Below are 57671 nucleotides of genomic sequence, written 5' to 3'. Positions count from 1 at the left end.
AGGTGTCCGATATCAGCCTCGGTCAAAACGACAGCCGAAAGAGCCAGCGGCAATTCCCGTTGCCGCTCGAACCAAATCGAACGTCGATGAACGGTTTGCCGGATCTCGCGACAGACCTCGCTGACCTCGGGACAGTCCTGGGCCGCCCGGTCGCACAACCAGTCATGCAAACGGATGGTAGGCTGTAAGTCCAGACTCCCTTCGGCACAATCGGTTGCGGTGATCGACATTTCACTCAGCATCGTTGGTGTAGAAACGAATCGGGATGTCTCGCATGGACAGGTCGCCACCATAGCGATTGAACGTGGTGCGTTGGGCGCCGTCGGTCAGGCCCGGAACACGTGAACCGACGTAGTACTGGATGTCATGCAGGGTGATCAGGCCGCTGTTGTCCTGCGGATGCGGCAGGGGCGGCAGGGGGCGTCCCTCGCGGCGACTTTCTTCGGCGGCCAGTTCGTGGTAGCGACCTTCGATCGCTTCCAGTAGGGCCAGCGTCAGAACACCATGGCCGTAACGCGGATTCTCCGCCGCCGTCTTATCGCTTGCCGATGCGGCCAGCACGACCAGGCCCTTTTGGGCTCCGGTGAAACGAGCCAACGCGTTGCTGACCTGCCGATTGATTGCCGACCGCGTGTACTTACTGGTAGCCGCTCCGCTGTGACAGGCATCGAGCACCAAAATAGTGTTGCCGTCGCCCTGGGAAAAATCTCGCAGGTCGGCGTTGCGGATCCCGCTCGACGGAAACTGGTCGTCGCGGTAGTCGGTGGGCAAGAAGTAGAACTCGCCGCCTTCGTCCACGATCCCGTGGCCCGACAAACTGATGATCAGAAGGTCTTTTTCGGAAGCCAGTCGAGCCATGTCGGTGATGTTGTCGATGATCGCGCCGCGCGTGGCTTGTTCGTTGGTAAGTTTTCGGAACTCACCTTTCAGGAACAACTGGTTGGCGGAATCCGCGGCCTGCGGATTGATGCACAATTGGTCGTAGGCGGAAAACAAGGCCTCGGCGTCCTCGGCGGCGCAGGTTAATTGCAGTTCGGGATGGTGTTGATAATCGGAAACACCAATCGTCAGAACGTGCAGCCGGCAACGGACGGGCCGGCCTGCGTCGTCGACTTCGATCGTACCTCGGGTCAGCCCGCGGAGAGCCGGTGGAGCTTGCCGCCTGGATTCGGTCAACACCGCTGCGATCGACGAATCCGTGTCGGTTTGGTCGAGAGCGAGCGACACGCTGTTGACGTTGCGCAGCGCCCGTTGTCCGCTTTCGCAGTACCGCTGCAGGTAAAGGCTGGTTGCCCCTTCGGTATCGCGGACCTTCAAGGTCCGGATGATCGCGTCCAATCGCCGGACGATGCGTGCCGCCTTGTCCTCGGGCAACTGGGCCGGCTGCAATAATTGTTCGGTCACCAGCATCAGCAGGTTCAGATTCTTGCGGGTAATCTTGGTCGATGCCGCGCGGTGAAAGGCCTGCAGCTGCTCCAGCGCGACCTGCCGTTGTTCCGGCGATCCGGTTTCCATCTGCAGCAGGGACTGGGCCACCGTCTGGGTGCTTTCGAAGATCCGGCGTTGTCCTTCGGTCACGCCGGTTTCACTGGTTTGGCGTTTCTGGATATCCAGCGTCGCCGACTGCATCGCCTCGATCGCCTCGTCGCGATTTCCGGCCAAGAGCAGTGCGATCGAATACTTGTATTTCAGCGCCACGACGTGTGGCCAGGTCCGTTCCAGTTCGAAGTCGGGGTCTTCGGTAGCAACGATCGCTTTGTCGAGTGCAACGCAAGCTTCCAAGTGATCGATACCGGCACCGAACAGGTAACAGTCGGCCAGTCGTTCGTACAGATTGGGTCGCCTGGCGGTCAGTTCGGTCCGTTGTTGTTTGGGGAGGTCGCGAATGAAACCGCCCCTCAACGAACTGTCAATCCGCTCGAGCAACCGACGGTACTTCTCCTGAGCTTGCTGCTGCTGGCCACGGAAATGGGCCGTCATCGCTTGGCCTTGTTCGATCCAGATGATCGCCCGCCAGGAACGAGGATTGCCGGATCGGCTGTGGGCGAGTCGGGTTTGATGAGCTCGATCGAACGCCTCGGTGGCCTCCTTCAGCTGCCAGTTGTCAAACGCGACCCAGCCCTGCGTCTCGGCGATCAAAGCGTGGAGCGGATGTTCGGGCAGGACTTCTGGATCGCTCTGCAGAGTCCGCTGGGCATCTCGCAGCGTCTTTGTCGCTTCTGTGCTACGGTTCCAATGACGCAGCGAATCGGCCAGACGGCACATACTGGTCACTTTCAGGGAAAGCGATGGCGATTGTTCAATGGCCAACCGGTAATAGGTGTTGGCCTTGCGGTAGTTGCGTTGGTACTCGGCCAGTAACCGAGCATAATCAGTCGCACACAAAGCTTTCAAAGGGCCGTCGCGAGTCCGCGAACTGGCGGCATACCGTTCCAAAGCCTGGCGATAAGCTTCTGCCGCTTGATCGGTTTCCGACTGGGCTTCCAATAACACGGCTCGCAGATGCCAACGGGCTGCCGAATCCTGTTCGGTCGTGGGCAGATCGCGAAGGACTCCCGCGTACTCTTCCTTCAATTCGCTGACCGAATGGGCTGCCGGCGAAACCTCGTCGATCTGTCGGGCCGGCAAGGCGGTTTCGGACGGCATCCCGCGGATCAGTTCGCGGACCACCGCGTGCAACTGATCTACCGTCTCGTAGTCGGGATGCGACTTGAGCCGAGCGGCCAGCTGTTGCAATTGCACCAGGTCCAGTTCGGGGTCCCGATCGTAGATTCGCCGCGCCAACTCGCTGCGGACCTCTGGTGTGTACCAGGGAACTTCGTCGAACCACCAATCTCCGTTGGGACCGGGCAGGGTGATCAGATCAGCCACCCAGGCGGGATCATTGGCCGGAGCGATCGGAGAAGGAAGGTTGCGGAGAAAGCTACCGCCGAAAAGGCACATCGCCAACAACAGACCACCGGCGAGAGTGAGCATGGGCCGGCGTCGCGGAAACTGTTTCCAGGTACCGCGTGCGGTCCGCGCCGCCGCGGTAGCGTCGCGTAGCTCTGGTTCCACTGTCGAGATGGGAGTCTGCGGCAACGGCTCCGCCGAAGCGCCGTCACCGGCCACCATCACAGGCTGGCGCGGGACGTGGGATGTCGCGGCCGCGGGGTCAGAGTGGTGGTCGTCGTGACCGCAGATCGGAAACACCAACAGCGAACTCTCTTCGGTGGCTACTTCGCCGGTATGCTCGGAGAGGGTTTGGGGAATCCTTTGCACCCACGCGACCAGCTGCGAAGGGACCGCGTATCGCTGGAGCACGTCCAGCACATCGCCAGCGGTTTCGAAGCGTTCGTCGGGATCCGGGGCGGTCATCTGCGCGATAGCGGCTTCCAGATCGGGCGGACAGTCCGGGCGGATTCGGCACAACGGTGGGGACGCTTCGGGCGTGTCGGAGCCGCCGAGCCAAGTCGCCGGCGGTTGGCCCAGCAGCGTCGCATACACCAGACGTCCCAGACTGAAAACGTCCGAACGCGTGTCGGGGGCCTGCTGGCCACTGGCGACCTCCGGGGCGCAGAACGCGGGGGCAAAACGCAGCCCCGCAGGCCAGAGCGCAAATCGAGCTCGATGTTCGTCGATCAACCCACCGGTCACGCCTGACAGTTTGACCTGGCCCAGTTCTGTTTGCCGGCATCCGATCAGGACGTTGGCCGGACGCAGGTCCGCATGGGCTTTGAAATGGGCGTGGATGCTGGCAAGCCCTCGAGCGGTTTGGCTGAAGATTTCGCAGATCACCGGAACCGGCAGCGGCCTGCGGCCGGCCCGGAGGATCAAATCCGCCAGGTTCTCTCCGGGAAAGTACTCGGAGATCACGTACACGTCGCCACGGTGCTGGAGCAATTCGATCGGCGCGGCGATGTTGGGATGGAACAAGTGCACCATTCCGGCCGCCGCCCGTTCGGCTTGCAAGCCCTCGGTGTCCACGAAGAAAGCCGAGATCCGCCAGAGCACGCGGGTGTCGCCGCTGGGACCATGGCGGATCTTATAAGCTCCGCCGTAGGGGTTGCCGTGGATCGGCGAAAGGTATTCGTACTGAGGCAGTCGTTGAGCGATGTCTCGCGGCTCGCGATCCTGATTCAATACCGCCTCGACCAGGGCGGGAAAGGCCGGCAGGCGACGCCGCAGCTCGTCGCCGTCGAAAGCCTGCCCATCCTGTTGCCGATGTGCTTGTTCACGCTGCAGCATCCCCAGCAAGAGCGGCTGGTACAGATCGGGAGCGACACGTTCCAGGTCCGGCCATTTCTCTGCGGCCGTGATGTCCGGGTTTTCTTGCAGATGGCTCTCGTAGGCGCAGAGAATCTGCTCGGGCGCATGGGAGGACGCCTCGTGCGAGCCGGCAGTGAATTTTCGCGATGGATTTGCCATGGCTATTCACCGTGGGGAGAAGACTTGTTTGAGGTATTAGGTTGGACCGCGGGAACCGTGATCCAGGACCACGAAAGGACTTGAGGCGTGGCCTGCGTCGTTCGCCGCAGGGCACGCATTTGAGGTTTGCCGAAGGCGGCCGCTGACATGAACTGTTCGACCGGATCGCGGGGCGTCGAAGGCGCGGACTTGGCGACGCTGCGCGTGTGACTGCGGAGGCCGGTTTGTCGGAGGAAGTCGTAGTTGGGCTGGCTCCTGTGCGTCCGCACCGGGACCGCCAAGACCACAAAGCCTTCGGTGCCCAGCGAGGAATCGTCGACGCGGCCTTGGTCGGAAAACGTAGAGCCGGCCGCCAAGGCTTCGCTCAGCCAGACGTCGATTCCATGGTCCGCACTCAGGTACAACAACGTCACCCACATGTCCTCGCGACTGCGGTTGTCCAGTCGCACTTCGATGTCATCGCCCGGAACCAGCTTGGTCGGTGCCGACTCGGTGCCGTCGCCCGGGCGTGCCGCCGTGGGTTTGCGAGTGACGTGCAGTTGCAATCCGCGGACGTCCCGCGAACGCTCCGCGGCCGAGGCCAGTTGGGCGATCCGCCAGGTGTTTCGCCAAGTGAAGATTTTCTGCAAGTCAATCGCCAACCGCCCGGCGGCTTGCGATACGCGGTCCAGCGGGTAAGGGCCGTAGACGCCCCGCGCCGGAGCGGATATCGAGGCCACGTCGGCGGCCCGGGTCGCTGACGCCGCCGCTTGGGGTGCCGTTTCGCTGTCCACTAGGACGATGGCCGGTTCGCGGATCGTCAATCCGTATTGAGACCATGCCTCGGCCGGCGCTACACTGCGGAGCTGCCACTGCGTCCGCACCGCCGGTTCGACCGTGCGTACCAGCGAACGGATGCGGGGCGGCATCGCCTGCAGCACCTCGTCCAGCGAGCGACGATCCGCATCGGAGTCCGCCGCCAGCGCTAGCTCCAGACGCAGGTCGCCGACTTCGCGCCAAGCGATGCGGCAGACGGCGTACGGTGGCAGGTCATCGAAAGACACCGCGGCGACGCTGCCGAACTCACACGGCGCGACCGAGCTGCGATGCGGCTGGATGTCGACCGCGCGAACATAGCCCAGCGGCGCGTCCTCGGGACGTGCGGCGGAGCCGCCGGGATAGAGTGCAAACACGGTATTCGATGTGATGCCCGTCCACTGGCCGGCGGTGACAAGCATCTCGGAACCGTCGCGCTGGAAGGTGATCGGCGGCGGGGGCGGAAACGTCGTCAGACCCAGCACCTCGCGGTCGAGGTCGCCACTGAAGAACGGCGTCGGCGAACGCGAGCCGCGTTCGCTGCGGTAACGACCGATCACGCGGCGACCCAGTTCGCGGTAGCTGAGCGGTTCGCTCTGGTCCTGAAACGTTTGCATCAACATGAAGGACAGCAGCCCATAATAATGTTCGGGCGTGCGCGGCGCGTCGGCCGGCCGCGGCAGTTCGGGAGCGGTCTCGAAAGCTTGGGCGGCGTAGAAAGCGGTCAAACTGCCCTCGCCCGCGGCACTGTCCAGCGTCACATCGAGGGCATCGAGCTGTGCGGCTTGCCGTCGATCGGCGGCCGCGTCGCCTGCGGTGCTCGCTGTGCCTGTGTCGCCCGCTGCGTCGTCCGCTGTGCCCGCAGCGCCGGGAACCTCCGTGCCGCGACTCCGCTCGCCGCTGCGGGCCGCTTGTTCGGCGGCCCTCTGCGCGGCGGCCCTCTGCGCGGCGGCGACCAGGTGCGCGTCGGGCACATTCAACCACTGGGGCGGCACGCCGCGCGAACGTTCCCCTCGATCGACGCTCCGCGTCATCGTTCCTGAGTGGCAGCAGTCGAAGACGATCCAGATCGCCGCGCCGCGTGCGCGGATTTGGTCCAGCCAGTGGCCCAGTTCGTCGTCGCGGAGGGCACTGCGCGGCGACCCGTCCTGGCTCGGAGCCACGTCGGCCGGCAGGAAGACCTCGTCCAGCCCGTCGTATTCCTGGTTGCCAGGCAGTGCACCGGAGCCGGCAGGCGCGGGGCCGGCGGCCGCAGCTCGAACCGGCAGCTGGGTGCCGTGACCGCTCATCAGGATCACGATCTGCGAGCTCGGGCGAGCCACGTCGATCAAGTGCTGGAAGCCGGCGGCGATGTTCGCATAGGTGGGCCGCCGGGCAGCCGACTCGGGCCAACCGACCAGTTGGCGGATATTGTTTTCGGCAAACCCGAATCGCTCCTGCAACAGCTTTGCAAAGGCGGGTACATCGTTGGCCGGTCCCCACAGCTCGGGAATCTGGGGGCTGTTGGGGTACTGAGTACATCCGATCAACAGGGCGTGCCGCATCGCCGTCGGTTCGGCATCGGCGACCGAACGCGCTCGCTCGCCCGTCGCGTTACCGGTCGCTCCGGCCTTCGTTCGGCTCGTCGCTCCGGCCGGTTTCGTTTCGGCCTGTTTCGTTTCGGCTTGTGTCGCGGCGGCCGGTGTCGCGGCGGCCGGTGTCGCCGACAGCGAGACTTCGTGGGGGGCCGACCAGCGAGCGATGCTCACCGCGATCGCCAGGGCACCGCCCAGCACCAATCCCCAGCCGAGCTGGACCGCCGTGTTGCGGTGCGGCGAGGGAGATCGAGAGGACATGATTCACCGTTCCTTTCGCCGTGATTTGATCGACGGAGGCGAAAGGGTGTGACCGGTACGCGACCGATCTCCCCTTCCTCTACACCAAAGCGGTGCGCCCGTAGATCAACGCTGTGCGCCCGCCGGCCGGACACGGGAGTCCCCGTTTTTTTCGGTTACTCCGGTGTCTGCAACCGACACCGCGATAAACTGGCAGGAGCAGGTCGACACTGCTATAGTGACTGGTAGCGCCCCCCCATATTGTGATTATGACGGCGGACGGTCACCGTTCAAGCGATTTTCTTGACTCGTGCAGATTTGGTTGGGTTTTACAAGACAACGATTATCAGGCCACACGGATGCATGAACGGGATGCCTTTGCGACCTTGGTGCAGCGTGTCCGCGACGGTGATGCGGAGGCCGCCGACGAATTAATCCGTCTGTATGAACCAGAGATACGGCGGTTCATCCGGTACCGGCTGTCCTCGGCCTCGCTCTCGGCCCTGTTGGAATCTTTGGACATTTGGCAGTCCGTTCTGGCGAGATTCTTCGTTCAGCTTGATACCGGCCATCTGGACTTGGAAGAACCGACCCAGCTGAGGAAGTTGCTGATCACCATGGCTCGCAACAAAGTCTACGACCAGATCCGCCGACAGACCGCGGACCGGCGTGATCGACGCAAGCACTGCGCCGACGGCGGGGGGCGGCTCGACGAATTGGCTTGCGGAGCCGAAACGCCCAGCCAGATCGTGGCTCGCCGCGAGATCCTGGCCCTGGTTCGCGCGTCGCTTTCCGAAGAGGAAACGTATCTGCTGGAGCAACGCGTCGAAGGGCGGCCCTGGGATGCATTGGCCGAGGAGCTGCAGGCACGGCCCGATGCCCTGCGAAAACGTCTGACCCGGGCGATGGACCGCGTGGCCGGTCAATGGGGAATCAGCCAGGAGTTGAAATGAGCGTTCTGGAACTGGATTCGGCGCAGTCGATCACGCTGGCGATTCGTGACCGGGCGTTGTCCGATGTGGTTGCGTTGGGGCGGCAGGTCGATGCGCGAAAACGCCTGGCGCTTTACTGGGCCGACATGCGTTCCCGCTGGCACCGTGGGCAACAGGTCACGGCCGAAGATTACGTGGCCGGCGAAGCCGACGCGGATTCGGAGTTTATCGTCGACCTGCTGTATTCGGAGTACGTACTGCGCGATGAATGCGATGCCATGCTGGACCCGGAAACGTACCGCCTGCGGTTTCCCGACCAGTACGCGGCTTTCCAGCGACAAGTGTCGATCCACGAAGGCTTGCAGGAACCGAGTGGCTCGGCGCGGAAACCAAACGCCGGTGACGAGATGGCTTCGGCGGATTCGCTGCCGCGGATCGGCAAGTACATCATCGTGTCCAAACTGGGCAGCGGCGGGCAATGCGATGTCTATCGCGCGGTGCACCCGGAGCTGGCCGGTGAAGTGGCGATCAAGCTGGCCAAAGTCAATCTGGGATCGCGGGAAGTTTTGCAGCAGACCCTCCGGCACGAAGGCCGCTTGCTGAGCCAACTTGCTCACCCGCATCTGGCTCGCGTTTACGATTTGGATGTGCAACAGGATCGACCCTATCTGGTGATCGAGTACGTCCGCGGCCAGAACCTCCACCAGTACGCCCGCAGCCACCGCATGACGCCCGACCAGATCGCCGGCTGGGTGGCCGAGGTGGCTCGGGGGTTGGCCGAAGTGCACCGAGTGGGATTGGTTCACGGCGATTGCAAACCCAACAATATTATTATCGATCAACAGGCCCGAGCTCGCTTGATCGATTTCGGCATGGCTTGGCGATGTGACGCCTACGTCGACCCATCGCAGGAGAGCGATGCAAACATCTCGGGAACCGTTCCGTTTATGTCTCCCGAGCAAGCGGCCGGCGGCAGGGACAAGGTCGATCACCGCTCCGACATTTTCGGCCTGGGCGCTACGCTGTACTACTTGATCACCGGTCATCCGCCCTATCACGTCGACTCGCTTGCCCAAGGTTTGCGGCTTGCGCAACAGGGCCGCTGGAACCGGCAGGCACTGGATGCCGCCGCGATGCCGAAGTCGCTGAAGCGAATCTGTCGCCGAGCCTTGGACCCGGACCCGGCTCTGCGCTTCGGCTCCGGCGACGAGATGGCCGACGCACTCGAACGTTCAAAGGCAGCGTACCGTCGTCGTCGGCCGGTCCACGGAAGCGCCGCGCTACTGCTGGGATCCGCCGCGTTGGTTGTGGTAACGGCCGCCCTTGGGGCGATGCTGATGCTGGGCGTGTCGTGGTACGGCGGGACCGGCGAAAGCGGGGCGGAGATGTCCACCGGCGACGCGTCGGCGGTGGCCGATGCTCCGGTCGCCAACGCCATACCGCTGGGTCTGACGATCCGTGTTTGGGAGGACGCTCGTCTGTTGCCCTTGGCCGCCGGGGTCCCGCTCCGCGATCGCGATCTGTTGCAAATCCGCTTTGACGTTCCGGCCGGCAAGCACGCCTCGCTGCTGCTGCGTAACGGCGACGGCCGCTGGATGCTGCTGCACCAGCGTCCTCCGCAGGACGCGGCATCGACCTTTCGTTATCCACCCAGCAGCGCCGATGCGGTTCCGCTGCGCGGTCCCGGCGGAACCGAGTTTCTGCTGGCCTGTGTCGCCGACGAACCCATCGATCTGACGTTCGAAGCGTTTTCCGACTCGCAAAACAATTTGTCCGCAGACGCATGGCCGCCGCTGGGCGACCGTGCCGTGCTGCGCGTGCAGAACACCGGCGTGACGGTCGAGCAACGTTCTCGCGATCTGGGGCCCGCCCAACAACTGCAGGCCCCCGAAGCCGTGGTGACGGGGCAGTTAGAAATGTTGCAGCAGTCGTTGCAGGCCCGGCAAATTACCTTTGATGGCATCGCCTTTGCGCACAAACCCTAATTCACTTCCCTTCTGCCCTTTCAACCGGTGAGTGTTTCGATGTCGCCCTTCTCTTGGCTGCGACCGGTGTTGACCTTCGCCGGCCCGCTGTGTTTGGCCGCGATCACCCTCACACCGGTCAACTCGCAAGATTTTGACTACGGCATCCGAATCTATTTGGACAGCCAGCAACGGGTCGCGGTCGAAAGCGTCCGCCTGCCGCCCGAGCCGTCGGTTCTGGCCCAGCCCGGAATGTTGTTATGGTCCGAAGGGCAACGCGATCGGTGGCAAGTTCTGCCGGCTAAGTTTAATCCGAATGGTGCATCGCCCCCGCTGGCACCGCTGCCGGCTTTGGCCGGAGCCAGTCGCGGCACCGCCGATGACGCTCGGTTGGCAGCCCTGCCGATGCAAACGGTGTCGCTGGATCAATTGATCGCCGGCGAGGTGCTTCGCAACAGCGACGCGGCCGCGTGGCTGACCCCCCTGGACCAACAGATGATCCTTCGCGGCACCCCGACGCTGCGTCGTAAGAAAACCAGCAGCCCAGCCGACAAGGATGCCGCGGATCGGCAATCGTATCCCCAGGCAAGGTTCCGCCTGAGCGACGATTCGGGCACGACGGTGACGTTGACGTTTCCGGCCGGCCGGCCGGAATTGACCTGGTCGCAACTGGACGGGCTTCCGCAGCCCTGGCGGCAGGGCTTGCCGCCCGGCGAATACACTCTGCAGTTCGTGGCAACCGAGGACGGAGCGGCAGGAGACGAACCCACAGATCAAGCGGCCGCGGGCGAGGAGGTGACCTTCGGCGTCGAAGCACCGCGCTACGGCACCGCGGTACTGGCTGCGGCAGAGCGGTATCGGAGGGCGGCCGACGACAACCTCGATGCGGTGTATGTCCAGTTGGCCGCCGAAGCGATGCTGGCGGCCAAGGACGAGGAAGGATTGCCGGCGCCGTACCTGAGCGATGCTTACGATCTGCTGCAGCGGTTGCCCGCCGGACAGCAGACGGCCTACCTGCGTCGTCTGCGCGGCAACGTGGCGGCCAAGATCCACGGTCGCCGCGGGCCCGCTGAGGTGGCCGCCGACGCCACCGGTATCGGCCCGATCGATACGGCCCGGCAACGTATCCTGGCCGGCCGCTGGCGCGCAGCCGAGCAAGCGCTTCAGGACCCGCAGCTGCGCAGCGATCCCCGGGGGCAAGCCCTGGCACGACTGTATCAGGCCGTGATTCTCTCTGAATCGGGGGCCGCAACCGGGGCCGCCGCCTATGCCGCCTTCGTCGAAGCCTTGGAATCGATGGAGGCGTCGGAATCGATGGAGGTACTTGATTCGCCGGGGAACCGACCATCATCGGAGGCGGCGACCAGCCCGCCTGCGGACCGGTTTCGCGCCTTCAACAACTTTGCCAACTTCCTGCTGGGCCGTGCTCAAGACCGCCTCTACGACCACGCGTTTCAGGTCGCCAGCGGCGTTGCCGCGCCGCTGTTCGCGGGGTTGAATGATTGGCATCAGGCGCGCGTGCACTACGCTCGCGCGGCCGAGCTTGCCGAGCTTGCCGAAAAACTTTCGCCTGTCGACGCCGCCTCGGTCCAGGTGAACGTGGCCCGGCAGTACGCCCTGTTGGCCGATTACCTACGCGTGCTGAATTCGGCTTTCCCGGCCGAACAGGCTTGGCTGGAAGGCCAGCAGGCGGCCGAAGCGACGGCCCGGGGCTTGGCGGAGCGGACGCTGGCCGGGACGGAAGGCCAAGTCGATCCGGCGACGCGGGCGACCGCTCACATGTTGTTGGCCCGGCTGGCCTATCGCAATGACAACCCGGTGCAGGCGATCCTGCATGCCGAACAAGCTCGGCCCTGGTACCTGGCCGACGGGGCCTTGGGCGGAGTCGAACGTGTGCACCGGATGATCGGTTTGTCGCTGGCCAGTCAAAGCGAAACCGAGCCAGCGGCGCGGAGCGATGATTCGCTGCGCCGCCGGGCGCTTGCGCATCTGACCACCTCTCAGACGCTGGCCGAAGCGCTTCGCGAGCGTTTTCCACGGGATACGGCCGGTTTGTCGCGAGCCGGTTTCCTTGCCCGCCGGGCGTACGTTCAGGAGCGGACGGTCGAGCTGCTGATCGCCGAGGGACGCTACCGCGAAGCCCTGGCCGCGGCCGAGCGAGCGAAGTCACGATCGTTTCAAGATTTTGTGGCTCTGCGTTCCGCCGCTTCCTCGGTTCACACGCCCGCTGACCGCTCATCCGCTGACCGCTCATCAGCTGACCGGTCGGTGGACGAAGTGCTGGCGGACTGGCCCGAGGGAACCGTGGCTCTGGAGTATTTTCTGACCGACCAACACGCCTGGGTGTTCGTGATCGCAGGTTCCGGGGACGTGACCGCTCTGGCGCTCGAGCAGCCCGGCGGTCAACGAGCCGCGTCGCGGCAGCTGGTTCAAAGCGTCCAGCAATTCGTCACCGGCCTGCGTGGAACCAGCCAACAAATGCTGCGACGCCACATGGCCGGCCTGGGGTTTGACAACCGCTGGCAGGATCAATTGCACGCTTACTACACGCTGCTGATTCCGGCCGAGGCGCAGGCGAAGCTTCAGGATCGACAACAATTAATCGTCGTCCCGCATCACATCCTGCACTACTTTCCCTTCGCGGCACTGGTGACCGAAGTCGATACCGAACCGCGTGGAGATCTGGAGATGCCGCAACCGCGGTTCTTGATCGATCGCGACCTGACGCTGTGTACGGTGCCTTCGCTGACCTCTTGGGACATGCTCCGCCGCGGCACACCCGAAGCGATCGTTGCCGCTTCGGCCATCGGGATCGAGGAATTCGAAGACGCGCCGAGCTTACCCGGCGTGGAGCAGGACCTGGCGAACTTTCGGGCTGCGTTTGCGGCGACCGCAACCGAGCCGGCCGTGCGGAATGGCGGGCCAACCGAGCCGGGTGAAGAGGGGCAAGAGAACGCGCTGGCGGTCCTGCAGGGCGATGCGGCCAGTGAGAGTCGCGTGCGGCAGTTCCTCGCGCGGCCGGGCTTGCTGTTCGTGGCCACGCACGGCATGAATCTGGCCGACCAGCCGCTGGACAGTTTTCTGCTGTGTCACCGTGATGCGAAGCACGACGGGCGGCTGACCGCGGCGGAAATCCTCGAGCAACCGGTCGGGGCGGACGTCGTGGTCCTGAGCGCTTGCTATTCCGGGTTGGCCGACCGCAGTCCCTTGCCCGGGGACGATCTGTTCGGGCTCGAGCGGGCGCTGCTGCAGTCCGGGGCTTCGAACGTCGTCTGTGGTTTATGGGACGTGTACGACGACACCGGAGCGGAACTGATGAACGGATTCTTCCAGGCGCTGGGGCAGGGCCGGACGGTGCCGGCGTCCTTGGCGGATTCGCAACGGGCGTTTCTCCAGCGGCGGCGGGCCGAAGGCAGTTACGATCCCTGGATTCACCCCTATTTCTGGGCGGTCTACAAGGCCACCGGCAGCGACCGGACCATCGTCGGCCGCAGCGACTGAGACCCGCCCCGCTCAGCCCAGCTTGGCCAGTTCATTGGCGACCAGGGCGGGATCGTCTTTTTCTTGCAGGTGGGCCACGCGGTCCTTGGGCAGTCCCGCTTTTTCCAGATGTCCGGCCAGGCGTTTCCAGATCGAAGCCCGCTTCTTGCCCTCGCTGAGGTACAGCTCGGTGACCAATTCCTGCGATTTTTGCAGGGCGATGGCGTCGCGGTTCTTGTAGTAGTTCTTGATGATCCGTTCTTGGTGCCGGCTGTGTTCGGGCATGGCGAAAACGTCCTGTGCTTTCTGAAGGGGGTTCGCCAGCGAGCTGCGTGGCGTATAGTAGACTATCGGCAAACCGAGGTCCGCGATCAAGGCGTGGTTTCCTTCGGGTACTTCTCCCCCGCTCTTTCTACATCGATTTCCCTTTCACGCATGTCTGATCCTGCTTTCGACACTTCGGCACCGCGTCGCTGGATGTGTCGCGGAGTGCGCGGTGCGACGACCGTCGAGGCCAACGACCGCGATCAGATCCTCACGGCCACCCGCCAATTGCTGGCCCTGGTGATGCGCCGCAACGAACTGGTCCCCGAGGACATCGCCAGCGTGACGTTCACCGTGACCAAGGACCTGGACGCCGAATTTCCCGCCCTGGCCGCTCGGCAACTGGGGTGGTTGGACGTGCCCCTGCTGTGCAGCTACGAGGTGTCGGTCAGCGGATCGTTGCCGCTGTGCATTCGCGTGCTGATTCACTGGAACACCGACCGTCGTCAGGACGAGATCCAGCACGTGTACATCAAGGGTGCCAAGGCGTTGCGGCCGGATCTGTCGAAGCTGCCGCCGGTGGATTTCGAAGAACTGGAACGGTGGATCCAACAACACATGCACGACAGCCAGCACAGTCGCTCCTAGCAGCAGCGACCCGATGATGGATGCCTCATGACCAAGATCAAATGGATTCCCAACGCCCCCGGTTCGGTCCTGTACGCCACCGCGGTGGTGGCCCAGAACCAGTTCGTTGCCGATGCGGTGATCGACCAGCTGTTGATCGGTCCGGTCAGCGACATCAACAGCCAATTGGGGATGGCGGATCTGGATCTGGCTCGGTTCTGGAACCGCTTGGTCGCCAGCGGCTTCGAATCCGGCGAGGATGCCGCCCGCTGTGAACAGGCTCTGCTGGAAGCGGAATGTTCGCCGCTGTCGGCCGATACGCTGGCACGGAACATCGCGGGCAAGCTGACCGATATCCGCTTGGCGTTTGCCGAGCGGTTTCCGAAACTGGCCGAACAACTGCCGCTGCGAGCCCGTCCCCTGCAGGACGCCTGGAACGAACGCGGACCGGGACTGCTGCGGGCGATCGGCCAGCAGGCTCACGACTCGCTGCTGCCGGCTCGCGCCAATGTGCACCTGGTGGGGCCGGTGCGCGGCGGTGGTGGCGATGTGGACCCGCCGCGACAAAACGCCTGGATCGAGGCCTTGTTGACCAACAACGATCCGACGCTTCCCGAAGTCCTCCGCGTGGCCTGGTTGTTGGCCCGCCTGGGGCTGGGACGCGACCGCGCCAATCGCATGATCGACCAACAACACCTGCCCACGGTGGCCGCATTGGCGCTGGTCCCGATCGTGCTGCACGCCGGCCAGGAATTAGAGCTGGTCGCGCCGGGGCCGCTGCCGATTCCCGCCGCTCTAGAGCGTTGGCAGCAGACCAGCGGCCCGGCGACCGTAGCGATCGTCCAGGACTGGTGGCAGCAGTGGACCCCCGCCGAGATGCCCTTCCCGGTGGCGATCAAAGCCCTCGACAAAATGCTGTACGCCCAGCCGTAGTTACAAATACCGGCCGGTTTGACTGGCTTTCGTCTTGCGGATCTTCTCCGGCGGGCCTTCGGCTAACAGCTTTCCCCCGCCTTCGCCGCCCTCGGGTCCCAGGTCGATCAACCAATCGCAGGCACGCGCGACGTCCAGATTGTGTTCGATCACGACCACCGTATTGCCGGCGTCGGCCAAGCGGCCCAGCACGTCCAGCAAGCGTTTGACATCGTCGAAATGCAAACCCGTGGTCGGTTCGTCCAACAGGTACAAGGTCGACCCGGTGCTGGAACGAGCCAGTTCCGTGCCCAGCTTGATCCGCTGGGCTTCGCCGCCGCTGAGCGTCGTGCTGGGTTGGCCCAGGTGCAGGTAGCCCAGACCCACGGCCCGCAGCGACTGGAGCACGCGGTCGACCTTGGGAACGTTCGTGAACAGCTCGGCGGCCTCGTCGATCGTCAGGTCCAGCACTTCGGCGATCGTATGCCCTTTGAAGCGAACCTGCAGCGTGGCATCGTTGTAACGTTTGCCGCCGCACACGCTGCACGTCACATACAGATCGCTCAGGAAATTCATCTCGATCTTTTCCTGCCCGTGCCCCTTGCACTGCGGGCACTGGCCGGCCGCGGCGTTAAAACTGAAGCGGCTGCTGGTGTAGCCGCGCTGCTTGGCTTCGCGCGTCGCCGCATAGACCTTGCGGATCTCGTCCAGGGCTCCGGTGTAGGTGGCCGGGCAGCTGCGCGGTGTGCGGCCGATCGGCGCTTGATCGATACGAATTAATTTGTCGATCCATTCGGTGCCTTCCAGAGCCTTGTAGGGTCCGCTTTCGACGGCTTGCAGGCCCAGCACCTCGGCCATGGCGGGATACAACGTGTCGTTGATCAGGGAACTCTTGCCGCTGCCGCTGACCCCGGTTACGCCGATCAGACTGCCGACCGGAAAACGCACCGTGACGGACTGGAGGTTATGAATCGAAGCTTCCTTCAGGACCAGACTCTTGGCCGGATCGACGCTTCGCGGTTGTCGCTCGGGAAGGCTGGAGACGCGGCCGCTGAGGAACCCGCCGGTCACCGACGCCGGGTCGGCCGCCACCTGCGCGGGCGTGCCTTGGCTGATGATGCGGCCGCCGTGTTGGCCCGCCCCCGGACCCATATCGATCAACCAGTCGGCGCTGCGCATCATGGCTTCGTCGTGTTCGACCACCAGCACCGTGTTGCCCTGTTGCTGCAGGTCTCGCAGGGCGCCGATCAAACGGTCGTTGTCGCGTTGGTGCAGTCCGATGGACGGTTCATCCAACACATAGCAGACCCCGACCAGACCGGAGCCGATGCTGGTTGCCAGCCGCACACGCTGCAGTTCGCCACCGCTGAGCGTATCGGCCGAACGATCGAGGCTCAGGTACTGCACGCCCACGAGCTCCAGGAAACGCAGCCGTTTGCCGACCTCCTCGCGGATCGGCTTGGCGATTCGCTCGGACGTTTGGTCCAGCCGCAGATCCTCGAACCACTTGACGGCGGCGGAGATCGGCATCGCGGTCAGTTGGGCGATGTTCGTATCGCCGACCGTCACGCTGAGCGCTTCGGCGCGGAGCCGGCCGCCGTGGCAATCCGGACAGGTCACCGCCGCCTGCAACCACTCGAGTTCCTCGGCCCGCCGCTCGCTACGCGTCGTCTGCCACTCCTGTTCCAGCAGGCCCATCAAACCCGCAAAGCCGGCTTCGTCGTCGCCGTGCAGCAACCGCGTGCGCTCGGCCGCCTTGAGTTTCTTCAGCGAACGCGACCAATCCCAGCCCAGCGACTTGAGAAAAGGCTCGACGGCCGAACGCATCTTTCGCACCACGGCTTTGGTGGCGCTGGTGTAGGCCAGCAGCGCTCCCTCGTCCGGCGAGCGGTTGAAGTCGATGATGCGTTTGGGATCGAAACCTTCCAGCACGCCCATCCCATCGCAGCGCGGGCAGGCGCCGTAGGGACTGTTGAAACTGAACGTCCGTGGTTCCAATTCCGGATAACTGATTCCGCAATCGGGACAGGCGTAGGCGCTGCTGATCAGCCGTTCGTGCCACTCGCTCTGGCCGGGTTGTTGGGTCACCGCGACCACCAATCCATCGCCGAAGCGCAGCGCCAACCGCACCGAGTCGTCCAGGCGGCCGCGGACCTCCTCGCGCATCACGATCCGGTCCACCACCGCTTCGATCGTGTGGTTGCGGCGCGGCGCAAGCGCCGGGACCTCCTCGATCGGGTACAGCTCGCCATCGACGCGGACGCGAACCAGGCCGGCTTTGCGGATCTCCTGAAACACATCCTCGTGCTTGCCGCGGCGGCCTCGCACCATCGGGGCCAACAGCATGATTTTGGTGGACGCCGGCAGGGCCAGCAGGGTATCGACGATACTTTCGGGCGACTGTTGATGAATCGCCGAGCCACAGTTGTAACAGTGCGGCGTGCCGGCTCGGGCGTACAGCAACCGCAGGTAGTCATAGATCTCCGTGACCGTCGCCACGGTACTGCGGGGATTGTGGGTGCCGCGTTTCTGATCGATACACAGGGTCGGTTCCAGGCCATCGACCCAGTCGACCTCGGGCCGCTGCAGTTGATCCAGGAACTGTCGCGCGTAGGCCGACAGGCTTTCCATGTACTGCCGTTGACCTTCGGCGTACAACGTATCGAACGCCAACGAGCTCTTGCCGCTGCCGCTGACGCCCGTGATCACGGTCAGGCGGTCGCGGGGCAGGTCCAGATCCACCGCTTGCAGGTTGTGCACCCGAGCCCCGCGGATGCGGATCACGCCCTCGGCCCCGCTGGGATGGGCGCTGGACGCGGCGCCGGCTTGCTCGTCGCCCGAGGTTTCCGCCGCGGCGAGGCTTTCCCGGCGCGAGCTTTCGCCGCGGGGACTTTGAATTGTTCTGTCCGTCACCGAAATTACAACCTAGAATGCTTTTGATGCTTTTAATGCTTTACGACTGATTTCATACTTGATCAAGACAGCTTAGACCGACCGACAACCAGCCCCGCGAACGTCCTGACGGGAAAACCACGAAAACCGCTGCAGCGGTGGAGGATTTTCCCGAACGCTTTCAGGGGGAATCCTCCGCAAAAATGCCCGGCACCCCGACCCCTTCCATGGCTGACATCGCCATTCGCAAACCCGCACCGCGGACCGCTTACTTCGGTGCCGGAACGGCCGGTTTGGATTTGCTCGCGCGGCGCGAGCATCTGATGTTGGCCACCTATGCCACGCACAGCGAAGATACGGCCGGTCGCGAGTACGCCGAACCGCCGCACGCCTACCGGGGGCCGTTCCAGCGAGATCGAGACCGAATCCTGCACAGTTCGGCGTTTCGGCGTCTGTCGGGCAAGATGCAGGTCTTTACCGGAGACATGGGCGAGTACCACCGTACGCGATTAACCCATACCTTTGAAGTCGCCTCGATCGCTCGCACGATCACCCGAGCCCTGCAGTTGAACGAGGATTTGGCCGAAGCCTTGGCCCTGATGCACGATATCGGACACCCGCCGTTTGGCCACTGCGGAGAAGATGTCTTGAACGAGTGCCTCGAGGACGCCGGCGGATTCTCGCACAACGCCTTTGCCCTGACCATCGTCCGGCAACTGGAGCAGCGTTACACCGGCTATCCGGGGTTGAACCTATCGGCCGAAGTGCTGGAGGGGCAATCCGAGCGGGCCGACAAGGTCCACGGCGTGGTGGGAGCTTCGGCGCGGCTGGAAGTCCAGGTCGTCGACATCGCCGACTCCCTGGCCTACGACGCCCACGACATCGACGACGCCCTGCAAATCGGATTGCTGAGCATCGAACAACTGGCCCAGCTGCGGCTGGTTCGCCGAGCCCTGGAGCAGACGGTTGCCAAGCATGGTCCGCTGTCGGCCGTCAAATTGAGGCCGGCTTTGGTGCACGAGTTGATCGACCTGCAAGTCGGCGACTTTCTGGAACAAGCCAGCGAACGCTTGCAGCGGTGGGCCGGGTGTCGCAGCCAGGAACTCAGCCAAGCCGGCGTGCAATTGACTCACTCGATCGAACTGAGCGACGAGCAGCGCGAGCTGGAGACGTATCTGTTCCAGCACGTCTACCGGCATCCGCGGTTGATGAAGGTTCGCCACCGAGCGGCCGATCGACTGCGACGCCTGTTCGATACGCTGGTCGTCCAGCCCGAGCGGTTGCCACTGCGGTTTCGTCAGCGGGCCGAGCAGGTCGGAGGCCGCCGCGCCGCCGGCGAATACCTGGCCGGGATGACCGACCGCTTCTGCAATGCCCAGTACGAATTCCTCCAGCACGGCAGCGGCCCGCTGGCGGACTGGTAAACGGCCCGATGTCCCTCTCCCAGCAGATCGCTTGGAATCGCCAGACGGCCGGAAACTGGGGCGAGTTCGCCACGCATCGCGAACACTTGGCCCGCTTGCTGGACGAGCTGTGCTCGGGTCGCCACGAACAGGGCCAGGGCCACGAACAGGGCCAGGGCCGGTTGATGGTGCTGGGCGCCGGAAACTGTAACGATCTGGATTTGCCCCGCGCGCTCGGCCGGTTCGCCGGCGTGCAGCTGGTCGACTGGGACCGCGCGGCGGTCCTGGAAGGCGTTCGGCGACAGGGCTGCGAGCCGGGCCCGCGGCTGAGCGTGGACGCGCCGGTCGATCTACAGCATCCGGTCGATCGGCTGCAGCCACCTGCCACCGAGGCCGCAGCGGACGTGGTTTTGTCCGCAGGGTTGTTGTCTCAATTGGTTTACAGTGCCATCCACTCGTCGGCCGAGAGGCCGGCGGCGGTCGCAAGCCGTGCCGCGGAGGTCCGGCTGGGGCATCTGCACGATGTGCTGCGGCGTCTGCGTCCGGGCGGCCGCGCTTTGGTCAGTTTCGAGATCGTCTCTTCCGATACGCTGCCGGAGTTGGTCGCTTGGCCGCCGGCCGAACTGGCCGTGCGGATCGCGGCGGCGGTTCGCCACGGCAATTTCTTTACCGGGATGCATCCGCGAGCGGTCTTTGACGCGGGCCAACGGCTGGTCCGAGACGGCCAAGCGGTCGATCTGCGGCGCTACCCACCGTGGCGTTGGTCCTTGGGGTCCCGGCACTACGCCGTGGCGGCGCTGAGTTTTGGCCGCGGGAGAAAACCTTTATAGTAATGGTCAGGCAGGACGCGGCTTGGTCGCCGGCCCGCCTCTCCAGTCCGATGCCGTTTCTGCAGAGAAAGCACCACGGTGAGCACGCCTGAGTGGATCTTTGGTTCTTCGCCTCAGTGCGATGTTTGGATTCCCGAATCGACCGTTTCGGCCGAACACTGCAGTCTGCGCAAAACCTCTCAGGGCTATGTGCTGCGCGACCTCGGCAGCACCAACGGAACCTTCGTCGCCGGCAGCCGCATCAAAGGCCCCACGCCGATCGAACCGGAGACGCAGGTGATGCTGGGCAGCCTGATCGCCTTGCCCTGGCCGGCCGAGGACGGGGCCTCGCGAATCGTACGGTTCGGGCGCAGCAGCGAGAATGATTTCGTCATCGACTCGACCAACGTCTCCAGTTTCCACGGAAGGATTATCGTCGGCCACTCGGGCACGTGGGTGGTGTGCGATCTGGCCAGCACCAACGGGATCGGACTGCGCCAAGGACACCGCTTTCACGTGATTCGCAAGGCGGCGTTGATCACCCCCAACGACACGTTATTGCTGGGCAAGACCGAGTTGCGAGTCCAGGATATTACCCCGCTGTTCCGCGGGGCCGGCCCCGCGTCGCCGGCGGCAGCAGCGAAGGCGGCAGGGGGCGGGCGGGAACCGGGCAGGCGCAAGCAGGGCTCGGACAGGCGCCGCAGCTCACCGCCGCTTCCCGGCCGAGCGGCAATGCCCGCTCAGAGAGCAGGCGACGATCCGGTCCCGCCGCCGGTGGACGCGTCCCCGGCGGCCGTCTCTTCCACGTCGCCCATCCTGGGGTTGATCGGTTCGCTGTGGTGGCTCGGTGGAATCGCCGCCCTGCTGGCACTGGTGCTGTACGGCGTTTTTCTCGCCTTCGCCTGATTCCGTTCGGCTTCGAGAACGGAGCGAACCAGCGCGGTATTTCCTCACCGCTTGCGGCGTTCTCAGTTTCGCAAAGGCAGGGTAGGATTGGAGGCGATTGGGTTGGCTGCTTTGCCGGCTGATCGTGCCTCCCTATCTTAAGTGCCCCCCCCTATCCTCCCTCCCCTGATTATCTGGTGAATGTTTATGAAGAACTGGTATGTCATGTCTGTCGGCTGTGTGGCCGCCCTGTTGGTTTCCGGTTGCAGCGAGCAGCGTCCCGAGGGCATGCCCGAGCTGTATCCGGCGACGCTGACGGTTGTCCAGGACGGCCAACCGCTGCCTGAAGCGACGGTGTCGCTGTTTGCCGAAGACGCTTCGCTGAATCGTTGGCCCGCCGGTGGCGTCACCGATGAGAGCGGTGTCGCGACGCTGATGACCTACAGCAAATACCCGGGCGTGCCGGCCGGAACCTTCAAGGTCATGGTCAATAAGACGGTGACCGAAGGCGATCCCATTCCCGAGCCGCCCGCGGCCAATGCGACGATGGAAGAGCGAGCCGCGTACGATCGGGCTATCAAGACCGGCTCTTTCGAGGCTTTTCAGGTGGTTGCCAAGGAGTTCCGCACGGCCGGCACGACGCCGCTGACGGTGACCGTATCGGCGGATGCTGATAACGATCTGTCGGTCGATATCGGCGCCGCGGTCAAAGAGAAAGACGTCCAGGCCAGCGCCACCGGTGGCGGCGGCGGTGACTACGTTCCGATGGGAACCGACAGCTAAGCACGTCGCAACCCTTAATTCGGCATCACTCTCCCTTTGGGAGAGTCGGGCTCTTAGTCCCGGAGAGGGGTTTCGCAGGGCCCTCCCCGGGCCTAAGAGCCCGACCCTTTCGCTTCGCGGGAGGGTGTTGTCGCGGGGTTTCACCGAAAGATTCATGCCGACGTGCTTAAGCACGGCAGAACAAAAAAAACGCATAGGACAAGGTTTTGTCCTATGCGTTTTTTCGTTCCAAGCGTGGAGCCACGCCGACCAGGGCCGTTACGGCGTGGCGTTGGGCTCGCCGCCGTTGTGCGTGCCCATCGCACCCCACGTGCCATAGGGGCTGGGGCCACTGATTGGCTGGGTCTGCGTCAGGTCTCCGCTGTCGATCGTGTCGGTGATAAAGCGAACCGAACCATCCAAGAAGGTCGCGTTGATTCCGCCTGGATGGTAGCTGTTGGGCGTGAAAATGGCCGCATAGTAACCGGTGGGCGAATCCCAGCAGCTCGGCCCGTTGGGCGGAATGACCGTGTGAAAACCGTTCCACGGGGTGCCCATCTGCCAGAAGTTGCCCCGCCACGTGTCGCAGGGATTGGTGTAATGGCGAGGATTATTGGGGTCGATCACGCCGGTCATGCAGACGTCGGGGTGAATGATCGGCTGGGCTCCATCCGGTTCCAGCAACGCGCCGTTATGCCCCGTGCCGCCTTTGACCTCGCGCGACCAATATCCCTGAGGGGCCGAAGCCGATTCGCTGAACGCCAACGTGTTGCTGGTGCCATCGGTGATCGAAGCAAACGACTTCCAGGACGACAGGTGAAAGGGGCCGCGGTTGCGCGCCTGGACGTACTGGTTGTTGATGTAGTTGGGATGGTGCCACGCCGCATCCAGCTTCAGCATTCCGTCACCCATGTTGAACATGTAATTGACGCGGGCGTTGGAGGCATGCGGCGAGGGGTCGCTGCCGAAGGGATCCGACGGGCAAAGCATCGTCGCAAATTCCTGCGTGTAGGGCGAACCACCAAACAGGGCCGCTGTGAGGCTGCTGGTAGCCCGCATCCGCTGCTGAACTTCTTCGTAGCGGTTCTGCTGCTCGATGAACGGCAGCAAAGCCACCATGATGCTGGGGTAATACCTCGAGTTGTGAACCCCTTGCGGCAAAGACCCAGCCGCTGGAAACGAGCGATGCACGTCGTGGTAGTTGTGCAGCGCCAACGACATCTGCTTCATGCGGTTGGAGCACTGCATGCGGCGGGCCGCCTCGCGAGCCGACTGGACCGCCGGCAGCAACAGTCCCACCAATACGCCGATGATCGCGATGACCACCAGCAATTCGACCAGCGTAAAGCCAGTCCTTCCTCGGATTCTCTTGGACATAACTATCAATCCTCGTTCACTAGAAAACTAGAACAACAAAACGCACAGTAAAAACGGGCAATCTATTTGCCCCAAGAAAGATGCCAATAACCGCTGGCCGGCCAGTCCGATCATGAACATCCGTCCGCGGCACCAGGCCGTCACCGGATCCCAGAGGCGCAACTTCAGCGGGTTTCGAATGGCTTCGGTGGGAAGCGGACCTCAGCGAGCCGCTCTTCAGCCAGCAAAGTGATCGATCAAGCACGGAATTAGCACGCTGCCAAACCCTCAGAATAAGGCGGGCTGAGGGCGACTGCAGCGAGCCGGCAAACCGTGCCGTTCAGTCATCGAAGAAATTATAGACACTGCTTGCCCAAGCTTCCAAGTCGTTTTCCGGACCGATTCGGAGCCTCTTTTCCAAGCCGGCCCGGATCGCGGCGGCGGCGATACCCGGATGCCTGATTGCTGGGCAGGTTCTGCCTGTTATCTAGGCGGTTCCCTCGGCCCGGCGCGCCGATGCCGGCCGCGGACCGAAAAATATTCGAATCCTAACCATTTGCGACGGAAAGGTTTACGAAACGAAGATTCGTGCTATCGGCGGTTTTGGCGCGGCCCGTGCGAAAAGCCGGCCCTCGTGAGACGCCGAGCTTTTCGCTTTGGCAGAACGATTGGACTACGGCCCAGGCAAGGTCAGACGAAGGTTTCGCAGTCGTCTCACACCCTTGTTTTCCGCGGGTGTACCTCCACCGGGTGGCATCGGCGAACTTTCAACTTGTGGACTGCGAAAGGCAATCAAGAAATGAGTACGTACCGAACGGGGAGGCCTACCCCGGGACCATTGATGATGTTGGCCCTGTTGGGCCTGTGTTGTAGCTCCGCGGCGAACGCCGGGTCACAAGACCAGTCGGCCCCCGTGGTCGCTGAAGTCTCCGAGGCGGCCAGCGTTCCCGCCGCAGCGGCAACCGAACCGAGCGCGGCCGCCCAAGAGGCGGTCGTCGAAGAAGAGTTGGGCGTGGGCTACGCCCTGGACAACATCGTGTTGTTCGTCTGTGCGGTGTTGGTGCTGTTCATGCAAGCCGGCTTTGCGATGGTCGAGGTCGGATTGAACGCGGCCAAGAACACGGTCAACATCCTGTACAAGAACGTCATGGATTTGGCGGTGGGAGCCTTGCTGTTTTTCCTGGTCGGTTTCGGGTTGATGTACCCGACGTCCTACATGACGCCCGAACAAGCGGAAACGATCAGCGGTTTCTTTGCCTTCGGCGGCTCGGGGATCTACGAAGCCGGGGCGGACCGCACGTTTTCGCCCCATGTCGATTGGTTCTTCCAAGCCGTGTTTGCGGCCACGGCGGCGACGATCGTCAGCGGTGCGGTTGCCGGCCGAATGAAGTTTGTTGCCTACCTGGTCTACAGCGCTCTGCTGACCGGATTGATCTACCCGATCAGCGGTTACTGGAAGTGGGGGGGCGGTTGGTTGACGCAGTTTGGTGATATGGCGTTCCAGGACTTCGCGGGTTCGGCCGTGGTGCACGCCGTGGGAGGATTCGCCGGACTGGCCGGAGCGATCATTCTGGGACCGCGTCTGGGTCGCTTTACGGCCGACGGCAAGAGCGTACCGCTGCCCGGTCACAACGTGGCTTTTGCGGCCCTGGGGGTCTTTATCCTGTGGGTGGGTTGGTACGGATTTAATCCCGGCAGCCAGTTGGCTTTCCAAGCGACCGGCGATGTCGATGCGATGGTCTTGATCGCCGTGAACACGACCCTGGCGGCTGCCGGCGGAGTCGTAGCGGCGACCGTGATCAGTTGGGGACTGTTCGGCAAACCCGATCTGACGATGAGCCTGAACGGTGCTCTGGGGGGCTTGGTTGGGATCACCGCCTGCTGTGACTGTTTCTCAAACGTTTGGTCGATCGTGGTCGGTTTGGTGGCCGGCGTCCTGGTGGTCACCGGCGTGGTCATGCTGGACAAACTGAAGATCGACGATCCGGTCGGCGCCTGGCCGGTGCACGGGCTGTGCGGCGTCTGGGGCTGCCTGGCGATCGGGCTGCTGCCCAATACCCATCTGGCCGGCGGTGCGACCAGTTTCTGGATTCAGTTCGTCGGCACGGCGGCCTACTGCGTGTGGGCCTTCGTCACGATGGGCACCGTGTTCGGCGTGCTGAGATTGATGGGCATGTTGCGGGTCACCGCCGAAGAAGAGACCGCCGGCCTGGATATATCCGAGCACGGCATGCACGCCTACCCCTCGGACGCCATCGCTGGCGGCCAGGTAGCGTAGCCCTCGCGAATCGCGGATTCTTCTTGGCTCTTGCCTGGGTCAGAAGAGGCCCCCAATGACTCGCGGCGGACGCACGTCCGCTGCGAGTCGGGGGTTTTTCTTGTTTAGGTCTCGCGAACCTTCTTTCGTAATCCCGCCCCGTAGCCGAACTCGCCAGCGTTTGGATGGTTGGAGTCTAGCCTTCCGGCGATTCGAGCGTAGGGCCGCAGGCGGCTAAAGCCTGGGCTTTGGCGGCTATGCGGGAACAGGTTGTTCCACCAACCACCAACCAACAACCAACAACCAACAACCATCAACCATCAACCATCAACCATCAACCAAACACCGGCTTGGGATGTGCCGGCCCCCCGGAATAATCCTCTCAGAGTTTACAGGTGGTCCCTGCGGCGGGGTTTCCCCTACCGAAACGGCGAACCTGAACCGTTTCTTTTGACTCGCCCGATTCCTGTCGTAGTTTTCCTGCAGAGAGCGAGCGAGTTGCGTTCAACTCGCCGCCGAGGCGGAGTGCTGAGGCCGGTCTAGGGACTGGCTCCGGTGCAACGGCTCGGTTGGCCTCTGCCTCCTTGAAAAAGGCAAACCGGTCGCGAGGCCGGGGCGCAAAGCTACGGGTCCCCCACGCGTGCGTGTTGGACTGCCGGGCTGCCAAGGCTGCAGTGTTCGGTGTGGCGGGGTCGACGTCCTTGGGGACATCGACCGCATGCGCACCGCCTGTCACCACGGCGAAGCTTGGAGACGAGGCTGCCCTGGCTGTGCGACACGTGTGTGCCGCACAACGTTTTTTTGTGCTGGTGGTTGGTAGCCCTTCCGCCGGAGAAACACCGCGAGGAGTAGTAACATGAAGAACTTCGCCAACAAAGTCGTGAATTTTCTGAAGGACGAAGACGGCCCCACCGCTGTGGAATACGCAGTGATGATGGCTCTGATCATCGTCGTCTGCTTGGGCAGCGTCGGCCTGATCGGTTCGAAAGCTGACGAGAAGTTCAAGAAGGTCGCTGACGAACTGGCCAAATAAGCTTCGCGCTTGTTTGGTTTGCCACTGTCCAAACCGGAACGCAGCGCGTCGCCGAAGTTCACCTGCTTTCGGCGGCGCGCTCTCCGGCTTGGACCCCTGGCACCCCTTTGCTCTGGCACCCCTTTGCTCTGGAACCCCTTTGCTCTGGCACCCGACTCCAACGCCCACCGGCATTTGATCTCATGGACTATCCGCTGTTACCCGCCGACGCTGCCGCACAAGCCTGGCAGATCGTGTGTTGTGTGATGACGTTGATCGTGGCCATGTTCAGCTGGCTGGCCTGTTTGCGTTAGAGCCCACAACCGAACCCATAACCAATATTCCATCGGCTCCGAGCCCGAGCGTTTCGGAAGCCGGCATTTTGCATCCTCCGGGGGGATACGACGATGGAAATGATGCTTGACTCAATCGCTGCCAACTGGCCCATCTGGCTGGTCAGCGTCGTAATGATCATCGCCGCGGTGATCGACGGTTTAATCCTGAAGGTCCCCAACTGGTTGACCTTTCCCTTCATCCTGTGCGGCTGGGCCCATGGCCTTTTGCACGCCGGGATGCCGGGACTGGGGGCCAGTTTGGCCGGAACGGCCGTGGGACTGTTGTTGTTGTTGGTCGTGCGTGCCGTCGGCGGCATGGGCGGTGGCGACGTCAAACTGCTGGCCGGCCTCGGTGCCTGGGTCGGCGTCAGCAGCGTCTGGTGGGCGTTTGTCGTGACGACGTTCGTCGGGGCCCTGATGGCCCTGGTGATGGTGGGCATCAGCGGTCAGTGGCGCAAGCACTACCTGATGACCCGGCAGATCGTGCACGAATGGAAAACCATCCGCAACCCGGAAAAACTGTTCGAAATCGCTAAAGAACGCAAGCCGGACATGATGCTGTTGCCCTACGGCATCCCGATGGCAATCGGTTCCATCCTGTATTTCGCCTACGCCGGAATGCTGATCTGATCCGGTCTGCGAAACCACGTAGGCTGCGTCGAGTTTTCTGTTGCGGTGTGCTTTAACGGACACACCGACTCCAGCTACAGCTGCCCGGGCCGGATATCCGAAACCTACCGCTAGGTTCGTTGGTTTCGGTTCTGCGGCCTTTCGGCAAGTTTTGATCGATCCCTTGAGGCCGCCCTGTCGAGACATAAAATCATGCGAAACAAAACACTATTACTAGCCATCGCCGGCGTCTGCGGAACCATTGCCGCAGTCGGCGCCAGCAAATTGTTGCAAGGACAGGGATCGACCGAGCAACCGGCGATGGCCGAAATCTTCGTGACCGTGGCCGACGTCGAAATCGGCGAACAGTTCACCGCCGAGAACATCAAACTGGAATCCTGGCCCCTGGACCGGGTTCCCGAAGGTGCCCTGACGGACCTGGAAGCGGTCGAAGGCATGTACAGCAACCAACGCTTGTATGCCGGCGAGCCGCTGATCGCTCGTAAGATCCGCGCCACGCCCGGCAACACCCGCCGCGATATTCCTCGCGACTACAGCGTGGTTTCGCTGCCGACGGACGCTTCGAGCGGAATGGGAACGCTGATCGAACCGGGCGACCGCGTCAACGTGATCGGGTTCTTCAAAAAAAGCGATGTGATTCCGCAGACGATGACCCAGAAGGTGCTGACCGGCATCCGGGTCTACGCCGTCGATGGACGCAAAACGCGCAGCGAAGCCGACACGGTCAGCACCCCGGCCCGCACGATCTCGCTGTTGATCCACAAGAAGGATGAAGAGGCCTGGACCTACGCCAACGAACTGGGACGGATTCGGTTGTCGCTGAGTCATCCCGACGAGTACGAAGGCGAAGATCGCAACGGCGGCGTCGACGCCTCCGGACAAGCCTTCCTGCAGTGGATCGCCGATCACAGTAAAAAAGCCGACGAACAAGTGGAGGCACCGGAGCCGGTGGCCGAGCCGGTTGTCGAAGAAGTGGTGCAGACGCCCAGCGATGAACCGCTGCGGATGCAGAAGATCTCCGGCGGCGTAACCTACGTGTACGAGCTCCGCGACGGCATTTGGGTGGTTGTCCAGTCCAGCGACCAACAGAACGCGCCGCTGGAACCGGCGGGCGAACTGGTCACCACGGCCGCTCCGGCCACCGGGGCCGCTCCGCCGGCCGACGATTACAGCTACCTGAACGGCTCGGACAGCCCGTTCTTTGAAGACGAACCCGCTTCGGCGGATGCACTGCAACCGGTGGTCGGCGACGGCCCCCGTAACGAGTAGCCCTTTAACCTGTTTCGCACCGACCACCCCGGCTGGCGGCTCGCCCCTCAGCCGGGTTTCGGATGGATCCGATTGGTCAAGCAAGGACGCGATAGACATGATCAACCAACGCTTTGCGGCACAAGCTGTTTCTGGCTTGATGCTGCTGGTGGCCGCCACGGCGGTCACCCCGCGATGCTTTGCCCAATCCGCGACCGGTGCCGGTCGATCCAGCAGCGGGATGTTGGCCTCCACCAGCACAAGCGTCAATTACAACGTCACCCAGCCGGTCGAGCGGTTGGAGATGATCGTGAAAAGCAGCCGCATTCTGACGCTGGACAAACGCGTTCCTCGTTTCCAGGTGCACAACGAGCAGATCCTGGGGGCCACGCCGGTTTCCCAAAACCAGATCCAGGTGCACGGCAAGACGCCCGGGACCACACAGCTGAATCTCTGGGACGCCGACGACCAGTTGTACACCGTGGACATCGTCGTCCTGGCCGACGCTCGCGAAGTCGAGGGCATCCTCAGCAGCCAATTGCCACTGGCTTCGCTGCGGGTCACGCCGCTGCAGAACTCGGCGATCATCTCCGGCACGGTCACCAACGTCGACGACGTGGATCGCGCAATCGCGATCGCCGAACAGTTCTACGCCAACGTCGTGAACAATATCCGCGTGGTGGGCGTCCAGCAGGTGCTGCTGCACACCAAGATCATGGAAGTCTCGCGCACCAAGCTGCGGGACGTCGGCGTCGACTGGTCGTTGCGAAATCCCGGCGGTGGTGATGGTTACGTCTCCGCTCCCGGTGGCCTGATCAACGCTCCGGCCAGTCCGCTCACCGCGCCGCCTGTGCCGATCTCCGCCCAGGCCAACGCACGGGCTTCCTTCAATCTGGGCGACTACCGTTTCGAGGCCTTGATCAAAGCCCTCCGGCAGAACGACTTGATCAAAGTATTGGCCGAACCCACGGTCGTGGCCACCCACGGCCGACCGGCCCGGTTCATCGTCGGTGGTAAAGTGCCCTACCTGGTGCCGTCCCAGCAGGGCGTGACGGTCAACTACGAAGAGTTTGGCACGTCGGTCGATTTCCTGCCCTTTATCGTGGGCCCGGGACGCATCCGCTTGGAGGTCCGCCCGGAGGTCAGCGAGCCGGATCCGTCGCGGGGTTTGACGCTGGACGGTTTGCAGGTTCCCGGTTTCCGCAGCCGCTATGTCGAGACGGCCGTCGAGATGCAAGCCGGGCAGACGCTGGCGATCGCCGGCCTGCTGCAGACCCGCACCGAATCGTCGGTCCGCGCCGTGCCGCTGCTGGGCGAACTGCCCTACTTCGGCGCTGCGTTCCGCCGCGTGCTCGAAGAACAGAACGAGATCGAACTGTTGATCATGGTCACCCCCGAGCTGGTCGACGCGATGGATCCCCACGAAGTTCCGCCCGGCGGCCCGGGCCTGAACAGCACCTCGCCCAGCGACTGCGAGATGTTCGTCAAAGGGCACATCGAAGTCCCCGTCCATGGCAATTGCAACGACTGCAGCCAACCGCACTCGATGCACGCCCCCCACGCCGCCGGTCCCTACACCGCCGGCCCGCCGATGGCTGAGGATTACGGCACCGGGTATCCCCATGACGCGGCCTATCCCAGCGGGGCAGTCGTGCCCAGCGCCGAAGGCACCGCGGTCGCTCCCGGCGTCACCGTGCTCGAGCCAGCCCAGTAAACGAAACGGGCCCGTAAGCGAAACGGGCCCAGTAAACGAAACGGGCCCAGCAAACGAAACGGGGCGGAACCCTTGAACTTTGGCCAGCCGCCTCGGGGCGGCTGGCCTTGATCCTACTTTACAACTCGGGAAACAACTCCATGAGTAATGTTTTGAGACTAGCGATCGTGGACCCCAGCGATGGGTCCCGAGAGTCGCTCAAATCGATGCTCCTCAGCATGGACACGGTCTGGCTGGAGGCGGAGTGTTCGCGTTATGAATTCTTCACCGACGTGGTGGGCCAAACGACTCCCGACGTCGGCGTGGTTTCCTTGGACGCCGACAACGAGAAAGCTATCGAGCTGATCACGAAGCTGTCGGCTTCGCATCCCGACTGTGCGCTCTTGGCAGCCAGCAGCAGCACCGAAGGCCATCTGATCCTCAAGACGATGCGGGCCGGAGCTCGCGAGTTCATCACGCTGCCGATCTCGGTGGAAGATCTGACCGCCGCGCTGGACCGGGTGGGACGTCAGAAATTCGGTTCCGGCGATTCCAAGAGCCGGGCGTGTCAGATGATCGCGGTGGCCGGCGCAACCGGCGGTGTGGGCAGCACCAGCATCGCGGTCAATATGGCTTGCGTATTGGCCAGCGAACCGGGCACCAGCGTGGCCTTGGTCGACCTGGACATGGCCCTCGGCGATGCCGACGTGTTCCTCGATGCGATCCCCGATTACACCTTGGCCGACGTCGCCCAAAACATCTCGCGGCTGGACATCCAACTGCTGAAGCGGTCGTTGACCAAGCACAGTTCGGGACTGTACCTGCTGCCGCGGCCCGTCGAATTGCACGATGCGGCGGTCATCAATGCGGAAAGCCTCCGCAAGGTGCTGGGGCTGCTGAAGGCTTCGTTTACACATCTGATCATCGATCTCTCGAAAAGCTACTCCGAAGTCGACCTGGCGGTGCTGGAAGAGGTCGATCACGTGGTCTTGGTCACCCAGTTGGACCTGCCCTGCCTGCGGAACGTCGTTCGGTTGATGATGAGCTTCGAGGAGCTGGACGATCTGAAGGACAAGACCAAGATCGTCGTCAACCGCGCGGGCCTGGACACCGGCGGGATCAGTCTGAAGAAAGCCAAGGAAACGATGGGCCGCGAGATCTTCGCCCAATTGCCCAACGACTACCGCACGATGGTCGAGGTTCGCAACAACGGCGTGCCCCTGATCACCCAGGCGCCCAAAGCCGGAATCACACACGCGGTCCGTGACATGGTCACCAAAATCGTCGGCGAAACCGCGGCCGAGGGCGAAGCGTCGGAGGCCAAGACCAGCGAGAGCAAAGGCGTCTGGCAGAAGTTCTGGCCGGTCGGGGCCAAGAAATAACCGCCGCGGGTTTGAGATTTCAGATTTCAGATTTCAGATTCAAAATCCGCGCTGCGCTTTTTCTCGCGTGCTTGACGGAATCCCGCTGCACCCGCGATCCTTATTCTTCTCACGCGACTCCTTTTGTAATGGGGTCCGAGTTTCTCTACTGAAAGGATGGCGACGATGTCGCAAGTTTCGGTTCAATTACCCGACGGTTCCATCAAACAACACCCCGCTTCCGCGACCCCGATGGACGTGGCTCGGGAAATCAGCGAAGGCCTCGCCCGCTCGGTCGTCGCCGCCGAGATCGATGGCAGAATCGTGGATGCCTTCCGGTCCTTGGAAGAATTGCAGGCCACCGGCGAGGACGACTCCGCCGACCAGCCACTGTCGCTGAAACTGTTGACCAGCCGCGATGCGACGGCGCTGGCCGTGCTGCGACACTCCGCCGCCCACGTGATGGCCCGAGCGGTGATGCGGCTGTTCAAGGGCGTCTCGCTAGCATTCGGCCCGACCACCGACGGCGGCTTCTACTACGATTTCGATCTGCCCGAAAAGATCAGCGAAGATGATTTTCCCCGCATCGAAGCGGAAATGAAGAAGATCATCAAACAGAAAGAACCGTTCGAACGCTTCAGCCTGGCTCGCGACGAGGCGATCCAGTTGTGCGCGGAGATGGGCCAGGACCTGAAGGTCGAACATATCCAGACCGGGCTGGGCGAGGAGTCCTCGGTCAGCTTCTACCGGCAGGGCGAATTCGTCGACCTCTGCCGCGGACCGCACATCCCGCACGCCGGACTGATCAAAGCGATCAAACTGCTCAGCGTCGCCGGCGCGTACTGGAAGGGCGACGCCAGCGGCCGCCAGCTGCAGCGGCTGTACGGAACCGCCTTCTTCGACAAAAAGGCGCTCAAAGCCCACTTGGACCTGCTGGAGGAAGCGCGCCGCCGCGACCACCGCGTGCTGGGCAAGAAGCACGGTCTGTTTGCCTTCAACCCCGAAGTCGGGCCGGGACTGTGCCTGTGGCTGCCGCGAGGAGCCCGGGTGCGGACGCTGCTGGAGGATTTCCTCCGCAACGAACTGCTCAGTCGCGGCTACGATCCGGTCTACAGCCCGCACATCGGCCGCGTGGAAATGTACGAGACCAGCGGCCACTTTCCGTATTACCGCGACAGCCAGTTCGCACCGCTGTACGGCGCCGAGGCCGGCGGGTTGCTGGACGCCTGGAGCCAGCGGCTGGAGGCCGGATCGCTGGATCGCGACGGCGAAGATAAATTGATGGCCGCCGCCGAAGTCCTGGGCGTCTCGCTGCCGGACTACCGGCCCAGCGCCTCGCCCGAGGATCGCCGGGCCGTGCTGCATCGTTGGCAGACCGAGAACGAACGGTACTTGGTCAAACCGATGAATTGCCCGCACCACTGCCAGATCTTCAAAGCCCAGCCGCGATCCTATCGCCAGTTGCCGCTGCGATTGTTTGAGTTCGGTACCGTCTACCGGCACGAGCAAACCGGCGAATTGAACGGCATGCTGCGGGTGCGCGGGCTGACCCAGGACGACGCTCACATCTTCTGCACCGCCGATCAGGTGGAGCACGAATTCCGAGCTACGATCGAGCTGACCAAGTTTGTCCTGGAATCGGTGGGGCTGGGCGATTACCGCGTCCAGCTTTCCCTGCGGGATCCGGACAGCGACAAGTACGTGGGCAGCGAAAAAAATTGGGATCGCGCCGAGGGCGCCCTACGAGGCGTGCTGGAAGATTCCGGATTGAACTTCAACGAGCAACCCGGCGAAGCGGCGTTCTACGGGCCCAAGGCCGACTTCATGGTCCGCGACTGCATCGGTCGGTCCTGGCAACTGGGAACGGTCCAGCTGGACTACAACCTGCCCGAGCGATTCAAGCTGGAGTATGCCGGAGCGGACAACGCCGGGCATCGACCGGTGATGATCCACCGCGCCCCGTTCGGTTCGCTGGAACGGTTCGTCGGCATGCTGATCGAACACTTCGCCGGCGCGTTCCCGCTGTGGCTGGCACCGGAACAGATCCGCGTGCTGCCGCTGTCGGAAAAGACCACCGACTATGCCGTCGCGGTGACCAAGCAGTTAAGCGACGCGGGCCTGCGGGCCACGACCGATCTGCGCAACAGCAAGGTGCAGGCGAAAATCCGCGATGCCCAGCTGGAACTGGTGCCGTACATGGCCGTGGTGGGACCCAAGGAATCGGAGAGTGGCCAGTTGGCGCTGCGCGACCGTATCGACGGCGATCTGGGCTCGATGCCTGTCGCCGAAGCGGTCGCCAAGCTCAATGCCGAGGTCGCCGAGCGACGCGTGCGAACCGTCGCCAAGAACGCCCTGATGGAATCCGATTCCGACGGCGCCGAGCTGTTTGGCGAGTAGGGGCTCGTTCCGGGGTGATGCTACGGTAGCTGATCTCGTCCAAACTCTGGCGAGTTCAGCCGCGGGTTATTTCTTCCCGGCGTCGGCGATTGCCTGGGGGTCGGTCATGATGAAATAATGTCCATGGTCGGCCGTGAGGATGACGGCCGTATCGTCCCAGCCCTGACGCTGTTCGACCCAGCGAACGATGGCGGCAAAGGCCGCGTCACCGCTGAGCACCGCGCCGATCGAATCGTCCAGGTTGTTGGCGTGGTTGGCCCAGTCGACATCGCCGGCTTCGACCAACAACCAGAACCCTTCTTCGTTCTGCTCCAGGACCTGGAGGGCGGCGGTGGTCATGTCCGCAAGCGTGGGGTTTTCCTGGACGTCGGCGGCCGTGTAGGTCTCGCCGCCTTTCATGTCGACCGTCGGGTTGTACTGACCATCGGCGGTCTGAAACGGCAGGTGCCCACGCTTGGTTCCAAAGACGCCAACCAGACGTCGTTTTTCGGCAGCCGCTTTGGCGGCGGCTTCGCTGAGCACTTCGTCGCCGGCGCGTCCCGGCGTTCGCTGGACGACCACCGCGCCGTTGCTTTCGACTTGGTCCAGGTCGGTTTGGTGGATGTATTTGTTACCGGGCAAATAGTTTTCGCCCTGACCCTTGGCGGTTTCCGCCTCTTCGCCCCAGCCGCCTCCCAGCAAGACGTCCACGCCGGGCAACGCTTCGCTGCGGTGTGCCACCGAACGCACGCCCAGCAGGTCGCGCGAGATGTCCTGGTAATCTCCGCGGCTGACATTGTTGGCGTAGGTCGCACCCATCGTGGCGTGACTGACCGGGACGCTGGACACGGCGCCGACGGCAAAGCCGCGTTTCCGCTGCAGTTTGCGAGCGATCGGTTCGACCTGTTCGCCATCGGCCGCAACGTTGATCGAAGCGTTGTAGGTTTTAATGCCCGCCGTCAGCGACGTCGCCGAGGACGCGCTGTCGGTCACGGTGTGCGGACGCGTGCGATCCAGGCCGATCGGGTACTGCGGCGAGGCCGGGCGTTGCCAGGGGGTACTGCCGCCCAGCGACGGATCGTAGCCGCCGGTGGACGGCTTGTCGCCGCCGAGGACGACTTGAACGTTCACGTCGGTTTCCAGTCCGCCCAGCAGCGGCGAAGTGACAAAGAAACCAAAGTCGGTCGGGCCGCCGCGGTAGTCCTGAAACAGCAAACCCGTGCCGCGGCCGCTGTCGTACTGGACCGCCCCCTGCTTGTACAGACTGGCCGCCCGCGTGGTCTGCCAGTCCATCCCATCGAAGACGACCAGGATCACATGCCGCTTGCCGGCTTCGACCGCCTGCAGTTGCAACCGGTAGACGTCGGTTTGGTCAAAATACTTTGCCTCCGGGTTCAGCGTGCCTTCGGGTACCTTGCCGTACAGCTGCTTCAGGCGAGCTTCGTCGGCGTAGGCACTGCCCTCTTCACGCAGGGTGTCCAGGTCGATGCCGAAGGTGTACATCGGGATCAACCGGTTCGAGTGGTTGGTCCAGCTGGAGTACTGTTCGCTGATCGCTCCCCAGTGGCCGAACGCGCCTTGACCGTCTTCCATCGCGGCGGTCTGCAGCTGGCGCATCGGATCGGGCTTATCCGTCTCGGCCTGTGGATCCACCCGCGGTTCGGAGGCGGTGGCCGCCGCGACCAGCATCCCTAGAGAGAAGGTAGAGAGGGCAACAAACGACAAACAATAGCGGGGCATGCGAGGGGGTCCGAAGAATGAAGCAGAGGATAGAAAGGCGGAGCCGACCAGAAGCGGCGCGAAGTGGGACGACCCCATTTTGCTTCAGCTCGATCCGGATGGCAAGCAGCGAGCCGCAATTGTGGCATAGGCTTTCGGCCAGTAGACAGTGGCATAGGCTTCCAGCCTGTGAACAGTGGCATAGGCTTCCAGCCTGTGAACAGTGGCATAGGCTTCCAGCCTGTGAACAGTGGCATAGGCTTCCAGCCTGTGAACAGTGGCATAGGCTTCCAGCCTGTGAAACCTGGCTGTTCTCGGCTGGGACAGCCGAGCTACTTTGTGGCATAGGCTTTCGGCCCAGGCCACGGTCACTGCGTTACCTTATGAGGAACGTCTGCACTCCCTACCCCGCGAGACAAAATGTCGCTGCCCGAAATAGCCATCACGATGGGCGATCCGGCCGGAATCGGGCCCGAGGTCGCCCTCAAAGCGATTCCGCACGTGCAGAGAATCTGCCGGCCGCGTTTGATCGGCAGCCCCGCGGTTTGGCAAACCGTCGCCGAGCGGTTGCGGTTGCCTGTGCCCGACGTTCCGGTCGACGAGCCGGTGGAGCTGGACGCGGCCATCCAGCCCGGCCGCACCACCGCCGCGACCGGCCGAGCCTCCTTCGCCTATGTCGTCCGCGCGATCGAACTGGCCATGGCCGGCCAAGTCGCAGGGATCGTGACCGGTCCGATTCAAAAGGAAGCCTGGCATGCCGCCGGGATCCCCTTTCCCGGACACACCGAACTGCTGGCCCAGCGGACAAACGTGGCTGACGTGAAAATGATGTTGACCGCCGAATCGATCAGCTGTGTCTTGGTGACGGTCCATGTCGGATATGCCGAAGTGCCGCGGCTGCTGAGCCGTGAAACGGTGCTGGACGCGATCCGCAAAGCTCATCGGACGGTGTCTCTGCTGCGCGGCACTGCGGCTCGGGTCGGCGTGTGTGGCCTGAATCCCCACGCTGGCGAGCAAGGTATGTTCGGGGACGGTGAAGAATCTCGCATCATTCAACCGGCGATCGATCAGGCGCGGGCCGAAGGCATTCCGGTCGAAGGACCGCTTCCGCCGGACACGGCCTTTACCGCCGCGCGGCGCCGCGAACTGGACGTGTACGTATGCATGTATCACGATCAGGGGCTGATCCCCCTGAAAACGCTGGCCTTCGATGATGCGGTGAACGTCACCCTGGGCCTGCCCATCGTCCGCACCTCGGTCGATCACGGGACCGCTCTGGATATCGCCTGGCAGGGACGCGCCAGCCATCAGAGCCTGATCGAAGCGGTCCGTTTGGCCGTCCGCCTGGCTGCCCGCTAAGCTGGTTCTCCGACCTGCGGATTCTCCGACGTTGAGGCCATCGCGATTTGTCTGCAGGGGCAGCAGGGGATCGTCCCCCGGGTGCCGGAGGTGATTAGAATGAAGCTCCTTCCCTTCCCTTTCCTCCCCTTCCGATCGCTTTATGAAATCCACACGCAGAATGTTGGCGACGATCTCGTTGGCGGCCCTCGTCGGTTCCTTTTCCTGTGTCTCCAGAGCGACTTCCGCGGAACTGGAGGTCAAACAGGGCGACCAAATTTGCCTGGTCGGCAACGCTTTGGGGGAACGGATGCAGCACCAGAACTTCTGGGAAACCCTGCTGTATCAACGTTTCCCCGGCAAACAGTTGGCCGTTCGCAACCTGTGTTTCCCGGGCGACGAGCCGGACGTGCGTCTGCGTTCGAAGAACTTCGGCGAGCCCGATACGCACCTCGCCCACAGCAAAGCGTCGGTCGTCCTGTTCTTCTTCGGCTACAACGAATCCTTCGACGGCCAAGCGGGCTTGCAGTCCTTTGCCGACAGCCTGCAGCAGACCGTCCAGCACACTCGGCAGCAGAGCTACAGCGGTTCCGGTCCGCCCCGCATCGTGCTGGTTTCGCCCATCGCCTTTGAAGACACCGGCAACCCGAACCTGCCCGACGGCACCGAACACAACCAGCGACTGGCGGCCTACACTGCGGCGATGGCGGAAGTGGCCGAGAAGACGAACGTCGGTTTTGTCGACATCTTTACGCCCACCAAGCAGTTGTTCGCCCAGTCGGATCAGCAGCTGACCCTGAACGGTTGCCACCTGAACGAGCACGGTTACCGGGCCCTGGCTCCCATTCTGGACCAAGGGCTGTTTGGCGAAGGCGGACCGGAGCAGATCAACGAAACGCTGCGAGCGGAGATCGACGACAAGAACTTTCATTGGTGGCATCGTTACCGTGCGGTCAACGGTTACTCGATCTACGGCGATCGCGGTCGAGCCGGCTTCGATGGGACCTATCGCAACCGCGACGTGATGGAACGCGAACGCGTCATCCTGGACCAGATGACCGCCAACCGCGACCAACGCATCTGGGCCATCGCCCAAGGCGAGCAGGTGCCCGACGAAGTCGACGACAGCAACACCCTGCCCTTTATCAATCCCAAAACCAATGTGGGTATCCCCAACGATCCCAACGCCCGCCGCGGCAAGCTGGGGTCGCTGGACTACTTGAACGCCGAAGCCCAGCAGAAGCTGTTTAAGTTGCTGCCGGGGTACGAAATCAATTTGTTCGCTTCGGAAGAGCAGTTTCCCGAACTGGCCAACCCCGTCGCTCTGAATTTCGATAGCGAGGGACGCATGTGGGTGGCCACCATGGCCTCGTACCCGCACTGGAAACCCAAGACCAAGCTGGACGACAAACTGCTGATCCTCAGCGACGAAGACGGCGACGGCCGCGCCGATGACTGCCGCGTCTTTGCCGATGGACTGCACCAGCCCACCGGATTCGAAATCGGTCGTGGCGGCGCGTTCATTGCCCAGCAGCCCGACGTGCTGTTCGCCAAAGATACCGACGGCGATGGCAAAGCGGATCACATCGAACGCCGCTTGATCGGATTCGATTCGGCCGATTCCCATCACGGTCTGGCCGCCTTCACCTGGGGGCCCGGCGGGCAGTTGTTCTTTCAGGAGGGCACGTTCAAATTTTCGCAGATCGAAAGCCCCTACGGACTGACGCGCATGGCCGAAGCCGGTGTCTGGCAATACGATCCTCGTACCGAAGAATTCGGCGCGTACATCTCGTTTGCTTTTGCCAACCCTTGGGGCCACGTCTTCAATTATTGGGGCCAGGACTTTGTCGCCGACGCTTCGCCGGGCTTCAGCTACTGGGCGGCTCCGCTGACCGGTCACGTCGAGTATCCACGGAAACATCCCGGCGGTGCCCAGCATCGGCGCGTCTCGTCGTTGGCCGGTGGCGATCCCAAATACAGCCACCCCACGTTCTATCCCAAACGCATTCGTCCTTCGGCCGGCTGTGAATTGGTCAGCAGTCGACACTTCCCCGAGGACATCCAGGGCAACTTCCTGTTGGCTAACGTGATCGGCGAACGGGCGATCCTGAACCATACGATCAGCGAAAGCGAAGATGGATCCGGCTACGACGGCAAAGAGGTCCTGGCGTTGGTGTCCAGCGAGGACGGGAACTTCCGTCCGATCGACCTGCAGTTCGGGCCCGACGGAGCCCTCTACATCGTCGACTGGCACAACGCCCTGATCGGTCACTTGCAACACAACCTGCGGGATCCCAATCGCGATCACTCGCACGGTCGTATCTGGCGAGTGACCTACAAGGACCGCCCGCTGCTGACCCCGCCGAAGATCGCCGGTGCTCCGCTCGATCAGCTGCTCGAACTGCTCAAAGAGCCGGAGAATCGCACCCGCTACCGCGTGCGTCGTGAACTGGCCCAGCGTGACAGCGACCAGGTGGTCACGGCCCTGGATCACTGGACGGCGACCCTCGGCCAGCCGAACGCGGCCAACACGCATCATCTGTTGGAAGCCCTCTGGGCCTACCAGACGCAGAACCACATCGAACCAGAACTGCTGGGCAAACTGCTGACCTGTGACGACCATCGCGCTCGCGCGGCGGCCGTGCGGGTGCTGGTCAGCTGGCGAGATCAGGTCGACGCGCCTTTGGCCGCGCTGCAGCAGCGGGTGAACGACGAGCACCCTCGAGTGCGTTTGGAAGCGGTCCGGGGGCTGAGCTTCTTCGACGGAGACGAAGCGATCGAGATCGCCCTGGAAGTGCTCGAGCACGACATGGACGACTACCTCCAGTACACCCTGGACGAAACCATGCAAACGCTAGAAATGTAACCAGCCCGTAGCTGAACTCGCCAGAGTTTGGACCAGTGGCATAGGCTTCCAGCCTGTGAACCGTGTCTGTTCTCGGCTGGGACAGCCGAGCGACTTTGTGGCATAGGCTTCCAGCCTGTGAGCAGTGTCTGTTCTCGGCTGGGACAGCCGAGCGACTTTGTGGCATAGGCTTCCAGCCTGTGAACCGTGTCTGTTCTCGGCTGGGACAGCCGAGCGACTCTGTGGCATAGGCTTCCAGCCTGTGAACCGTGTCTGTTCTCGGCTGGGACAGCCGAGCGACTTTGTGGCATAGGCTTCCAGCCTGTGAACCGTGTCTGTTCTCGGCTGGGACAGCCGAGCGACTTTGTGGCAGACCCTCCCATCCTCCTTTGCACGTACCCAAGATGCTGACACCCCGTCCTACCGTTGTGGCTGTTGCGCTCGCGTTCGGCGTTCTCTACCAGACCGCCCTGTTGGCACAGGACCATTCGCAGCACGGCCATGGCCACGGTACGTCGTCGCCGGCGCGCGACGTCAAACCGCCCAAGGTGTTCCTGGATAAGAGTCCGCGGATTGTTGCGTATCAATTAAAACGGCTGGACAACGAGCGGCTGTTGATGGTCGAACGAGCCGACAGTGACGCCAAGTACGTTCCGGTCTATACGGCCATCCTGACCCGGGCCGGAATGTCTCCGCAGTACCGCGAGGAAGCGGTGGCGGCACTGGCAAAAATAAAGCAAAGCGATCCCGTGGAGGTTCTGCTGGAAGCTCTGGCCGAAGTCGATGGCACCGATCGCCAGACGCAGCGGACCGCCGGCGAACTGGCCCGGATGGTTCTGCAGCAACCGCAGGAGCAACTGAAAGAGCACAGCGCCCAGCTGATCGCCGCGACCGAATCCGACCGTTCCATTCTGCGGCGGACCGCCTTCGCGGCCCTTTTGACCGCCGGCAGTGTCCAGCAAGCGATCACCCAAGCCGACGACGCCCCGGCCACGGTCGACCTGCTGCGTTCGCTCCGCCTGGTGCCGCAGCGACAGATCGAGCCGTCGATGCGGGAGTTCGCCGCCGGTCAGCTGGAGGCTGACGCCGTGGCGGTGCAGCGAGCGGCGATCTCGGCCCTGGCGGTGATCCCTCACCGGCAGAGCGAAACCTTTGCCACGCTGGCGGCTCTGTTCGAGGATGCCCGTCTCCGCGAAGCTGCCGTCGCGGGGATGCTGCAGATCCCTACCGAACAACGTGACGCCGCCACCGCGGCGACCCTGCTGGGCCGGCTGGTCGCCTACGCCGAAAACACGCCCGCCGACGATCGCACCAGCGACGCCTTTATCGATGCGATGCAGTTGGCCGATCAGTCGTTGGTGGCGGTCTCCGCCAGCGAGTCCCGCGCCTATCGCGAGCGGTTGCGGGCCGTGACGGTCCGCGTCATCCGCATCAAGACGATCGAAGAAGAGATGCGGTACGACACCAACTACTTTGCCGTCGAAGCCGGACGTCCGGTGCAAATCGTGCTGGACAACGAAGACCTGATGCCGCACAACCTGGTGTTGACCGTTCCCGGCGCCCTCAAGGAAGTCGCCATGATGGGCTTGGCCGTCGGTCCGGCCGGCGGTTGGCAGGGCAAACAGTACGTGCCGGAGTCCGAGAAGGTGCTCGAGGCCACCGACATGGTCCCAGCTCACGAACAATATCGCCTGACGTTCGAAGCTCCCACCGAACCGGGCGAGTACCCGTACGTGTGCACCTTCCCCCAGCACTGGCAGCGGATGTATGGCGTGATGGTGGTCGTGGAAGACCTGGACGCCTGGCTGCAGGATCCGCTTCCTCCCGAGGATCCGATCGGCAGCAACCGCTCCTTCGTGCAGGCCTGGACGGTCGCGGATTTCAAAGACCAATTGCCCGGCGGCCTCCGCGGCCGTTCGCCTGAGATCGGCCAGCGGATTTTCGCCGAAGCCTCCTGTTTGAACTGCCACAAGGTCAAAGGCGATGGCGGCGCGGTCGGACCGGAGCTGACCGATGTGTACCGGCGCTGGAAAGGCGATTCGGTCGCAGTCCTGCGTGAGATCCTCGATCCTTCACACCGCATCGATCCCCAGTACGCCATGCACGTCATCCTGACCGTCGACGGCCGCACCCTGACCGGACTGGTCGTGGACGAGGATAAAGACACGATTTCGATCGTGGAAAACCCCGAAGCCAAAGAGCCGACGGTGATCCCTCAGGACGACATCGAGGACATCGTCAAGACGTCCAAGTCGATGATGCCCAAAGCCTTGATGGACCAGTACACCCAGGATGAGGTCCTCGAGCTACTGGCCTACCTGCAGGGTTTGCAAAAGTAGCATCATAGGCCGTAGCCGAACTCGCCAGAGTTTGGACAGTGCTGCCTTTTGCTCCGCCGTGAGCCGTTTGGGCGATAGCCCCCGGTTCCAACGCCGCTCTCGGCTGGGACAGCCGAGCTACTTTGCAGGGGCTTGCCAGAACGGCTGCGTGCCGGATAGGTTCAAGCCTTGTTCCTCCTCCGGTTATTCCACGCTTTTACCGTCTCAGAAACAGCTGCGTCCCCTATGGCCACTCGGCGTCGTGCCCGCGAAATCGTCCTTCAGTTACTGTACGAAGCCGACGTCAATCCAGGGCGTGAGCCCGAGTCGTCCTACGCTTTCCTGCGTTCGCGGATGCAGGGACGCAAAGCCTTGACGAAGTTCGGGGATCAGCTGCTGGTCGGAACCCTCGAGCACCGCCAGCAGATCGACGAGCAGATCGGCAAGCTGACCACCAATTGGTCGCTCTCGCGGATGGCCATCATCGACCGCAATATCCTGCGGCTCGGCGCCTATGAGATCCTCTTCGGCGACACGCCCGGCTCGGTGGCCATTACCGAAGCCCTGGCCTTGGCCAGCCGCTACGGCGACAAAAACAGTCCCCGCTTCATCAACGGCGTGCTGGACAAGGTCCTGAAGAACAAGCGAACCGGCGCCGCCCCGTAGCCGAACATCGCCAGACTTGGGCCGTGTCGCTTCGGTTGTGATTTCTGCTGTGCACACTCTGGCGTTATTCAGCGACAGCTAAGCACGTCGGCATACATCTTTAGGTGAAACCCCGCGACAACACCCTCCCGCGCAGCGGGAGGGTCGGGCTCTTAGGCCCGGGCCCGAGAGCCCGACTCTCCCAGAGGGAGAGTATTGCCGAAGTTAATGTTGCCACGCGCTCAACTCCCCCCCCCTTAAGCCGGGACCATCTCCACGGGCATCAGGACTTCGGCCGCGCTTAACAGCCGAGCGTTGCGGCAGCGGTCCAGATAAAACTGACGCGGCTCTTCACGGCACAGGCACAGGCCCAGAAAACGGTCGCCGGCCATGAACCGGATCGGGCTGACCACCCGCCGCATCGTTTCGCCTTTGGCGTTGCGGTAATCGAACTGGATGACCAGATCGTCCGCTCGGCTGGCCGCCTGCAACACCATCCGCCGCAGGGATCGCAGCTCGGCCGAAGAGTCCTTGATCGTATGCGCCGCCGGCGCCTGTGCCCCCGCCGACTGGCGGCGACGAGCCGTCCCGGCATCGAAGGATTTGGTGGACGAGGACAGAGGCGTGGAAGAAAATTCTGCGGTGGCGATCATCGCGAGTGACTCCTGATAGCAAGGGTGTTTGCCTGACACCCTTAACTATCGCAGGCGTCGTGACACCTTAGGTCAACAGGTCTTTGACCACGTGAGCTTCTTCCACTCCGGTCAGTTTCACGTCTAGCCCTTGGAAGGGGACGGTGAACCGCATGTGATCGATCCCCAGGCAATGCAGGATCGTGGCGTTCAGATCGTTGATGTGGACCGGGTTTTCCAAAATGTTGTAGCAGTGGTCGTCGGTCAGCCCGTAGTCGATGCCGCCTTGGAATCCGCCGCCGGCGACCCAGGTGGTGAAACAACGGCCATGATGGTCGCGCCCGTGGTTGTCCGCGGTCAGTTTTCCCTGGCTGTAAATCGTGCGTCCGAACTCGCCCCCGAACACCAGGATCGTGTCGTCCAGCATCCCGCGTTGTTTTAAATCTCGCAACAAACCCGCGACCGGTTGGTCGACACTTTTGCAGTTCTTGGCCAGGTCGCGCGGCAGATTGCCGTGTTGATCCCAACCGCGATGGAACAGCTGGACAAAGGGCACACCGCGTTCGGCCAAACGCCGCGCCAACACACAGTTGGCGGCGAAACTGCCGGGTTTTGCGGCCTCTTCGCCGTACAGGTCCATCACATGCTGCGGTTCGTCGTCGACGCTCATCAAATCCGGTACCGAGGTCTGCATGCGAAACGCCATCTCGTACTGAGCGATCCGCGTTTGCACCTCGGGGTCACCCACCGATTCGAACTGCCGTTGATTCATTTCGGCCAAGCGGTCCAGCATCCGCCGCCGCAAATTCCCGTCCACGCCCGGTGGATTGCCCAGGTACAGCACCGGGTCCGCCCCGCTGCGAAACTGGACGCCCTGGTGCTTCGAAGGCAGAAATCCGCTGCTCCACAGCCGCGAGAACAACGCCTGACCGGGCTGGGCCCCGACCGAAATCATCACCACGTACGCCGGTAGGTCTTCGTTCGGACTGCCCAGCCCGTAGCTCAACCAACTGCCCATGCTGGGGCGGCCCAGTTGTTGGGTGCCGGTATTGATGTAGGTGATCGCCGGGTCGTGGTTGATCGCTTCGGTGTTCATCGATTTGATGATCGCGATGTCGTCGACCACTTTGGCCGTATGCGGCAGAAGCTCGGTGTTGACCCACGTGCCGCGCTGGCCACAGCGTTCGAATTCGAACATCGGCGCCACGCAGGGAAAGGACGATTGACCGCTGGTCATGCCGGTCAATCGCTGGCCGCGGCGGACCGAATCGGGCAGTTCCTGGCCGTGGATCTTTCGCAGAGCCGGCTTGTAATCGAACGTGTCGATGTGACTCGGACCCCCGGCCATGAACAGGTAGATCACCCGCTTGGCCTTGGGCGGAAAATGAGGCAGTTCGGGCAGGCCGCCCTGCGTCGCTCGTCCGGCCGCGGTTTCGTTCCCGGCGGCCGCCGCAGCGTTCGCCCCGTGGTTGCCCAGCAACGTGGCCAACGCGGCCGCGCCCAGGCACCCGCTGCTGCGCGCCAGTAGCTGCCGCCGAGTCAGGTTCTGCAAGTACTGTTGGTCGGGATCCAAATCATTCATGGCCGGGTCAGTACCTCATCCAAGTTCAAAATCATACTCGTCACGGTCGTCCAGGCGGCATGCTCCACCGCGTCCAGTGCCGCGTCCCGAGGCGCCTCGCCAAACCGCAGCAGTTCTGCCGCCGCGGCCGGCTTCGCGCGGTAGTGCCGGCGGCTGTCCTCCAGCAGGGCCAGCATGATCCGGCGTTCCTCTTCGCGCGGCAGCCGGGCGGTAGCCGCTTCGAACGCCCAGTCCAGCCGCCGCCGATCCACCCCGCTCGCTTCGGAGGACTCGCTCGCTTCGGAAACCTGGTGACGCAAGGCGCGGGCGGCGAAACCGCGGGCCGCTTCGACAAACTGGACATCGTTCAACGTGACCAGGGCCTGCAGCGGCGTATTGGTACGAGCTCGCCGAAGGGTGCATTTCTCCCGCGTCGGGGCATCGAAAATCTGCATGCTCGGTGGCGGTGCGGATCGCTTCCAGTAGGTATACAGGCTGCGGCGATACAGGGCGTCGCCGTGGTCCTGCACAAAGGCCGGTTTACCGCTCAACCCCACCTGCACCCACAGGCCCGGTGGCTGGTACGGTTTGACGCCCGGGCCGCCGGGCCGGTCCACCAGCCGTCCGGAAAGCGCCAACGCGCTGTCGCGAATAAACTCGCCCGCCAGCCGGAAGCGGGGGCCGCGCGAGAGCAAGCGGTTGTCGGGATCGGCCAGGTAGTCCGCGGGATCGGCCACCGCGCTCTGCCGATACGTCGCACTCATCACCATCTGCTTCAGCGTGCGTTTGATGTTCCAGCCGTGCCCGCGGAAGTCGTCGGCCAGCCAGTCCAACAGTTCGGGGTGGCTGGGGTAGTCGCCCTGGGCGCCAAAATCTTCCAGCGTCTTCACCAGGCCATGTCCAAACAACAGATGCCAGTACCGATTCACAGCGACCCGGGCGGTCAGCGGATGATCCTCGCGGAACAACCATCGCGCCAGCCCCAGGCGATTGGGCGGCGCGTCGTCGGCCATCTGCGGCAGGACGCTTGGCACGCCGGGCTGTACCCGCGTCTCGCTGGGCGTCGCGTAATTGCCTCGCGTCAACACGAATGTTTCCCGCGGCGTTTCCATATCGCCCATCACCATCACGGTCGTCAGCGGCTGTTCGAGCTCGCTCTGACGCCGCTGCAGAGATTGCTGTTCGGCGCGCAGCTCCGAGGACGGCTGGTCGACGTTGGCAAAGTAGTATTCTTCCAAACTCTGCCGATGTTCGTCGCTCCGCTGCTCCGGGGCGACCGCGAGGATTTCGTCCAGCGGGTTGGTGTTCGCCAGGGTCTGCACTTCCGCCGCCGACAACCGCCTCGCGAAGACGCGGACGTCGTCGACGTCGCCGACCAATTGACCGCCGCCGTGACGGCTGCCGACAAGCAGCGACTTGGGCGTCTGAATCGTGTCCCGCAAACGGTCCTCCTGGATCGTCCATTCCCACCGCTGGCCGTCCACATAGATCGTCACCCCTGCGGCTTTGCGAGACCCGTCGTAGGTGACCATCACGTGGTGCCACTGGTCCGGCGACAGCTTCTTTTCGGAAACCACTTTGAGGGCGTTGTCGGGCCAGCTGTGGATGAAGTGCGTCGTTACCCGGCCGCCTTCCAGCAGGATGTCGTACCCGCGGTGCTTGTTGGCGCTATCCATCCGAGCCAACAACGCGCCGCTGGCCGCTTTGCCAACTCGCACCCAACCGCCGAACGAGAACGCATCGGTGTGCAGAAAGTTTCCGACGTCACCCAGGTCCACCTGACCGCCGGCCTCCAGATGCACCGCGCCACCACGCTCGTCCAAACGGCTGACCGCCCCCCGCAGCACGGCGGGCGCCTGGTCGGCAACCGCGCTGGGCGTCCGCCTGTTCTCCTGCTGGTCCAGCGGGTAGTGGGCCAGCGGATCGGCGGGGGCCGGCAAGCTGTCGCGGTCCTGGGCATCCAGGCTGGCCAGCCACCGCAGTTGGTCTTCGCGGCCGTCCTCACGCCGCTGCGCGAGCTCCTGTTCGACCTCGGCCAGTCGCGATTCGACCTCGGGCAGCTCCGCTAATTTATTGCGGTCGGGGATCTCGAGCTTCGGTTCGGCGTTGCCCTTGCGAGTCTGCATACCGCCGTCAGAACTGACGTTGAAAAACGCAAAGAAGCGGTAGTAGTCGACTTGGGACAACGGATCGAATTTGTGGTCATGGCACTGGGCGCATTCCAAGGTCAACCCCATCCAGACCATCGCAGTCGTCCGCACTCGGTCGACGGCATACTCCACGCGGTACTCTTCGGCGATCGCACCGCCTTCGTCGGTCGTGCCGTTGTTGCGATTGAATCCCGAAAGGATCTGTTCTTCCAGCGTGGCGTCCGGCAGCAGGTCGCCGGCCAGCTGGGCGACGGAGAATTGGTCGAACGGCATGTTGCGGTTGTAAGCGTCGACCACGGCGTCGCGCCAGGCCCACATGTCGCGCGGCCCGTCGGCGTGGTACACGCTGGTGTCGCCATAGCGAGCCGCGTCCATCCACATCACCGCCATCCGCTCGCCAAACGCTTGGGAGGCCAGCAAGCGATCGACCAAGGTCTCGTAGGCCTGGGGTGAGGAATCCTGAAGAAAGGCGTGGACCTCGTCAGGCGTGGGCGGCAATCCGGTCAGGTCCAGCGTCAGGCGGCGAATCAAAGTCCGCCGGTCGGCTTCGGGCGACGGTTCGCGACCGGCCGCTTCGATCCGCCGCCGCACGAAGGCGTCGATCGGATTATGCCCCCAAGCGGCCCCGTCCGGTTCGGCGGCCCCGTCCGGTTCGGCGGCCCCGTTCGGTTCGGCGGCCCCGTTCGGTTCGGGGATCGGTGGCGAGCCGACCGGACGGAACGCCCAGTGATCGGTCCAGCCGGCGCCGTTTTCGATCCAGCGACCGATCGTGGCGATCTCGTCGCCGGAGAGTTGTTTGGGCGCACCCGGCGGCGGCATCCGCAGCTCGGGATCATCGCTCGTGATCCGCTCCCAAGCCAAGCTGTTGTCCAGATCGCCCGGTACGAAGGCAGCCAGGTCGTCGCCGACCGCTTCCTCTTTGACGTCCAGCCGCAGACCGGCCGCGCGGTTGGCCTGATCGGGGCCGTGGCAATGAAAACACTTGTCCGACAGCAGGGGGCGAATATCGCGATCAAAACGCAGCTCGGGTGAATCGGCACGCCCTACACTGCCGATCGCCAACACCCACAATGCGAGAGATAGTAAGCGACGCATTGGCGGCGGGAATTCCTGTAACAGGCGGGAAGCAAGGGAGGCAGGAATCCCAGTATAGCCAAACAACGCGCACTCGCCTCCCGCAACCGAACTCGCCAGAGTTTGGGATGGTTGGAGTCTAGCCTTTAGGCGATTCGAGCGTAGGGATGCAGGCGGCTAAAGCCTGGACTCCAGCGCGACCGTAACCGAACTCGCCAGAGTTTGGACGGGGCGCCCCCTACGTTCTCATTCCAAAGTCTGGCGACTTCGGCTACGCATTCCCCCACCGCCGTCTACTCGACCGAAATGCCTTCCATGTTGAACACGGCGAAATGCGTTTCGCCGTCCGGATAGAGGTATTCCTTGATTTGGAATTTGCCTTTAACCGTGACCGGACGGGTGGTGAAGTCCGTGGTCACGCCGCCGACCAGGTTGATGATCACACAGTCGTACAGCGCCGCGCCGGGACCGAAGCAGCATTCCTGGTCATCGCGGACCAGCACGAATTCCTTGATGTCGGTTTCGCGAAACAGGGTCGAGGGCAGGATGTAACCGCGGAGCTGGACCGTGCGGCCGTGCAGCCCTTCGATCTTTTCGGTCAACATGTCCCGTTCGAACGCACCATCCTTTTCGATGTCGAATTTCAGATCGTCAAAGGTGATCTCGCCCCGGGCAAAAGCCGCCTCTCGCTCGCGGCGTTCCTTCTCCGACAGCTTGTCCTCGGCCGATACGGTCGAAGCTCCCAGGAGCAACATTCCTGCCATCGCCCAAACAATGAACTTCAGCATGCGATATTCCATGGTTCGCGTGTTCACGACCGCCGAGAACGAGGCTATTTGGCGTGGTTCGCCCGCAGCCGATACACGACGGGATTGTCAAAACCCTGACTCTGGGTTCCCTGTGGGACGACCATAAAGTCGCCGGCCAATTTCTTCTTCAGCAGATTCGCCCGTACCGTTTGGCCACCGGTCAGCACTACTTCGATCATGTCCGTACTCTTGGGCTGCCCGCCAAAGCAGCAGGTTCCCAGGTCCGGCACCAGAACGAACCGCGTCAACCGGCCGCTGCCGGCGGAAGGGTGGATGTAGCCTTTCACAAAGATCTTTTCGTTGTTCAGCTGCATCGCCTCTTCGGTGGGAAAGTCCAGGCCTTCTTCGGTCTGCTGCAGCACATAGAACGGTACGCGTTGATGTCCCTCGGGCACTTCGGTGGCGTAGATATAGGCGTGTTCGGCCATGCCGCCGACGACCAGCAACAAGTTCAGGCTCAGCCCGATCTGGGCCAGCAGTCGTCCGCCGTACTCGCGCGGATACAGGCTGGTCATCCGCAGGCCCAGCAGGGCGGCGGCGATGCCGAATACCGCGAGAACCAACATGACTTGAAAGCCGGGCACCAAGCCGACAAGCGCGACGACGGCAAGCGCGACCGAAACGATGGCCCCACGGCTGAGCGCCCGATACGGAAAGTCCGCTTCGGCCGTACCGGAGAGGACTGGGTCGGAGAATGCGGCCGGTTCGGTCGTTACGTTCGCTTGCGGCTCTTTTTCTTGCACGTCAGTTGCCATTAGGTGCGGCTCCCTTCAACTCACTGGTTCTCAGAACCGGCTACGGCCGGAGCCCCGCTGGTGAGCGTCAACCACGCGACGATCAGCATGGTTGCCAGGGCCAGCATTACTACGTTCAGGGCCGCCAGCCGGTTCGCGACAGAGCCGGTCGCACGCCGCGTCAAACCGGCCGGCACCATGCCGCCGGCCGCCACGGCTGCCAGTGGGTGGGCATCGGCGACAGCCTGACCGCTGCGAGCGAGTTGCGCCGGATTGGCCGCCACAGCGATGGGCTGCGAAGCGGCGGGCCCGGTCGAAGAGGTTTCTTTGGGACCCGGTTTGGGATCCGCGATTGGTTTGGCAAAGAAAATATTCGACCGCCGGACGCTCTCCGGATCGATCTCTTCCAGCCGTTTCAAGGCCGCTTCGGCCTCGGGCTCCGGGCAGGCGCGCAGGTAATTCACAACCGGCACTCGGACAAAATTATTGTCCTCGGTCGCGTTGACGAACAACTCGGTCACGCGATCGATCTGGCTCCAGTCACCCCAGCGAGCCAGGTCGGAAATGACCAGGTCGGCCAGTTCTGGACGCTCGAGAATGTGGTGCAGCGACGGCAGCAGTGCCGAACGCGGGATCACGTCGCCTTCGGTTCCGTGGAAGCGAATCGCCATGATCGCGGCGTAGGTATCGGTGTAGGGAGCCTTCTTGTTGGCCAGGAACAGCTCGTCGATCAGCTCCAGTCCCGGTTCGCCCGAAAGGGTCAGGTAGCAGGCGACCATGGCGTCCAAACCGCCGCGTTTCTGTTCGCTGCGAAGCATCTCCTCCAACAGCGGCAGGTCGTCCGGTCCGCCGCAAACGCCCAGCAAGGTCAAATACAATCGCTTGCGGTCCGCCGGCATCTCCGGGTCCTGGATCCATTCGACCAACTGGTCGTGATCCATCTGGTCCTCGATCGCCTTGACCGCATCGTAGGGCGTGATCGCGAACTCGTCGTAGGCGTCTCGCGCCAGCATCGGCTCTTCGTCTTCCAGGAAATCGTAGAAGAATCGCAGTCGCTGGACCGGATCGTCGGGCAACTCGCTGACCGTGCGGATGTATTTCTCGCCCCGCTCGGTGATCGGCATCAGCGACCACTGCAGGTTCGGCGGATCGACGCCGAACAGCAGAAACCGCCGGCCGTCGCCGACTTTGCCATAGTAAACCGGCGTGACCACCTGCTTCGGCTCGACGTAGTCGCCGCCGGTTAACACCTCCACAACCCGCATGCGAATCATGCCCGTCTCGGTGTTTTGCACCTCGCCCGGGATCGACTCGGCGATCACCGCCGCGTCCATCGTGGCCATTTCCTGCCGCAGGGTCTGCGACACGGCCGAACAGAACGGACAAGCCGACACTTGGGTAGCCGGCAGCAAAATCGCTAGCGGCAGGATCCAGACCAGCGAAACGATTCGATTGACTTTAGGCATGGTTATGCGATTGAAAGCTCAGAAAAAGGTAAAGACACCCGCCTCCTGCTGGAATCATAGGTGACTGCAAGGACAAAAGAGAAGCGCAGGCCAAGGGAAGCAGCAAGAAAACTGCGGGGGTGGGACGCAACACGCCATTATAACCCAGTTGGAACCCCCATGTTCCCAGACCAGTGGCCTAGGCTTCCAGCCTGTGAAAAACCTCCCCTTTCCAGAGGGGGCGAGCTGCCGCCCCCCGCGCTCCGCTCGGACTCGCGAAATTCCCTTCTCCTGCCTGACACCGTATCTGCATGGCATGGTACGCTGGTAACGCCGCGCTCTTTCGCGGCGACCTCGACCTCGCTTTCCTCCCCATCGACTGAAGAGACCTCTGCGAATGTATTTGGCAATGGCCAAACGCCTGCTGATGGAAACCGACAAGCGTCTGCTGTGGAAGGCGTCCTGGACGCTGGGCGTCAAAGGTTTGCGAAGTGTTCACAAGCACAAACGTCGGCTGAAGAAAGGCCAGTTTTTTCCGCCGTTTCTGTACCTCTCGGTCATCAACAGCTGCAACCTCCGCTGCCAAGGGTGCTGGGTGGACGTGGCGGCCAAACAGCAGCGGATCGAACTGGACGCGGCGAACCGCACCATTGATGCAGCCAAGAAGATGGGTAACGCGTTCTTTGGCATCCTGGGTGGGGAACCCTTCATGCACAAGGACCTGCTGGACCTGTTCGCCGCCCATCCGGACGCCTACTTTCAGGTCTTTACCAACGGCCATTTCATCACCGACGACGTCGCCCGCCAGCTGCGCCAGCTGGGCAACGTCACGCCGCTGATCTCGGTCGAAGGCAGCGAGATCATCAGCGACGAGCGTCGCGGGCGGGCTGGCGTGCTGGATGACACGATGGCCGGGCTCGAGGCGGCCCTGCGAAACAAATTGATGGTCGGCGTGTGCACCAGCGTCTGCCAGTCGAATATCGACGACCTGGTCAACGAAAAATGGGTCGACCGCCTGATCGAAATGGGCGTGATGTACTGCTGGTTCCACATCTACCGTCCGGTGGGTCCGGAGTCCAATCCGGACCTGGCTTTGACCAGCGAACAACAGCGGCGGGTGCGGCAGTTCGTCGTCGATACCCGGGCCACCAAACCGATCATCGTGATCGATGCCTACCACGACGACGCCGGAAACGCGCTCTGTCCCGCCGCGACCGGGTTTACGCACCACGTGGGGCCTTGGGGCGATATCGAGCCGTGTCCGGTGATTCAGTTGGCCACCGAATCGATCCACGACCAGCGGGAGTTGCGCGAGACGTTCAACGAATCGGATTTCCTCCGCGATTTCCGCCAGCTGACCGCCCAGCACACCCGCGGCTGCGTGATCATGGAGCGTCCGGACCTGTTGGTCGAGCTGGCCGAGCGGCACGGGGCCCGCGACACGACCGCACGCGGTACGGTGATGGAAGAGCTGCAGCAGATCACGCCGCGGCGAAGCCAGTTTCAACCGGGCGACGAGATCCCCGAACGCTCGCTGGTGTATCGCTGGGCCAAGAAGTACGCCTTCAACGATTTCGGCACCTACGGCCAGCACTTCAGCACCGATCGCTGGCAAGACCCCGATCAGGCGCCGCCTGCAGAATCGGCCAAGACCTCCTTGCCCGTTGTCAGCCAGTAGCCGTCTACCTCGGATTGGCATCCGAGGCTATCGACCACCATCGCTTCGCGATTCAGTGCGGCTCGCGCCCGGTCTCGGCTGGGGACAGCCGAGCTGCTCTGGGGACGATTGCCAGTTGCGAAGCAACGACCGTTGAAAGCCTGGGATGCCAAGCCCAGGTCGGCGACGTTTTTCTAGAGATCTTCGATCTGCCAGTGGTCCAATTCCATGGGCACACTGCGGTCGAAGATATTGATGATCACGGTCACGCGGCCATTGGCTTCGTCGATCGAGTCGACTTCGCCTTCCTGGTTCTGGAAGTTGCCTTCCTTGACGCGGACCCGGTCGCCGGGCTTGAAGGGAATCGCCGTCTTCATCGGCGCGTCTTCCTCGTCATCCTCTTTCGGCTTCTTGATGAAGCGATCGATGTCGGCCGGGTCCATCGGCATCGGTTTGCCGGCCGCCCCGGTGAAGTCGCTGATGCCGGACGTTTCGCGAACCAGAAACCAGCTGTCGTCATTGATCAGCATGTTGACCATCAGGTAACCGGGCAGCAGCTTGCGTTTGGTGACGCGCCGCTTGCCGGCTCGCGTGAACTCGACCACATCTTCGGTGGGGACCACGATCTCGCCGAAGTATTCTTCCATGCCTTCCATCTTGACCCGCTTCTCGAGCGCATCGCGGATGGAATCTTCGCGGTTGAAAGCGACCTTCAGGATGTACCAATCCATCTCCGATTCCGGCTCGGCATCCTCGGTCGTCGCCGCTTGCTGCGCTCCCGCCGCTTCCTCCGCAGCCGCTTCATCGACGCTAGCCTCGGCTTCACCCGCTTCGATTTCCTCCCGGACTTCGTCGGTGCCGGTATCCGCATCCTCGGCGCCGGCGTTTTCGCCTACCGCCTCTTCCAGCTCGGCGCGTTCGTCGTCGGGTTTATCGGTGGCGTCGGTGTCGGACACGATTGCAGAGACCTTGTGGGAATAGATAAAACGCGGGCGGGCGGCCGCTTGCTAGGCAGCGACGCCGAGCTGTTCGAACATCCACTGCCAGGCGAGATCAAAGCCAAACAGGGCGATGGCCAGAAAGAAGATGGTGAAGATCACGACAACCGAGGAGCGGATCATTTCGGTCTTGCTGGGCCACGAGACCTTGTTCATCTCGGCTTCGACCGCGATCAAGAAATCGGCGAAGCGCGGCCAGTTGACCAGGCGGTAACCGACCCACAAACCGACCAACAGCAGGGCTCCGGGCACGCCCAGCACCAACCAAGCCCGCTCGTCGCCTTTGAGGGTTTCGTACAGTCGCCAGCAACCGAGTGCGATCACCACCCACACGGTTAGGCAGGTCAACTGGCGAACCAGCCGGCCTTGATTGCGTTTATACACACCCGCCGACATCATTTCCGACATCAGCGGCTTGGTGGATGATTGTGTGCTGGCAACTTCCCTGGACAACGATCCTGTCTCCTGGGAGAACGAATGAATTAGAAATCTAAGCAGGGGCGGCGGGACTTGAACTCGCAACCGCTGGTTTTGGAAACCAGTGCTCTGCCAATTGAGCTACACCCCTGGAACGTCCAAATAACAAGCCGGCACCCGCAGCGGCGTCCGGCTTGGCATCAGGATTCATCTGGTCTGCCTTTTATACGCTCTGCCCGGCCGGTTCCGCAAGGCACAAAACCGTTTGCGGAACCCAAGGCGAGGCATGGCCCGAAGCGACACGCTTTGCGTCGCTCGACAAAAGGCCTGACTTGTCAAAGCCGTCGATTACTCGACGATCTTCGAAACCACGCCCGAACCCACCGTGCGGCCGCCTTCGCGAATGGCGAAGCGGACACCGTCGTCCATAGCGATCGGCTTGTGCAATTCGACCGAAACCTTGACGTTGTCGCCAGGCATGCACATTTCGGCGTCGATCAAGTTGGCCGTGCCGGTCACGTCGGTCGTGCGGAAGTAGAACTGCGGGCGGTAACCGCTGAAGAAGGGCGTGTGGCGGCCACCTTCGTCTTTGCTCAAGCAGTAAACTTCGGCTTCGAACTTGGTGTGCGGGGTGATGCTGCCCGGCTTGGCCAGCACCTGGCCACGCTGGATGTCGTCACGCTTGACGCCACGCAGCAGGCAGCCGACGTTGTCGCCCGCTTTGCCGATGCCCAGTTCCTTGCGGAACATTTCCACACCCGTGCAGGTGGTCTTCACGGGCTCTTCGGCCAGACCCACGATGGCGACTTCTTCGCCAACTTTGATCACGCCACGCTCGATACGACCCGTGGCCACGGTTCCACGACCTTCGATCGAGAACACGTCCTCGATGGCCATCAGGAACGGCTTGTCTTCTTCCCGCTTGGGCTCGGGGATGTAGCTGTCCAGGGCGTCCATCAGCTCGCTGATGCACTTGCTGGCTTCGGGATCCGAAGGATTGTTGTAGGCCGGCAGAGCACTGCCGCGGACGACCGGCAGGTCGTCGCCGGGGAAGTCGTACTTGCTCAGCAGTTCGCGAGCTTCCAGTTCGACCAGTTCCAACAGCTCTTCGTCGTCGACCAGGTCGCACTTGTTCAGGAACACAACGATGTAGGGCACGCCGACCTGGCGAGCCAACAGGACGTGCTCTTTGGTCTGCGGCATCGGGCCGTCGGCGGCGCTGACCACCAGGATCGCACCGTCCATCTGGGCGGCACCGGTGATCATGTTCTTGATAAAGTCGGCGTGGCCGGGGCAGTCGATGTGAGCGTAGTGACGGGTGTCCGTCTCGTACTCGACGTGAGCCACGGCGATCGTCACGGTCTTGGTCTGGTCACGGACGGTACCGCCTTTGGCGATATCCGAATAATTCTTAGCTTCGGCAAGACCCTTGGCGGCTTGCACAGCCAGAATCGCTCCAGTGGTGGTCGTTTTACCATGGTCAATGTGACCGATCGTTCCCACGTTGACGTGTGGTTTGGTACGCTCGAAAGTTGCCTTAGCCATTGTTTTCACCTGCAACCATCTGACTGGCTTGCCGAACGGGAACGCCCCGCGACATCCGCACGTTCTCTCGCGCTGCTTTCACACCGCAACGTCAACCGAAAAAACCGCGGCCGCGCCAGTTAACACAAAAAACGGAAAAAAGAGCTGTTGATGGGACTTGAACCCATGACCTCATCCTTACCAAGGATGTGCTCTACCAACTGAGCTACAACAGCGAAAAGCGGGTGAAGGGAATCGAACCCTCGTATTCAGCTTGGAAGGCTGCTGCTCTACCATTGAGCTACACCCGCGTCGACCCGGCATCCTCACGCGTGAACCATCGCTGGCTCCCGCCGACCGGGCCACGGCACCGCTCGACACTTGCTCAAAAAAAACGAGCAGCTGCCAAGCAACAAAAATGGGGGGTATAGGATTCGAACCTATGTAGACAATGTCAGCGGATTTACAGTCCGCCCCCTTTAACCACTCGGGCAACCCCCCGCAAAACAGCCTCGCCGCCTCTCGTCAGACGAACAAGCAACGGCAAACCGCTTTGGGTTGTTTCGAATTGTGCCTGCTTGACCCCGTCTTTTGCAAGCCGGCCTAAGCCCGCCGAAGCAAAAAAACGTGGACACTCGACAGCCCTCGACAGAGCCAGCGGAGGGGTTCGAACCCACGACCTGCTGATTACAAATCAGCTGCTCTGCCAACTGAGCTACGCTGGCCAATCCCTCGCTTCACAACCGCGTGTTCGCCACGCCATGTGAGGCAAGAGAAGGGCAGAGTTTAGCGATCCCGCCGAATGCGGCAAGCCGGAATTTGCCGGTTCTGGCGTTTTCCTCGCAGAATACTGCGAATTTGCCGGCTCTCTCCAAATGCCTATCGCTCGCGAGGTAGTTTGCAACCTACCTCGCGAGCGATTTTCCACCGGCTCTCGGGCCCCCCCGATTACGCTGTCAAAATCTCAAACCTCAAAATCTCCAATCTCCAATCTCCAGTCTCAGATCTCTCAGCCGCCGATCGCTCGCACTGTGTTCTTGGGCACCATGTCCCCGAACAGTCGCTGCAGCAGCGTTGTTTCGTGTTTGCGGATCTGGATCCGGTCGCCCGGCCGGAGGGCGTAGTCGCTCTCGGGACGGACCTCTTTGCCTTCCATCTGCACGTCCATCCGCACGCCGTCCATCTGGGTTTTCGAGTCCCGGAAGACGCGGACCTGCATGCCGCCAAACAGCGACCCGACTTCGGTTTGGTCCAGCAGGTCGCTGACGTAAACCGTTTTGCCTTCGGGCGGCAGCGGCAGCACGCGGATCGGTTGGGCGTCGCCCTCGATCTGCAGCACGATCGAATTCTGTTTCTTGGCCTGTTTGATCCGCTGGAAAACCTCGGTCGATCCACCCGCCTGCAATTGTTCCAGGGACGCGTTGCCGGCCAGCGGCGAGCCTGTCGCGTCGCTCAGGGCACGCTTGCCCGGCGACTGGACGAGCGTGCACCCGGTGCTGGACGCCAGCAGGGCGAGGGCAAGCGGCAGGGTGTGGGCGAAGGGTCGCAGCATGGTTTCTATGACAACGGTTGAACGCAGTTGGCTCGGATT

At 62.8% G+C, this 57671-nt stretch carries 38 protein-coding genes, 5 tRNA genes and 1 riboswitch (1 of these 44 only partly in view); of the genes, 21 read left to right on the top strand and 22 right to left on the bottom strand.

Going from position 1 to position 57671, the window contains the following annotated elements; all coding sequences use genetic code 11:
- The 3 genes in view from GE027_RS08335 to GE027_RS08325 are tightly spaced (at most 2 nt apart) and all read right to left on the bottom strand, a layout consistent with a single transcriptional unit that may run on beyond the window.
- Positions 1 to 230: the 5' portion of a hypothetical protein gene (locus tag GE027_RS08335; protein WP_153556719.1), read on the bottom strand. It extends 1207 nt beyond the left edge of the window; only the first 230 of its 1437 coding nucleotides appear in the window; it begins with the start codon at positions 228 to 230; its stop codon lies off the left edge, out of view.
- 1 nt (position 231) lies between these two features.
- Positions 232 to 4407 carry a protein kinase domain-containing protein gene (locus GE027_RS08330; protein WP_153556718.1) on the bottom strand — a complete coding sequence of 1392 codons (4176 nt, stop codon included), beginning with the start codon at positions 4405 to 4407 and terminating at the stop codon, positions 232 to 234.
- A 2-nt stretch (positions 4408 to 4409) separates the two neighbouring features.
- Positions 4410 to 7037, bottom strand: a complete 2628-nt coding sequence (locus tag GE027_RS08325; RefSeq protein WP_153556717.1) for a caspase family protein — start codon at positions 7035 to 7037, stop codon at positions 4410 to 4412.
- A gap of 338 nt (positions 7038 to 7375) precedes the next feature.
- Between GE027_RS08325 and GE027_RS08320 the strand changes: the two genes are divergently transcribed.
- The 3 genes from GE027_RS08320 to GE027_RS08310 are packed head-to-tail and all read left to right on the top strand — an operon-like array spanning position 7376 to position 13413.
- Complete coding sequence (locus tag GE027_RS08320) at positions 7376 to 7969, top strand: RNA polymerase sigma factor (protein ID WP_162006626.1); 594 nt, start codon at positions 7376 to 7378, stop codon at positions 7967 to 7969.
- Positions 7966 to 9933, top strand: a complete 1968-nt coding sequence (locus GE027_RS08315; RefSeq protein WP_162006625.1) for a serine/threonine-protein kinase — start codon at positions 7966 to 7968, stop codon at positions 9931 to 9933. Before GE027_RS08320 ends, GE027_RS08315 begins: the two co-directional genes overlap by 4 nt.
- Positions 9934 to 9972: 39 nt before the next feature.
- Entirely contained in the window at positions 9973 to 13413 is a 3441-nt protein-coding gene (locus GE027_RS08310; RefSeq protein ID WP_153556714.1) for a CHAT domain-containing protein, read from the top strand.
- Positions 13414 to 13425: 12 nt separating this feature from the next.
- Here the strand turns inward: GE027_RS08310 and GE027_RS08305 are convergent, their stop codons facing one another.
- Entirely contained in the window at positions 13426 to 13677 is a 252-nt protein-coding gene (locus GE027_RS08305) for a hypothetical protein (protein WP_153556713.1), read from the bottom strand.
- Between the two features lie 150 nt (positions 13678 to 13827).
- Between GE027_RS08305 and aroH the strand changes: the two genes are divergently transcribed.
- Together aroH and GE027_RS08295 are read left to right on the top strand one after the other, a co-directional pair.
- On the top strand, positions 13828 to 14304 hold the full coding sequence (gene aroH / locus GE027_RS08300) for a chorismate mutase (protein ID WP_237607392.1): 477 nt from the start codon (positions 13828 to 13830) through the stop codon (positions 14302 to 14304).
- A gap of 27 nt (positions 14305 to 14331) precedes the next feature.
- Positions 14332 to 15216: a hypothetical protein gene (locus tag GE027_RS08295; RefSeq protein ID WP_153556712.1), complete on the top strand. Its 885-nt coding sequence runs from the start codon at positions 14332 to 14334 to the stop codon at positions 15214 to 15216.
- On the opposite strand, the gene uvrA is transcribed toward GE027_RS08295, so the two are convergent.
- Positions 15217 to 18108, bottom strand: a complete 2892-nt coding sequence (gene uvrA, locus GE027_RS08290) for an excinuclease ABC subunit UvrA (RefSeq protein ID WP_237607391.1) — start codon at positions 18106 to 18108, stop codon at positions 15217 to 15219. It abuts the gene before it with no gap.
- Between the two features lie 302 nt (positions 18109 to 18410).
- Here uvrA and dgt point away from each other — a divergent pair, with 302 nt between their 5' ends.
- From dgt to GE027_RS08270, 4 genes are all read left to right on the top strand, one after another.
- Positions 18411 to 19511 (top strand): dGTP triphosphohydrolase, encoded by a 1101-nt coding sequence (dgt, locus tag GE027_RS08285; RefSeq protein WP_237607396.1) that lies wholly within the window; start codon positions 18411 to 18413, stop codon positions 19509 to 19511.
- A gap of 8 nt (positions 19512 to 19519) precedes the next feature.
- Entirely contained in the window at positions 19520 to 20320 is an 801-nt protein-coding gene (locus tag GE027_RS08280) for a hypothetical protein (protein ID WP_153556710.1), read from the top strand.
- A 78-nt stretch (positions 20321 to 20398) separates the two neighbouring features.
- Positions 20399 to 21205, top strand: a complete 807-nt coding sequence (locus GE027_RS08275; RefSeq protein ID WP_153556709.1) for an FHA domain-containing protein — start codon at positions 20399 to 20401, stop codon at positions 21203 to 21205.
- A gap of 186 nt (positions 21206 to 21391) precedes the next feature.
- Positions 21392 to 21967 (top strand): carboxypeptidase regulatory-like domain-containing protein, encoded by a 576-nt coding sequence (locus tag GE027_RS08270; protein WP_153556708.1) that lies wholly within the window; start codon positions 21392 to 21394, stop codon positions 21965 to 21967.
- Between the two features lie 258 nt (positions 21968 to 22225).
- Here the strand turns inward: GE027_RS08270 and GE027_RS08265 are convergent, their stop codons facing one another.
- Positions 22226 to 23323, bottom strand: a complete 1098-nt coding sequence (locus tag GE027_RS08265; protein ID WP_153556732.1) for a DUF1559 domain-containing protein — start codon at positions 23321 to 23323, stop codon at positions 22226 to 22228.
- Positions 23324 to 24101: 778 nt separating this feature from the next.
- On the opposite strand from GE027_RS08265, the gene GE027_RS08260 reads away from it, so the two are divergent.
- The 7 genes from GE027_RS08260 to thrS all read left to right on the top strand — a co-directional run bounded on the left by GE027_RS08260 (position 24102) and on the right by thrS (position 34235).
- A complete protein-coding gene (locus GE027_RS08260; protein WP_390621577.1) occupies positions 24102 to 25580 on the top strand; it encodes an ammonium transporter in 1479 nt (492 codons plus the stop codon).
- 561 nt (positions 25581 to 26141) lie between these two features.
- Positions 26142 to 26227, top strand: a riboswitch (cyclic di-GMP riboswitch).
- A 188-nt stretch (positions 26228 to 26415) separates the two neighbouring features.
- Positions 26416 to 26592: a Flp family type IVb pilin gene (locus GE027_RS08255; protein ID WP_153556707.1), complete on the top strand. Its 177-nt coding sequence runs from the start codon at positions 26416 to 26418 to the stop codon at positions 26590 to 26592.
- Between the two features lie 392 nt (positions 26593 to 26984).
- Positions 26985 to 27536, top strand: coding sequence for an A24 family peptidase (locus GE027_RS08250; protein WP_237607390.1), 552 nt, complete (start codon positions 26985 to 26987; stop codon positions 27534 to 27536).
- Between the two features lie 192 nt (positions 27537 to 27728).
- The gene (gene cpaB, locus GE027_RS08245; RefSeq protein ID WP_153556705.1) at positions 27729 to 28805 is read left to right on the top strand and encodes a Flp pilus assembly protein CpaB; all 1077 of its coding nucleotides are present in this window, start codon (positions 27729 to 27731) and stop codon (positions 28803 to 28805) included.
- Between the two features lie 97 nt (positions 28806 to 28902).
- Positions 28903 to 30498 carry a type II and III secretion system protein family protein gene (locus GE027_RS08240; protein WP_237607389.1) on the top strand — a complete coding sequence of 532 codons (1596 nt, stop codon included), beginning with the start codon at positions 28903 to 28905 and terminating at the stop codon, positions 30496 to 30498.
- 140 nt (positions 30499 to 30638) lie between these two features.
- Positions 30639 to 31859, top strand: coding sequence for an AAA family ATPase (locus tag GE027_RS08235; protein ID WP_153556704.1), 1221 nt, complete (start codon positions 30639 to 30641; stop codon positions 31857 to 31859).
- 165 nt (positions 31860 to 32024) lie between these two features.
- The gene (gene thrS, locus GE027_RS08230; RefSeq protein ID WP_390621576.1) at positions 32025 to 34235 is read left to right on the top strand and encodes a threonine--tRNA ligase; all 2211 of its coding nucleotides are present in this window, start codon (positions 32025 to 32027) and stop codon (positions 34233 to 34235) included.
- A 66-nt stretch (positions 34236 to 34301) separates the two neighbouring features.
- Here the strand turns inward: thrS and GE027_RS08225 are convergent, their stop codons facing one another.
- Entirely contained in the window at positions 34302 to 35954 is a 1653-nt protein-coding gene (locus tag GE027_RS08225; RefSeq protein ID WP_153556702.1) for an alkaline phosphatase, read from the bottom strand.
- Between the two features lie 399 nt (positions 35955 to 36353).
- On the opposite strand from GE027_RS08225, the gene pdxA reads away from it, so the two are divergent.
- From pdxA to nusB, 4 genes are all read left to right on the top strand, one after another.
- A complete protein-coding gene (gene pdxA / locus GE027_RS08220) occupies positions 36354 to 37292 on the top strand; it encodes a 4-hydroxythreonine-4-phosphate dehydrogenase PdxA (protein ID WP_202617363.1) in 939 nt (312 codons plus the stop codon).
- Positions 37293 to 37434: 142 nt separating this feature from the next.
- Positions 37435 to 40137 (top strand): PVC-type heme-binding CxxCH protein, encoded by a 2703-nt coding sequence (locus tag GE027_RS08215; protein ID WP_153556701.1) that lies wholly within the window; start codon positions 37435 to 37437, stop codon positions 40135 to 40137.
- 407 nt (positions 40138 to 40544) lie between these two features.
- On the top strand, positions 40545 to 42455 hold the full coding sequence (locus GE027_RS08210) for a c-type cytochrome (RefSeq protein WP_162006624.1): 1911 nt from the start codon (positions 40545 to 40547) through the stop codon (positions 42453 to 42455).
- 225 nt (positions 42456 to 42680) lie between these two features.
- The gene (gene nusB, locus GE027_RS08205) at positions 42681 to 43100 is read left to right on the top strand and encodes a transcription antitermination factor NusB (RefSeq protein WP_153556699.1); all 420 of its coding nucleotides are present in this window, start codon (positions 42681 to 42683) and stop codon (positions 43098 to 43100) included.
- A 236-nt stretch (positions 43101 to 43336) separates the two neighbouring features.
- On the opposite strand, the gene GE027_RS23335 is transcribed toward nusB, so the two are convergent.
- From GE027_RS23335 to GE027_RS08175, 6 genes are all read right to left on the bottom strand, one after another.
- On the bottom strand, positions 43337 to 43732 hold the full coding sequence (locus GE027_RS23335; RefSeq protein ID WP_237607388.1) for a WYL domain-containing protein: 396 nt from the start codon (positions 43730 to 43732) through the stop codon (positions 43337 to 43339).
- Positions 43733 to 43799: 67 nt separating this feature from the next.
- Positions 43800 to 45293 (bottom strand): DUF1501 domain-containing protein, encoded by a 1494-nt coding sequence (locus GE027_RS08195; RefSeq protein ID WP_153556698.1) that lies wholly within the window; start codon positions 45291 to 45293, stop codon positions 43800 to 43802.
- A complete protein-coding gene (locus GE027_RS08190) occupies positions 45290 to 48517 on the bottom strand; it encodes a DUF1553 domain-containing protein (RefSeq protein ID WP_153556697.1) in 3228 nt (1075 codons plus the stop codon). Before GE027_RS08190 ends, GE027_RS08195 begins: the two co-directional genes overlap by 4 nt.
- Positions 48518 to 48789: 272 nt before the next feature.
- A complete protein-coding gene (locus GE027_RS08185) occupies positions 48790 to 49284 on the bottom strand; it encodes a DUF3299 domain-containing protein (RefSeq protein WP_237607386.1) in 495 nt (164 codons plus the stop codon).
- 44 nt (positions 49285 to 49328) lie between these two features.
- Positions 49329 to 50060 (bottom strand): hypothetical protein, encoded by a 732-nt coding sequence (locus GE027_RS08180; RefSeq protein ID WP_237607384.1) that lies wholly within the window; start codon positions 50058 to 50060, stop codon positions 49329 to 49331.
- A 20-nt stretch (positions 50061 to 50080) separates the two neighbouring features.
- Positions 50081 to 51505, bottom strand: coding sequence for a hypothetical protein (locus GE027_RS08175; RefSeq protein WP_202617362.1), 1425 nt, complete (start codon positions 51503 to 51505; stop codon positions 50081 to 50083).
- 388 nt (positions 51506 to 51893) lie between these two features.
- Here GE027_RS08175 and GE027_RS08170 point away from each other — a divergent pair, with 388 nt between their 5' ends.
- Positions 51894 to 53162, top strand: a complete 1269-nt coding sequence (locus GE027_RS08170; RefSeq protein WP_153556695.1) for a radical SAM protein — start codon at positions 51894 to 51896, stop codon at positions 53160 to 53162.
- Positions 53163 to 53335: 173 nt separating this feature from the next.
- Here the strand turns inward: GE027_RS08170 and nusG are convergent, their stop codons facing one another.
- From nusG to GE027_RS08125, 9 genes are all read right to left on the bottom strand, one after another.
- Positions 53336 to 53977, bottom strand: coding sequence for a transcription termination/antitermination protein NusG (gene nusG, locus GE027_RS08165; protein WP_390621578.1), 642 nt, complete (start codon positions 53975 to 53977; stop codon positions 53336 to 53338).
- A gap of 171 nt (positions 53978 to 54148) precedes the next feature.
- On the bottom strand, positions 54149 to 54592 hold the full coding sequence (gene secE / locus GE027_RS08160) for a preprotein translocase subunit SecE (protein WP_390621575.1): 444 nt from the start codon (positions 54590 to 54592) through the stop codon (positions 54149 to 54151).
- Between the two features lie 42 nt (positions 54593 to 54634).
- Positions 54635 to 54707: transfer RNA gene (locus tag GE027_RS08155), tRNA-Trp, on the bottom strand.
- 197 nt (positions 54708 to 54904) lie between these two features.
- On the bottom strand, positions 54905 to 56101 hold the full coding sequence (tuf, locus tag GE027_RS08150) for an elongation factor Tu (RefSeq protein WP_153556694.1): 1197 nt from the start codon (positions 56099 to 56101) through the stop codon (positions 54905 to 54907).
- Positions 56102 to 56243: 142 nt separating this feature from the next.
- Positions 56244 to 56316 (bottom strand) — tRNA-Thr (locus tag GE027_RS08145).
- Positions 56317 to 56320: 4 nt separating this feature from the next.
- Positions 56321 to 56391: transfer RNA gene (locus tag GE027_RS08140), tRNA-Gly, on the bottom strand.
- A 108-nt stretch (positions 56392 to 56499) separates the two neighbouring features.
- Positions 56500 to 56581 (bottom strand) — tRNA-Tyr (locus GE027_RS08135).
- A 151-nt stretch (positions 56582 to 56732) separates the two neighbouring features.
- Positions 56733 to 56805 (bottom strand) — tRNA-Thr (locus GE027_RS08130).
- Between the two features lie 284 nt (positions 56806 to 57089).
- Positions 57090 to 57632: a hypothetical protein gene (locus tag GE027_RS08125; RefSeq protein WP_153556693.1), complete on the bottom strand. Its 543-nt coding sequence runs from the start codon at positions 57630 to 57632 to the stop codon at positions 57090 to 57092.
- Between the last annotated feature and the right edge of the window lie 39 nt (positions 57633 to 57671).

It is taken from the genome of Roseimaritima sediminicola (assembly GCF_009618275.1).
GTDB lineage: Bacteria > Planctomycetota > Planctomycetia > Pirellulales > Pirellulaceae > Roseimaritima > Roseimaritima sediminicola.
Note: the sequence above shows the minus strand (reverse complement) of the source record. Positions and strands in the feature narration are given on the sequence as shown.

Bases quoted from the DNA above. Each gene is read 5' to 3' on its own strand.
- GE027_RS08195 (WP_153556698.1), bottom strand. From the start codon at position 45,293: ATGAATGATTTGGATCCCGACCAACAGTACTTGCAGAACCTGACTCGG.
- GE027_RS08295 (WP_153556712.1), top strand. From the start codon at position 14,332: ATGACCAAGATCAAATGGATTCCCAACGCCCCCGGTTCGGTCCTGTAC.
- GE027_RS08315 (WP_162006625.1), top strand. From the start codon at position 7,966: ATGAGCGTTCTGGAACTGGATTCGGCGCAGTCGATCACGCTGGCGATT.
- GE027_RS08250 (WP_237607390.1), top strand. From the start codon at position 26,985: ATGATGCTTGACTCAATCGCTGCCAACTGGCCCATCTGGCTGGTCAGC.
- GE027_RS08305 (WP_153556713.1), bottom strand. From the start codon at position 13,677: ATGCCCGAACACAGCCGGCACCAAGAACGGATCATCAAGAACTACTAC.
- nusB (WP_153556699.1), top strand. From the start codon at position 42,681: ATGGCCACTCGGCGTCGTGCCCGCGAAATCGTCCTTCAGTTACTGTAC.
- GE027_RS08260 (WP_390621577.1), top strand. From the start codon at position 24,102: ATGAGTACGTACCGAACGGGGAGGCCTACCCCGGGACCATTGATGATG.
- GE027_RS08190 (WP_153556697.1), bottom strand. From the start codon at position 48,517: ATGCGTCGCTTACTATCTCTCGCATTGTGGGTGTTGGCGATCGGCAGT.
- GE027_RS08280 (WP_153556710.1), top strand. From the start codon at position 19,520: ATGTCCCTCTCCCAGCAGATCGCTTGGAATCGCCAGACGGCCGGAAAC.
- GE027_RS23335 (WP_237607388.1), bottom strand. From the start codon at position 43,732: ATGATCGCCACCGCAGAATTTTCTTCCACGCCTCTGTCCTCGTCCACC.
- thrS (WP_390621576.1), top strand. From the start codon at position 32,025: ATGTCGCAAGTTTCGGTTCAATTACCCGACGGTTCCATCAAACAACAC.
- GE027_RS08175 (WP_202617362.1), bottom strand. From the start codon at position 51,505: ATGCCTAAAGTCAATCGAATCGTTTCGCTGGTCTGGATCCTGCCGCTA.
- GE027_RS08125 (WP_153556693.1), bottom strand. From the start codon at position 57,632: ATGCTGCGACCCTTCGCCCACACCCTGCCGCTTGCCCTCGCCCTGCTG.
- pdxA (WP_202617363.1), top strand. From the start codon at position 36,354: ATGTCGCTGCCCGAAATAGCCATCACGATGGGCGATCCGGCCGGAATC.
- tuf (WP_153556694.1), bottom strand. From the start codon at position 56,101: ATGGCTAAGGCAACTTTCGAGCGTACCAAACCACACGTCAACGTGGGA.
- GE027_RS08310 (WP_153556714.1), top strand. From the start codon at position 9,973: ATGTCGCCCTTCTCTTGGCTGCGACCGGTGTTGACCTTCGCCGGCCCG.
- GE027_RS08235 (WP_153556704.1), top strand. From the start codon at position 30,639: ATGAGTAATGTTTTGAGACTAGCGATCGTGGACCCCAGCGATGGGTCC.
- GE027_RS08185 (WP_237607386.1), bottom strand. From the start codon at position 49,284: ATGCTGAAGTTCATTGTTTGGGCGATGGCAGGAATGTTGCTCCTGGGA.
- dgt (WP_237607396.1), top strand. From the start codon at position 18,411: ATGTTGGCCACCTATGCCACGCACAGCGAAGATACGGCCGGTCGCGAG.
- GE027_RS08270 (WP_153556708.1), top strand. From the start codon at position 21,392: ATGAAGAACTGGTATGTCATGTCTGTCGGCTGTGTGGCCGCCCTGTTG.
- GE027_RS08215 (WP_153556701.1), top strand. From the start codon at position 37,435: ATGAAATCCACACGCAGAATGTTGGCGACGATCTCGTTGGCGGCCCTC.
- GE027_RS08320 (WP_162006626.1), top strand. From the start codon at position 7,376: ATGCATGAACGGGATGCCTTTGCGACCTTGGTGCAGCGTGTCCGCGAC.
- GE027_RS08170 (WP_153556695.1), top strand. From the start codon at position 51,894: ATGGCCAAACGCCTGCTGATGGAAACCGACAAGCGTCTGCTGTGGAAG.
- GE027_RS08180 (WP_237607384.1), bottom strand. From the start codon at position 50,060: ATGGCAACTGACGTGCAAGAAAAAGAGCCGCAAGCGAACGTAACGACC.
- aroH (WP_237607392.1), top strand. From the start codon at position 13,828: ATGTCTGATCCTGCTTTCGACACTTCGGCACCGCGTCGCTGGATGTGT.
- GE027_RS08240 (WP_237607389.1), top strand. From the start codon at position 28,903: ATGATCAACCAACGCTTTGCGGCACAAGCTGTTTCTGGCTTGATGCTG.
- GE027_RS08225 (WP_153556702.1), bottom strand. From the start codon at position 35,954: ATGCCCCGCTATTGTTTGTCGTTTGTTGCCCTCTCTACCTTCTCTCTA.
- GE027_RS08325 (WP_153556717.1), bottom strand. From the start codon at position 7,037: ATGTCCTCTCGATCTCCCTCGCCGCACCGCAACACGGCGGTCCAGCTC.
- GE027_RS08265 (WP_153556732.1), bottom strand. From the start codon at position 23,323: ATGTCCAAGAGAATCCGAGGAAGGACTGGCTTTACGCTGGTCGAATTG.
- GE027_RS08255 (WP_153556707.1), top strand. From the start codon at position 26,416: ATGAAGAACTTCGCCAACAAAGTCGTGAATTTTCTGAAGGACGAAGAC.
- GE027_RS08330 (WP_153556718.1), bottom strand. From the start codon at position 4,407: ATGGCAAATCCATCGCGAAAATTCACTGCCGGCTCGCACGAGGCGTCC.
- cpaB (WP_153556705.1), top strand. From the start codon at position 27,729: ATGCGAAACAAAACACTATTACTAGCCATCGCCGGCGTCTGCGGAACC.